Below are 49,913 nucleotides of genomic sequence, written 5' to 3'. Positions count from 1 at the left end.
CTCTCTGGGGGCACCACTTTTTCTCTTTAACATATTGAAATATATAATTTTTTATTTGATTCGCTGTTTTTCAGACCACCTTTTAGACCACCTCTTGTGGTTTGTACAACTTTACTTAATTTGTTGTTATTTGCTCCGTATTTTTCTTTGGAGTAAAGGCTAAAATCTCTTTTTTTCTCCATCTTACTGCTCTACCTAGCTTATATGGCTCTGGAAATACACCTTGAAGCACCCAATTGCGAATCGTTGTTGTAGAGACACTAAAAAGCTGTGCACATTCACGGGTTGTTACATATCTATCGCCATCATCAAATATCATCTCATTACCTTTCTATTTCTATATTACTTATTACTTAAATGGGTGGGGGTGCTGGGAGGAGAGAGCACCCCCATAACGTCAAGCGGCTTTTGTCAAAATCTTTTGCATATCTTGTTCTATTTCTGCTAAAAAGGCTTCGACCGCTTGATTAATCTGTTCAATGTGTTCTTCATCACGGTAGATGCGTTTGATTTTCATGCGCAAGTATGTTGATTGCCTCGTAAAACGCGGGTCATAACTGATAAAATCACACCATTTTCGTCCTGTACAAGCCATTTGGAATTGCATTTGCGCGCGATATTCAGGCTTTATATTGTCATCTATAAAGAAGCGTAAATGGTTTGGTGATTGTGGGCATTTGACTTCAACTAAACCGTCATCACCAACAAACCCATCAGGACTAGCACCAGCCATTTTAATTGTGGGATGTTGGATAAAACCACACCCTGTGACCTTTGTATCATAAATGAATGCATATTCTTTTAGGGCATCTTCTTCATGTTCAATGCCCCATTGCATAGCAGGTGTTGTATAAAATTGGCTTACTTCACCAGTTAAACGTTCTGTCATAAGCTTAATTTTGTAGTCTTCATATTTGTTTGTAGGGGTTCCCTTTGCTGTTTTACTGAGTACGTTGTAAACGTTTGAAGCGGTGACTTTTCCTAAACGGGCTTGAAACCATTGTGCTGTTCTTTGTTCCATTTCACACCGCCGTTTGTTGTTGTGTTGGTGCATATTCAATATCTTGCATAGGTGCGTCTATTTGCTTTTGTTGTGGAAGAGATTGTTCTTTTAGAGCCTTTTGTTTGTTTTGTTTATCTTTCAAAAGATGCAAAACGATTTGGGCTTGTCCCTCAGACATATCGGTAAGATTTTTGACTTTAACATAATCAAGTACCTTTGCTTCTTCTGATTGGGTTTGCACTATGAGTCTTCTGATTTCATTGATTTGCTGCGGAAATGCCTTTTTGATAGGGGGATTTCCATCTGTATCATCATCTTCACTCACAATATTAAGAAGCATGCTTAAGAGATATCTACGTGCGTAAGTGATTGTAGAACCAACCGCTTGTACGTTGTTTTTACTCCCTGTAGTGTCAAAAGGAAATGTTCCTTGTGTTGATATTTCATTGCCAGATATATGCTTTAAAGTCATTTCGACAGTTATGCCATTTCCCCCCTGCTCTTTGATACGAGAGAACAAGGCAAAGCGATATTTTGAAAGGCTATCCTTTATGGCATCAAGATACTTATCAAGCGTAGCATATTGGCTATTTGTATGGGTGTTTGTAGCATTTTTATGTATTTTTTGATATTCCATTTGTATAGTAGAAAGATCACGAACAAAGTTCTGGCGCTCTTGTCTTTCTATCTCCTTTTCTCGTAATTCGAGAAGGCTCTTGAGACGGTCCAGATCAACATCATTTTCTAAAGCTCTTTCTAAAATAAGCTCCATAGCTGTAGATTTGACTTCACAATCGTTTGTTTTGTTTACTTCTGTTAAGTTTGTGTTTTGTTCATTCATTTTGCTTTCCTCCATTGCACGTAATTCACCCGTGGCGTGAATCACGCATGTGTTAAAAGTTGTTTGGTTATTAGAATCCTATCTCTTAAGGCTATAGAATTTCATCAGTCAGTTCGTATTTCTTTTGTATAATAATAATCTCTTTAATGCATGCTTTGTCGTTTAAGTTCTTGAGACAGCACACCAATGCCTTTTGCTGTGATTTTTGCGCAAGGAATAACTTTTTCTATTCCACATGCGGTTTGAAGTGTGATGGTTGGACAATCCATCAATTTCTTTTGGATTTTGTCTTGATAAGGTAGCAAATTTCCACCCGCTGCACGTCTGTAAATCCACCCTTTTTGCTGTAAGAATTGAATGAATTGTTTTGGTTGCATCTCGAGTATTTTAGCGGCTTCTGTAAGACCAAAGAGCCCGTTGTGACGTTGCAAACTTTCAAGAGCCATGGCTTTTGGTGTTAAATCTTCAATGATGGTATCTTTTTGATCTATTTGACCTTGTAGGTAATTCAAAAAGCCAATCATAGCCTTTGGACTTGAATAGTCGATTTGTGGTGTTACTGCTTGCTTTTCTAATTCTTGCCAACGATCAATTATTTTTGCTCGTAAGGCAGTGCTGTAACCAGATACGAGAATTAAGCATTCACGTTTGGGGAGGTTGTAACAAGGGCGGCTTTCACCTTTGCCATCAAGATAATAACCACTAAAATCAACCACCCCAAATTTGGGGGCGTTAAGTTCTTCAAGCATTTTCTTGATATCACGCATAACATGGTCATGTCTTTTACTGCACAATTCTGCAATTTCACGACTAGACATCGTTTGAACTGTTGTATTTTGAAAATTGTTTTTAGATATTGTAATAAAGTTTTGCATCATCACTTCCTAAATTAATGAAAACACAAGTCTTGGTATAATATTCTGCCATAGTTTCTATGGCGCTCTGCTTTAGCGATTTTCTTTGCTGCGTGAATTTTGAAGTAATGATTATCGGTTTTATCTGTTTCTATTTCAGATTTTGGACAAATCTTCTGTCTGTTCCCTTCTTGTTTTGTAAAAACAAAATCCACGCCTTCTTTTAGATCAAACTTTTCAACACAATCATTAAACCAAGTGGAAAAATATTGTTTCAAATGTAAGTGCCTATGCATTGCATGGGCTTTGACCATTTGGACATAACCAATTTTGTTGTCTACCTCGTTTTCAGGTATGAGATATCCTTCACTATCATGTGTGTTCATAAGTTTACTCTAATCAATTATTGATGGGAAAAGGGGGCGCTTTTTCAAACGCCCTTTAGAATTTTTAAAGCACATCACAAGGACGCAAACGGTGTTGTTGTTCGTAGGTCCCGTAGACCTCATCATTATATTTTTCTTTTGCTAAATCATCTAAAAGGTCATGGTAAGCATCACTTTCACCTACAAAATAATGAACCTTACTATCCTCATAGAGATGTTCAATATTTGCTTCTACATATGCGTCTGCAATCTCTTCAGAAATATCTTCACAACTCTTCTCAGAGGGATTGATGCGAAAGATTTGGATTGCATCATCTACCTCATCAACAATGCTTAGAATTTGGCTTGCATCAAATGGTCCAGACTCTGCAATGTGTTGATCTTTATCGTAGGCAACTAATAAAATTTCATTGGAATTTATAAGAATTGGCTTTTCCATAATTTCCCCTCCCTAACGCTTCTTGGCGATTGTTTGTATTAATGTAATTTAATTGAACACCACAAATCGGCTTGTGCTTCTTCATGATGTGTTGTTATAAACAATATATACCATAAAGGATTATTGTGATCAAGTCATTTTATGCTAAAATGGTTTTTTTATAAATAGACTTTATATTTATTACGAATCAGTTTGGATATTGTAAGTGTTTAGTGTAGGAGCATGATACTTCCTGATATCCCGTAAAAAATAAATCAGTTAGCTGTATTTGAAACTTATATGAAAGAAAAATTGTGGGTTGTGCGCAGACAGCGCTAATCGATGAGGGGACAACGACATAGTTTTTTATCAAAATTTGAGATGAACAGAAAACCCCACCGAAGCGGGGCCATAGATGGGGTGTTAGAATATCTTATAGATATTTTTTTGCTGTTTCTCTTATTCTATCTGCAAAATCATAAATATTATCTAGCGTTTCAATACCGACTTTTTCATCAATATTAGTATCGAAAAGAGCTAGTTGCTTATGTTTTCTGTTAAAGTGCAATCGAACCAACGGCTTTCTGTTATTATTGTCAATTAAAATAGCGCAGTACGACTTTGCATCTCTGATAACAATACGGTTGGCAGAAATAACTTCGCGCGCAATTGCCTTGACAATCATGAATCCTTCAAGCTCCTCTTCGGTCGTTATTATGCTATGTTCATTACCAATAGATGTAGCAACATTATCTTGCTTGTCGGCTTCAGTTGTTGTTTGTAAAGCGCTAGAAAGCCGACTTTTTACTACATCAGATATCAGCTCGCGAAACGCACTTTTGGTAACACCTGTGAGCATTTCTAAGACATTAGCAGTCAGGCGTCCTTCATAAACATCTGCGCAAACAACACGAACAAAACCTTCGGACGGATTTTCTATTTCTTTTTGGATGTTTTGCTTTATTCCAGATACATATTTAAGCTGTTCGGCTGTCACTAATATATTTTCAATATTAAATGCTGAACGTTCAAATTTTTTAAGCTCTGTAAGTACCGCAGTATTATATTCTGTTACATCAAAAGTAAGGAATGGCCTATTATCAAGCTTGTTTGCAGCATCAAGATCTGTGTAAAAATGAAAAAATCGACCATTTGTCAAAATCGCGAATTTAGCATTCGTTACACTAAAGTATCGATATAATTGATTTAAATGCTTTGAACTCAATTCGCAAGATACCGGTTTGCACTCAAAAAGAATACGTATCTCACCGTCTATACGGATAGCATAGTCAACTTTTTCACCTTTTTTACCAACGGCATCAGCAGTAAATTCAGGAATGACTTCAAGTGGATCAAAAATATCATACCCAAGTGCGCGCAGAAACGGTAAAACGACCGCTGTTTTGACCGCTTCTTCAGTTAACATAGTTTCTGAATGATTTTTGACTTTGTCAGCTATTATTTTTAAGCTCTCGTCTACTGTCCCCATCCCCGCTTCTCCTTTGTTTTTAGGGTTTTCTTAAAATCCAAAGAACTTTCCCAACTATACGAATCTCCTCTCCATCAGTTGCCCCATTTATTTTGATAGGTTCTTGATGATTGGGTTCAGTACTTTCAGGCCATAGTTCAAATCCACTAGTAGTTTGACGTATACGTTTAGCTGTACGCTCAACCATTTGACCATTGAATCGGCTGCGTTCAACTATCACGAGATCGTCAGGTTCTATATTAATACCGGCTTTTATTATGTCTACGCAAATAAGCTGATCACCATCACGAGCAATTTTATTGAGACAGTTGCCTTCGATTTTTAAAGCAAATTGAAAATGAGTTGGATATTTCGAGGTACTAGGTACATATTCTATGTCATCAAATCCAAAATCCATATCTTCGACCGACATCCACGAGCTAGCAGCGACTTTACCTATCACCGGTATCATTCCAATAGCATTAGATATGGGATGTATTTCCTCGTCTTCTGGGAAAAGAAGATTAAACGGCTTTACACCAAGATGTGGTGCTAACTTTTCCGCCCACTCTTTGGTTAATTTTCGCTCACTTTTTTCAAGTCGCTTTATTTGAGGTTGCGTGGTACCAGCCTTTTCAGCCAATTCCATCTGTGTGAGTCCCAACTCTTTCCTCAATTTTTTAATTATATGCATGCTCTAAACCTTATACCAAGACTATTTATTTAACAAAGTCCATAAAGGTATTTTTCATTGACTAAAATAGTCTTTTATGGTATTTATTTGAGTTATGGAAAAATTGAAATCATATCTCATACGAAACAAACTATCTCAAGCCGAATTTGGGAGGCAAGTTGGCGTAGCACAGAGTACAATTAACAGGTATTTACGCGGCTTGCGGTTTCCTGAGCCTGAAATTGTCTTAAAGATTGAAAAGACAACCAATGGTATTGTTCGTCCCGTTGACTGGTATGTCGATTTATATCCACGTCCCTCTCTTGAAGAGGAGGGGATGCCACTTACTACAGCTAATAACAAACAGCCACAGCAGCATTCACAGGCTTAAATAGAAAGATTATGAGAAACGGAATATTGCAGAAAATCTACACCCAGTTTTGTAGATTAATAGGTTGTAATACAAAAATCGAGGATGGAGATAAATTTGTGAAAGAATTTGTACGGATACCGGATCGTGATTGTAGTAGAGAAGAACTCATAAAACGATATGCAATTCATACAAAAATTCTTAAAAAACGAGAAGAATGGCATAAATCAAAATTTGATAGTTGGATGAGATGGCATGAAGAAACTCTTGCAGAGCGAGACAAATCAATTGAGGAGCAACAAGCGGTACTTGAAAACCTATCCACTTTAATTAAGCAAAAAAATAAGACACTGTATGAACAAAGATTAAAGTTGGCTTCACAAATGAAGCTTATTAGTGAACTAAATTACCAAATTTATACGTTGATCAAAGAAAAGATCAAACCAATAGATTTTCTTGTTTCAGGAGAACATACTTCCGTAGAGAATTGCGACATTAAGATTGAGACTGAAGAATTTTGGGATCATATTTTTTAAACGTAAACTTGTCGCGTGGATATGATGCCCAAAAACGAGCAGTGACTAATTCATCTGGATTATCCGGTGAAGTGTGTTCAAGGGTACAATTTGCAATATTTCGGACATTGAAGTCAGAGCAGCTTAATAGAAAGTGAAAAAAAGTGCGCTTAGTAGCAGGCATAATGAAAAAATTTAAAGCAAACTCTACGGTGGAGTTCGATTTGATCTCTTTAGGATCTAAAGAAATGTATTTGGGAGCTGTTCTCTTAATGACGACACAATCGTCCACTATATCAGACCTATACTGGGTAAACAAACAAACATTTTCAATAAATTCAAAGGGGCTGCTTTCTGACATTTGTATATTTCTTATTAAAATATCTTTCTTTGTTAGATTTGTAACCTGCAATATCATCGCTATATATGAGATACCATTTACTTGTCCTAATAGGTCGAAGCCCGCTTTGAGATCTAAGGGGGGTCTTGAAGCGCATAATAAAATTTCAACATGTTGTTTTGACCATTCAGCAAGATCTTTTGTCGATATCGCTTGCTCTTCAAGAGCTGTAGTTTGTTTTTGGCTTTCTGCAAATTGCTTGCTTATCCATTCTCTATCTTCTTCTCGTTTTTTTGCAGCTTTTTCTAAATCATCTTTGCGGATTTTGGCTGCTTCTTTACGGTCTTTATTTCTTAAAATAAGCGCTACTGAAAGTGATCCTATAAATGACAGGAAACCTGTAAGAAATATCTTTATCCATTCTTGCATCATAACTCCCCCCACTTTCTTAGAATCGTTGGGAGATTACTTTTTCAAAAATATTTTTTCAAGACAGGCAATCACAACACGTTCTGTCATAGCACGCATATAAATACGCAACACTTTAAGGGGGGATTATGATCACTAAAGCACAAACCATTCTTTGTCTTGATCTAGGGACTAAGACAGGCTGGGCGCTCCGTGATGCTGATGGTTTTATCACAAGCGATACAGAACATTTTCAATCACGCCGTTTTGAAGGCGGTGGCATGCGTTATCTGCGCTTTAAGAAATGGCTTACTGAATTAAAGAGGTCTGTTGATGAAATTGATGCGGTGTATTTTGAAGAGGTACGCCGGCATGTGGGTACAGATGCTGCGCATGTTTATGGGGGCTTTCTAGCAACTCTAACAGCTTGGTGTGAACATCATCAGATACCGTATGAAGGCATTCCCGTTGGTACGATTAAGAAAGCAATGACAGGCAAAGGGAATGCCTCAAAAGAAGAAATGATAAAGGCAATGCGTGCAAAAGGTCACGCGCCTTGTGATGATAACGAAGCAGATGCTTTAGCAATTTTATATTTAATGAAAGAAGGGGATATACATGTCCAGTAAAATACCATGGACGAGACTGTTTGCCGATAAATGGGCAGTGGTCGTCGATTATTTACCTCCTGTAGAAGGTAATATCTATATGAGATTGCGATTTCGCATGCTTCGTACTGGTGAACCTCTTTTTTGTAATATTAAAGTTTTATCTCATTACACTGGTTATTCAGTAAAGAAATTTGAAACAGCATTGAATGTTTTGCTAGAAGAGGGATACATCATTCGTTTAGCAGATGGTCGTTTATGGAATCTTGATGTTGAAGAAGAATTAAAAAATTGCAATGAGAATCTAAATAAACTTTCAGAAAAAGCTATAAAAGCTGCAAATACTAAGAAAAATAGGCATAAAGATAACTCATCAAAAAACCATGATGATGTCATGATGACGTCATCACGAGGTCATGATGACATCATGATGAAACACATTAACATAGACAATAACATATATAATAAAAAAACTAAAACTATCGTTTTAGCAAAAAAAGAAATTGGTTCTGAAAATTTACAAACAACCGATTTGGTTCACAAGCCAACAGAGGTTCATGATCTCGAGAGCCAAGCAGAACAAATCGAAACGGGTGCAGATAGCCAACTACCCATTCACGAGCAAGAAAACGTTCCTAAAAAAGCCAAGCGGTCTAAAGCTAATCGGGGCTGTCGATTGCCTGCTGATTTTGAACCCGATTACGATTTTGCCATTGCGGAGGGCTTGCCTCCAGAGCGTGTCAAAGTCGAAATCGCAAAGTTTCGAGATTACTGGCGTTCAAAAGCTGGAGCAAATGCAACAAAAATCGATTGGCAAGCAACGTGGCGTAACTGGGTGAGAAGAACTATCGAGAATTTAGAGAAAGGAAAAATTTATGGAAAGCCAAGCAATGAAAAAACAGAACACCAGCGCGGATGGAGTTATCGCGTTGCACAGCACATGTCCAATATCAAAAATTCAGATAGTGTTTACAAATTTTTATTCGAGGATGATAACCGAACCACCATTCCTTTGGAAAACGGGGCAAAAACCATTGATTGCAGAAGCGGAGAGAATTACCTCATTAGTTCATGATGCGTTGGAAAAGCTTGAGAAAAAAGCGACCGAAGAAGAAATACAAACAACGTATCTTGTCCTTTCAAATGGGCTCAAAAGCCCCATGGGATCCGATGAGAAAGCGACAGCACTTGCGTATTTTTACACTCTTGAAGGCATAAGCAGCTGGATATTGCAAACAGCAACAAAGAACGTGTTGAAAGGCAAAGCAGAGGGCTTAAACACAACCTTTATGCCGTCTACAGCAGATTTTTATCGCTATTGTGAAAAACTTGAAAGCGATATTCGTTACCAAGCAAATCGCATTCTTAAGGATCTTCAAAAGGCAGAGGTAAATGCAACTGATCAAAAGCCATCAGTATCATCAGAACGCCTTGAAAAGATTTTAGATGACCTTGATAGGGTAATAAAGCACATCGAATAAATAGCAAAGTAGTGAAGTTTTGTATTCATATTGGATTAGATATGGGTTTAAATCGACAAAAAGGTACCGTACAAAGCGATTTAAAGATTTTATGATAAAACCACATCCGCAATATAAAACGCTCTTTACGATCAAATTTAAGGTAAATTAACCTATTGGTAAAAATAGGATCAAAACATGGAAATTTTAAAACAACGATTATTTAAAAAACGTAAACAGCCAATGCAAAAAAAGTTTATCGCAACGGCTGTGGGGTATGTTCCTTGGGGAGACGGAGCAGAGGAATATTTTTACAACCTCTACGAATATGAAGACGGCACAAGAGAGTGTGAAAAGTTTGATGGCGGTCAGTATTACACCATACCAGAAAAGGCAGATTTTAGCACCAAAGCGCAAGTAAAAGCATGGGTTTACGGTGGTGCTATTCCGAAAAGCGTTCTCAATTACGAGCCTCTCATAGATGAAATAAATAAGAGCATTAAAAAAATATCGGAAGTTGCTTGACAATATGGCAACATTATGTCTATTGTCGAATCAGGTGCTTGAAAAACACTTGAAAACAACTAGCGGATTAGTTGCCGAAATAACTGATCTTCCGCAATTTAAAAGCTTTGACTCATTGTATGCTACACGCATATAATAATTTTGTCGGGTGTGGTTATGCTATACAATACCCTTTGGGGAAAGGCATAACGACGGGCTAGTTGCCGTGTTTTTCAGCACCCGGCATTTTTATAAAAAGTGTCAATGAAAAACATCTAACAACTAGGAGTTCATTATGAACATGCTTATAAAAATTACGGAACAAACAATTGATCAGGAAGCTGTTCAAACTGTTAACGCACGTGAATTACATGCATTCATGGAAATAGGAAAACGTTTCGCTACTTGGATTACAGATCGTATTAATCAATATACATTTGAAGAAGGTAAAGACTTTATAAAAACACAAGATTTGCGGTTCCCAAAATTGGGAAGCGCAAAATCTAGAGCTGTCACAGTAATAGAATATCAGCTCACATTAGACATGGCGAAAGAACTCTCAATGGTTGAACGCAATGAGAAAGGCAGACAAGCTCGTCGTTACTTTATTGAGTGTGAGAAAAAGTTAAAAAGCCAATCTGTTGATAATGACCGTGATACACGCTTTGATTTCCCAAAAGATTGGGATAAAATGTCTCCAACTAAAAAGGCTGTTTATATTTATGGTCCTCTCCACATGCATCTTGTTAAAGCCTTTACGTTAGCAGAAGAAAGCAAACAATATAAAACACTCATTGAAGAAGCAAAACAGGTCTTGGCAAAATCTGTTGTAAAAGCTGCTTAGATTTAAAAACGTAACTCCCCTTTCTTCTCGTCTTTAATATGGCGAGGAGAAAATGAGTTTATCGCATTGAACGAAGCATAGCGTCACGTAAAATGGCATTAATTCGTGTCTGATAGCCTTTGCCTTGGCTTTTAAGTCACGCCAGCACGTCTGAATCCACACGCACCGTTGTGACAGTCTTAGTTGGTTTATAGAACGGATTGCCAACAGCATTTTTCCAGAATGCATCATCTAATGTTGGAATATCACTATGATCAATTGCACTGTCCGGCATTGCCGCTAGTTCATCAATTTCAATCCTTTGTTTATCCGTCAAAGGCGATAAATTACCTATGTCAATCTCATAACGAAATTTCTTCTTCATAACGTTTCCTCTCTTTCAAGTTGGTGCACCGCGCTGAAATAATATCGAACACTTTGGCGCTTACCCCGATAGAAAAACAATAACATGGGGTGCTCATTTATTTTACTATTCCTAAAAATACAGCTAAGCAGCGTTCAATTTCTACCATTTTATCTGCATGAATGGAGCCAAAAGCTGGGCTAATTTTTTCACATCTTACCGTCATAATCTTATCAATCATGACTTGAGAAGTTTTTTGTAAACCATTTTTGGTATCTGGTTGGAGAGTAATGCGAAGTAATGGTGCTGCAACAAGTGTGCTGGTAATGGGTAAAACCGTTACGCTAGTATGTTCGCTAAATTGATTGGCTTGAATGATTAACGCAGGTCTTGGTTTACCAAAATCACCTTGCATCGCTATTGTGACGAGAGATCCACGCATCATTCTGTCCAGTCATAAATATCCATTAAAGATTGATCCATTAACAACTGCATAGATGTATCTGTTTTATCCATTTTTGCGACTAAGCGACATTGGCGTCGACATTCTTCTGCAAAGTTTGGTTGGCGAGTATCTGGTACCCAAATTTGCATTAAGCGCAAACCGGCTTTTCTTTGTGCGTTGCGATGTTTTTGAACGCGTTCATTGACGTGCATTGTAGCCATAACAAAATCTCCATTATGTTTCATGTAACGTATAACATAGAAAAAAGTTACATGAAACAAAATTTCGAATAAATTCGCGAAATTCAATTTTTTATCCCGAAGGCTATAAAACATAATGTTATATGTTAATAATCAATAATATATTATTGAAATAATTGAAAAAATAATAAAATTATGCTAAGATTTTTCACATATTTAAATATAAATTTAAGGTAACTAAAACATGCTAAACAAAGTGACATTAATCGGACGCCTCGGTGCTAACCCCGAAAGCAAAACCATAACTTCTGGAGCTGAAATAGTCAATTTTAGTATAGCAACTTCTGAAAGCTATACTGATAAAAAGACCAATCAAAAAATAGATAAAACAGAATGGCATTCCGTAGTGGTTTTTAATCCGCATTTGGCAAAAATTGCTCTTCAGTATCTCAGTAAAGGTTCAAAGGTTTACATAGAAGGCAAATTACAAACCCGTAAATGGCAAGATAAAAATGGTCATGACCGTTACACAACAGAGATTATCTTGTCACAATATAAAGGTGAACTGCATTTGCTTGATGCAAAGAAAGAGCAATCTGCACACCCCTCACCCATTACTTCTCAAAATTATGCTATTGCCTCAGGTGCTCAAGATTATAGCACAGCTCTTAATGATGGCGTCCCGTTCTGATTGAAAAAATATGGCTAAAAGAAAAAAACGTACAAAACGCGGACGTCCTCATATTAAAGGATGCATCAGAGAACCAAACGGACGCATCTCACGAGCAAAAAAACCGTGTGAACCCGTAGATAAACTGGCAATTGAAATGCGTGCCAAACGCTTTAGTTTAACCATAGAAGAAGCAAAAAATCCACTCTCTGGAACTTATATAGGGCGGCTTTATCTGCAAGGTGTGATTAATCAAGATCAGTATGATGCAGCACAAAAATATCTTGAAGTGAGAAATGATTATCTCTGTGCAAAAACATTGCCTAGTGCCATTTATGATAAAATGCCCTCATCTTCTAATGAAGAAGCTAGAAAAAAATGGGTTGAATTTACAACAAAACAATTTTTGAATATGCAAGAGGTAATAAAAGAAACACAACGCCTTTACAGACAGCATAATTTTTATGCTGCGCTACAGTATCTTGTTAGTGAAGATCAAGAATTACCATACCTTGTACCTTCATTGCGGATAGTCCTTAACGCTCTCCAGAAACATTGTGGTTATTAAAAACATTGACTTACAATAAGAAAAAGTATAGTGTGTAAATATATACACATTATGAGATTAGGGAATGGAACAAAACAGCCGAAAGATAATTGCAAAATTAAAACGCGATGGCTTTGAACTTGTTAAAGTAAAAGGTTCGCACCATAAATTTAAAAAAGATGGTAAGGTCGTTATTGTCCCACATCCTAAAAAAAATCTTCCAATTGGTACAGCGCGTTCTATTGCACAACAAGCAGGCTGGTTAAAAAAAGGAGAAGAAGAATGAAAAGATTTTTTGCTCTTGTTCATAAAGATGAGGATTCTGCTTTTGGTGTTCAATTTCCTGATTTTGAAGGTCTATTCTCTGCTGCTGATGAAGAAGAAAATCTTATCATAAATGCAACTGAAGCTTTGCAACTTTACTGTGAAGATATGGATACAGTGCCTGTTCCTTTAAAGTTTGAAGAAGTGATACAACAGAAAGCTGTCAAAAAAGCCTTGTCAGAAGGAGCTTTTTTAATACAAGTTCCTTTTATTGAAAATGATTCAGAAGTCGTACGTACAAATATATCAATTGAACGAGGGCTTTTGCGTGCAATTGATAATTGTGCACAAGAAAGAGGTTTAACAAGATCTGCTTTTTTGGCAACAGCAGCCCGTCACGAGCTTAATATTTAGCTCAATTAATATGGAGAAATTTCTCACTCTAGATTTTTTTTAAAGCGTATAATTGTATATGATCTGCAAAATATTAATGAAAATCAAAAGGCAGCAGGCAAACACAACGCTACAGTTAAGAGTGATATAACTATCATTGATATAATATACATGGCATCTAGTATTTCTGGACCTGTCATTTTCTTTCTCTCCTATAATAATTACTCAATAATTTATAAAATCTAAAATGTTTTAGAAAATTCTATATATTCTGTTTTAAAATAAAAAAATACAAAATATAGATTTTTTCTCTTGACAATGTGTAAAAAATTTTATTTAATGGTCGTGCTGTCCGTAGGTGTATTGCGTCTGAAATTCAAAAATATCCCTTAAAATTTGATAAAATCTTAAGCTTTCAAAAGGGCTTAAATTACTGTTTTTATTGATAAAACAGGCTAATCTATTTTGCAAATATCAAACGCCATTCAGTAACCAATGATGTCATTAATTCATTGCCTCAAAAGGAGCGAAGATGAAAGCAATCATCACCAAGCCAATGTGTGTTGTTGGCGATAATAAAAGCACTGTTCGTTTTGAAACTTCAACCCCCAATAATCCATTTGTGGAGATTTCTAATCAAGTCTACGCACGTCTCAAGCGTGCAAATGCTGCTAAACCTTTTGTTGATGTTAAAACAAAAATAAAACCCGACAAGATAATTGAACACATTAAGCAAGTAGAAAAAGAACCCAACCAAACATCAACTGAAACAGTAACAGAGGAAACCTCTCTCGAAAAACCAAAAGAATCTAAAGCTTCCAAGCCATCAACATCTATCCCAAAAAAGGCTTAGAAGTTGAAGTTAATTATCCACCAAAAATGGTATCTTCAACAGGTGAAGGATACCTTCACAAGCCTTCAAGCCCCTCGCCTCAATTGGGCTCTGCGTAATGCTCTAAACACTGCAGCAAAACAAGTTGAACGCTTTACTGAAAAGCAAGTTGCTGACATCTCATCAGCCCAAATAAAGCGTATAAGAAGAGGCGTTTATATTAAAGAAAAAGCGACAGCAAGGTTTCTTGAGACAGATATCATTGGTTCTGGAACACCGATACCTCTTAAATTTTTTAAAGTAAACGAAACAAAACGCGGCGTGACTTATACACTGTTTGGAAAGAAAGAAGTCTTACCCCATGGTTTTATCAAGGGAGGCAGTTTTCCAAAACGTGTTGAATTGAAAATGGGAGGGAATGTGTTTCAAAGAGATGACGCAGATCAATTCCCCATTGCAAAACAAGAAGGACCTTCAATTGCTAAAGTGATGTCCAAGCCAGAGATTGCAAATGCTATTGCACAATATGCCAATGAAAGATTAACCAAAAATATACAGAGACAACTTGCTCGCCAAGAATACGCTGCTAATAAAAAAGGCTAGATCATGTTCTCAAGCTTTATCTACACGCTACTCATAACAATCTTATTACTTGACAAGATTCTCGGAAAACATATATCGTTAAAATAGGTGCCTAGAAAACACCTTAAAAACAACAAGCGGATTGGTTGCCGAAATAATCAGTCTTTCGCACATTAAAGATTTTGACTCGTTATACGCTACACGCATATAATGGCATTGTCGGGTGTGGTTATGCTATACAATACCCTTTTGGGAAAGGCATAACGACGGGCTTGTTGCCGTGTTTTCTAGCACCCGACACTCTTATGGAGTGTCATTACTTTTAGGATTTTTCAAAAAATAATTGACAGTTTCTGTGAACAGCTATAATCTGATTGACAGGCTTAAAACACCTCGTAACTAATCGGTTCAACAGTATCCCGAAAGATCTGTTGCCTATCATAAGAAATCTTGTCCAGGGTCTTCGTGTGTATGTCCAAGGGTAACCTAAAGATACGAAGGACTGTATTAGTTCGGTTGTTTTAGCCCTGGATACTTTAACTTATAAAACAAAGGACTAATAAGATGAACACTCTAATTAAAATATCAGAACAAGCTGTTGGACAAGAAACTGTGCAAACTGTTAACGCACGTGAATTATATATGTTCTTAGAAGTTAACTCTAAATTTGCAGATTGGATTGTACGCCGTATTAAAGAATATGGATTTTTGGAAAATCAAGATTATGGTTTTACGCTTCTCAAAAATGAGAAACGTAAAAATGTTATAAGTAAAGAATACCATCTCACCCTAGACATGGCCAAAGAGCTTTCCATGGTTGAACGCAATGAGAAAGGCAGACAAGCTCGTCGTTACTTTATTAAGTGTGAGAAAAAGTTAAAAAGCCAATCTGTTGATTATGATAATGATACACGCTTTGATTTGCCAAGTTACTGGGAGGGTATGAGTGCTGGTGAAAAAGCTTTGTATCTTTTAGGTCCTATCCATGTTCGTCTTATTGACGCTTTTAGAGTGGATGAAGAGAATAGAAAATATAAAGCTCTCATTAAAGAAGCTAAGCAGGTTTTAGCAAGGTCTGTTACAAAAGCTGCTTAAGTTTAAAATATGATCTCATCTTCTCCACTTTCAGAGTGGAGAGGATGTTAATTTAAAGAAAATTGCCAATTATGCCTCTCTTATTCCATAAAAAAGTCAATAAAATCAATTCAAAAGGTACTTCCCAGCGGGTTGGCTTCGTTGCGGGGCAGGCTAGCGCGAACTATCGCTAGCGACAGAATTTTCAAATTGACTGTACATTGTACACACAACACATTGATAAATAACGAATTTAATGTGTACTCATATACACACTGTACAATAGCGTATTATTTTTAGAAAAAAGTTTTTATCGCTTGACAAGGTAGTGACGTTATGTCTATTGTCGAATCAGGTGCCTAGAAAACACCTTAAAATACCAAGCGGATTGATTGCCGAAATAATCAATCTTCTGAACATTAAAGATTTTGACTCATTATATGCTGTGGCATATAAAGGTCTTGTCGGGTGTAGTTACGCTATACAATACCCTTTTGGGAAAAGCATAACGACGGACTTGGTACCGTGTTTTCTAGCACCCGGCACTCTTTTAGAGTGTCAATAGAAAACCTCTATTACCAAAGAGTTCATTATGAACACACTTATAGAAATATCAGAACAGGTTATTGATCAAGAAACTGTTCAAACTGTTAATGCACGCGAATTACACGCATTTTTAGAAGTAAAAACCAGTTTTAAAGATTGGATTATCAGACGTATTCAAGATTGTAAATTTAAAGAAGGGTATGACTTTTGCTCTTTTTTGAGCGAAAGTTCAGGTGGGCGCCCTTCTAAAGAATACCACATTACCTTAGACATGGCTAAACACCTTTCCATGATCGAACGTAATGATAAAGGACATGAAGCTCGTCAATATTTTATCAAATGTGAACGGCTTTTAAAACAAGTAACCACACCACAAATCGATTACTCTAAACCCGAAGCATTACTTGGTGTTTTGAATCATTTACAAAGTCAAATTAAGCAAAAGGATAATACCATTGCCGAATTGACTCCAAAAGCAGAGGCTTTAGAAGGTTTAAAGCGTTCTGATGGATTGTTCGGTCTTATCGAAGCAGCGAAAATGTTGGAGGTACGACCAAAGGATTTAACCGACTACTTGCGTAAACATGATTGGGTTTATCGTCGTGCTCCAGGGGCACCTCTGTTACCTTATCAGGATAAGATAAAGAAGGGATTTATGGATTGCCCTGTTATCACTATCCAAAGACCGGATGGTACAGAAAAGGTACTGCCTTCAACAAAAATCACATCCAGAGGATTGGCATGTTTGAAAGAGCAAATCCATGGAGGTGTGCAATGAATACCAGTATCGACTTTTTATGTGATTTGTGGATGGCATTATCTCAATTTTCTAGACATGAAAATATGAATGACAAAGATTGTACAGCTCTGGTTGATACTATGACTGTCATAGAAAAAGCTTTGATTTTAAAACTTCAGAATGAGATGCCAAGTATACTTAAAATCTTAACAGTTTTAACAGATTTTGGCGATTCAGAACTGCCGCATAGCATGGATTCTTTGTTGCGCGCTTATGAGCCAAATTTCGAGAACCTCATTAGAAAAGTTGCTTAAGTAAAATATATACCCCCTCCCCGTTGTCGCAAATGGGGAAGTGGTTAATTGACATTACAGATTAAGCTGTGAATGAGAACCAAGGCGCACTAAAATGAGCCTATCTTGACCAATCAAGCGATAGATCAAAACCAAATCAGGTCGAATATGACAATCCCGATAATCTTTCCAATTTCCAGTTAATGCATGGTCATGATACCGAAGTTTTAAAGATTGATCATTTGCTAATGCTACAATGACTTGATGCAAATCTGTACCTAAAAGATGCCGATATCGTCCTTTCATCTCACGCTTGAAATCACGTTTGAAAATAGTCGTACGTTCAATCGTCCGCATAGAGATCATCGAATAATTCGTCTACGGAATGAAATTTTTTTAAGTTGCCCTCATCAAGTTCGGCAAAAGCCGCTATGGTTTCTGCATTGGGTTGAAACAAGAAAGAAGGAATAGCTTTATCTTGCGCAATACGTGTCATCAACACTCTCACGACATCACTTACTGATAAACCAGAGGCTTGAATAACTTGATTAGCGACATTTTGAATTTCTTCCGGTACACGCGCTTGAACCATGCGACTGGTAGCCATAACGACTTCTCCTCTCTCTACTGTATTTCAATGTAATACAATTGAAGTTTAATTTCAACTATAAAGCATTATTTTTAGAGTGGAGAGATCGTTTGACTTAACAACCGCTTGCTTTTTTTAAGACTTCACCCATACGTGTGCGCCAATCTTTTCCTTGTTTTTTAAAAGAGGCAATAACGTTTGGGTCGAGACGGAGAGTAACCGCTTGTTTAGGAGATTCAACGGGTGGGCGCCCACGTTTACGGCGCTCTTCTGTTACATACTTAAAAAAGGAGGCTGGTAAAACGTCTTTAGCTGGCTTTAAGCGTGCAAGTTCTTCATCTGTCAATGGTGGAGAATCTACAGCGTCCCAATCTTCTTTTGCGTAATCACATCCTGCTTCAAAGGTTTTTTTGATAGTCATTGAAAACCTCTCTTTCTTTTTTATTAGCTCGACGAAAGCTGATAATGGATATTGCTTCATTGCCAAGCTTTGCAAAAACAATAACTGTTGTGCCATCCGCAAAATGTCCAATAGCTTTCATGCGGTTTGAATGGGTTGCATCAATAAAAGCATGTTCCCAGTCAAAGTAAATAACATCAGCAAAATCAAGCTTATGTTTAACAATGTTTAAAGCTCTTTTTGGTTCATCCCACACTATCTTCATATATTTTATGTACACGAAAAATAAAACCTTGTCAATAATTAAAGTGTACAATAATTCGTATAAACCATTCAAAATGGAGCCACTATGACAAAGAAGCATCGTAAGGGTTTATCGCTTCGTGCATTTGCCAAAAAGATGCGTGTTTCTCCTAATGCAGTGGTTTCTCGATTTAAGACAGGTAAGTTTGATAAGGCTCTTTTTGAAGATGGTTCTGTCAATGAAGCGCTTGCAACAGCTATCTGGAATGAGAATCCAACAAAACGCCCTGCTCCATTTTTAGCACCGGATGGTCAACCGCGAACAAAGATCAAACAAACCTCTACAGAGGGCGCTAATGAATACAAGATTAAACTGGAGCGAATGCAAGTTGCCCTTGAAAGCGAGAAGATTGCTCTTGAACGCTTACGCGAAACAACCGTTGACCGTGAAGAAGTCAAGAGAGCAGCCCGTGAGTTTGGAAGAGCACACCGTGACGCCATGTTGAATTTTCCTCATCGATTTGGTGCAAGCATTGCCGCACAAGTCGGATGTGATGCTGCAAGTCTCATCGGTGCCATTGATTATTACATACGAAAGGCTTTGCTTGAAGCTGTTCATATTCCAGTTCCTTATCATGATCCTCAACCTCCAGAATGAGAGCGTTTTGGGGCGAGCAAAGAATGAATAATGGATGAGAATGCTGTTACAGAATTTTTCGCCCATGCCAATGATGCAAGACAACCGGACCCACCATACACGGTTTCCCAATGGGCGGACAAGAATAGATACCTTAGCACCGTAGCCAGTGCTGAACCTGGATTGTGGAGAACAAAGCGGACCCCCTATTTGCGCGAAATCATGGATAATCTTTCTTCTCACAAACCGATTGAAACAACCATTGTCATGAAAGGGGCGCAAGTTGGCATGTCAGAGGCAGGATTAAATTTCTGCGGTTATGCTATTCATTATAGTCCAGGACCTGCTCTTTATGTCATGCCGACCGTTGAGACAGCCAAAAAGCTTTCAAAGACGCGGCTTGATCCCATGATTATGGCAAGTCCAGTTTTAAGTGAACGCATAGCCCCAGCACGAGCACGTGACAGTGGGAATACCATGTTTTCGAAAGAGTTTGATGGGGGTGCACTGATGCTTACAGGAGCAAACAGTGCAGCTGGTTTGCGCTCTATGCCTATTCGTTATCTGATTTTGGATGAAGTGGATGGTTATCCTCTCAGTGTCGATAACGAAGGTGATCCAGTAATGATTGCGGAAAAGCGTACCTCTACCTTTGTACAACGAAAGATCTTTAAATTGTCCACCCCTACCCACCGTGACACAAGCCGTATTGCCAAAGATTTTGTACTAGGAGACCAGCGATATTACAACGTGCCTTGTGATGCATGTGGTACACTCCAGCCGATTGTTTGGTCACAAATCAAATGGCCGAAAGGGGCTCCCGAAAAAGCTGTTTTTGTTTGTGCGCATTGTGGTCATGAACATGCCGAACACCGAAAAACAGATCTCATGTGTGAAGAAAGAGGTGCGTGCTGGGTCCCAACCAGTGAGTCAAGTAGACCCAATTTGCGCTCTTATCATATTTCGGCACTTTATTCTCCTTGGCTTACATGGGGGGAATGCGCAAGAGAGTTTTTAAATGCCAAAGATGATCCAGCTCTTCTACAGCCTTTTGTCAATACCGTGCTTGGAGAGCCATGGGAGGACAGAACAGGCGAAGTTGTTGATCCAGACAGCCTCTATGCAAAACGCGAAGAGTATCCCCTTGCACCAGAACAAGCCGTCGTGTTGACAGCAGGCATTGATGTGCAAAATGACCGTTTAGAGCTTGAAGTGGTGGGATGGGGGCGTAGTGAAGAAAGTTGGCATATTGATTATCAAGTGATCCTTGGTGATCCCTCTTCTTTTGAAGTGTGGGACCAATTGGATGAATATCTTGCAAAACGCTGGCCGCATCCAGGCTATAAAGAGGGAATTAGGATAACAGCGGCTTGTATTGATACTGGTGGTGGACATACACAGGCGGTTTATAATTATGTGCGCCCGCGTGAGGGGCGGCGCATTTGGGGGATTAAAGGACAGGCGGGATGGCGTGCGGTCTGGCCACGCCGACCAAGCAAAAACAATAAAGGACAGATTAATCTTTATATTGTTGGGGTTGATGCTGCGAAAGATATCATTACAGCACGGTTTAAAAAATCGGGTCCTGAAGCAACGGGGGCTGGTGCAACGCACTTTCACAAAAGCCTTGATCTAGAATATTTTAACCAGCTAACCGCTGAAAGAAAGGTCATTAAATATTTTAAAGGCTTCAAACGTATTGAATGGCAAAAAAGTGAAAAGGCAAGAAACGAAGCCTTGGACTGTAGAGTCTATGCTTATGCGGCTTTGCAAGGTCTGATTTCGGCAGGAATAAACCTTAATCGAGAAGTCGATATCTTAGAAGAGCGTTTGGAAAAACTTAAAATTGAAGGTTCTGTAAAGCAACCAACATCTGGGATTTCTTCATTCACTTCTCCAAGAAGATCTCAGATAGCAAAACCTCAAAGGAAACAATCCAGAACAGTGATGAATCCTTATATGCGAGGGGATTGGAGGTAATTTGTGGATGAAACTTTAGGACAATTTAACAGCAAAATTAACAGACTGGAAAGTTTAAAAAGGCGGCGTGAACAAATTGAAGAGGCTCTTTATTCGGGTGCGCAATCAGTGCGTCACGGCGATAAGCAAGTCAGCAACCGCTCTGTTGAGGAACTGCGCAAAGCTCTTGAAATGATCAATACGCAAATAGCGGACCTTGAAGGACGCAAAAGTTCACGCGTGTTCTATTTTAATATCTCACGAGGCTATTAATGGCTGGCTTTATCAATAAACTTACGGGATTTTTTACAATTTCTCGTCAACACAATCCCCATTTTGAAGCGGCAAGCAAAAGCCGTCGCATGGGTGGTTTTGATCCCGCAAAAAAACATATCAATAAAGCGATTGAAGAATGCGGTGATACCATTGTTGCTCGTTCAAGATGGCTTTATGACAATGAATCTCTTTATGGATCTGCAACGGAAGAATGGGTCTCTGCGGCTGTCAGTGATGGGATTAAACCTTATCCTCGCATTGAAGGTTTTCAAGAAGAAAAGAAAAAGCTTTTAGACTTATGGTGGCAATGGGCTGATGAAGCAGACTACGATGAAGATGCCAGCTTTTATGGTCTGCAAGCAACCATTGCACGAGAGGTCTTTTTAACCGGCGAATGCTTTGTAAGATTGCATTATGTTGACCTTTATGGGCGCTCTGGTGTGCCTCTTCAGTTGCAAGTTTATCCCACTGAAATGCTGGACCTGACTTACAATGGACCGGCTGAGATTGAAGGCAATTACATTCGTATGGGAATTGAATTCGATGCCAGTGGTAAGCGCGTTGCTTACCATTTCTGGGAACATCATCCCTATGATGATTGTCCTGCAAACAGCGCCTTTAAGAGCCAAGACCGCATACGTGTCCCTGCTGAAATGGTCCTTCATATCAAAGAACGCCGGATTGCCGGACAATTGCGTGGTTCTCCCAAAATAACGCGCTGTATGACAAAGATCTTTCAACTCGAATCCTATGATGATGCAGAACTTGATCGAAAAAGGACGGCGGCTCTTTTCGCGGCGTTTGTCAAGGATAATTCTCCAAACGTCGCAAAATTATCCGATAATCGTGATAAAAACGACGTTGAAGAAGAATACGAAGCACCTGCCATTGCACCCGGTGCATCTCTTTATTTAGGAGAGAATAAAGAGGTTACATTCTCTAATCCTGTTGAGGTTGGAGGTTCTTATGAGGCTTTCCAATTTCGCAATATTTTAAAAATTTGCTCGGCTCTCAATATGCCTTATGCCGTTGTTACTGGAGACGTTACGCGCGGTAATTTTTCCAATGTTCGTACCTCCATTATTCAGTTTAGACGGCATGTCAAACAATGGCGTGAACATATCATTGCCTTTCAGTTTAACCGCATTGTGTGGGAGCGTTTTGTTGAAATGTCCGTACTTTCTGGACGCGTTCACTTATCCGGATGGGAAGAAAATCCCTTGCCATGGCTTCAATGTGAAAGCTTTGCGCCTCCGCTTGAAATGATTGATCCCAATAAAGATATTTCGGCAGAAAAAGAAGAAATCCGTGCAGGTTTGAAAACACGACGCATGGCACTAGCCGAGCGCGGCTTTGATATCGACAGCATTCATGCCGAACTTGAGGAAGAGCACACAGATGCTCGTGCACGCGGCTTATCTTTTGACACGGATATGGCAGCGCCTTCTGGTGAAAATCAAGCGATTGATGATGAAGATTCAGAGGCTTCTGAGAGTTATGAAAGTAACCAAGACAGTAAGGCACATAAAAATGGTGAATAATCTTGACATGCCGTTTTTGGCATCACGGCTTTTTGGAGTTCCACACATGCTTGCCTCCACAAAGCTTGATATCATCCTTAATGCTCTTGCCCCACGCCTTTTTGCAAGCGAAAAGTTTCCCATTGAAGCTTATTCGCAAGAGAATACAGAAGCTTTCAGACCACCAGAAACCTATGTGGTACAAAACAATATTGCCATAATACCCGTTCATGGCACACTTGTACGCCGCGGTGCATGGCTTGGAGCTCTATCGGGATTGACTTCTTATGAAGGGTTAAGAGCTTCTTTTCGTGAAGCCATGGTACAGACTGATGTGAAGGCTATCTTACTTGATATTGATAGTGGTGGTGGAGAAGCCGGTGGCATCTTTGATTTGGTTGAAGAGTTTCAAACCCTTTCAAAACAATACAATAAACCCATTTGGGCGCATGCCAATGAATTTGCTTGCTCGGCAGCTTATGCCATTGCTTGTGCGGCTTCTCAAATATGGGTTGCACGCACCGGTGTTGTAGGCTCCATTGGGGTTGTTTGCGCCCATCTTGACCAATCTCGTGCAGATGAGAAACAGGGGCTGAAATGGACCTTTGTTTTTGAAGGTGATCACAAAACGCATGGCAATCCTCACGAACCCTTGAGCGATACAGCACAGATAAAAATGCAAGCCGATTGCACCCTGCTCTACGAAATGTTTGTCGATTGGGTTGCAAAAAACAGACCTCTGAGTGCGGACGCAATTCGTGACACAAAAGCAGAAACTTTTATAGGCACCCAAGCTTTAGAGCTTGGATTAGCAGATGCGCAGGGCACCCTTGCGCAAGCTTTGGAAGCCTTAACGGATTCCATATCACAAACCCCAACAGCAACAAAAGAAGGACAAAACACATGGCACGCACACAATACCGCGCTAGAGAAGATGATGATGAAAAAATTGTCGACGTCATCAATGAGGACGAAGAAGACGAAAATGATAATGACATTGACGAAGACATGCAAGACTTCGACGAAGAAGAGGAAAACGAAGACGAAGATGAGGACGAAGATAAACAAGAAAGCGTAAAAGCGGCTCTTGAAAAGGAAAGAAAACGTGGCGAGGCACTGACAAACCTTGAAAGGCAAGCAAAGCGCTTAGGCGTTTCTTTTGATGCAGCAAAAGCCATTAAAAGCGGCATGAGTGTTGAGAAAGCAAAAAATGTTGTGTTAACCGCCGCTGTCTCGAAAAGCGCATCTTTAAAACTATCAACCACAGCGCCCCATAGAGATGGGACGAGCAAGGAAAAAATTCATGCAAAATGGGAAACAGCTTGGAGGGCAATAAAATGAGTCAAGTTTTTTATGAAGACATACGCAATGGCGCTTATCTTGGACCCTACGATACGGATATGTCAAACGAAGAAGTGGTTTTTGCTTCAGGAGCATTCATTGAAGCTGGAACTGTCATGGGGAAAATTACAGCGTCACAAAAATATGCCCCCCTTAATCCAGCAGCATCAGATGGCAGTCAAATCCCTGCTGGGATTTCTTTTGCCACTGTTGATGCAACAGAGGCAGATCAACGCGCCGTGATGACAGCACGCTTATGCACTGTAAAAGCTTCTGAACTGCTATGGCCAGATGCCATTACAGATGAACAAAAAAGTGCTGCCATTCAGTCTCTCGAAGACCATAACAATATTTTATTGCGATAGGAGAATGCGCACATGGATATGAACTTTTTTAAACACGATGCTTTCTCTGCCACCACCATGATGAAAGCGATTGAAAACTATGAGTTTCAACCGGGGCTTATTAGTTCTCTTGATCTTTTTGAGGAAGTGGAAACAAGCACCACAGTGGTTGGTATTGAAAGACGTGACAATACATTGTCCTTGATTCAAACCAGTGAACGTGGCGCCCCCTTGGCAGAAGGTGATAGAGATGGACGTAATCTTCGGTTTTTCAAAACAACACGCATTGCCAAAAGTGACACGGTGAAATCAGAGGAAATCCAAAACCGGCGTGAATTTGGGACAGAAGATCAACTCGAGACGGCAATGAAATATATTGCCAGAAAACAAAAGAAACTGATTTCTGAAATCGAATTGACATGGGAAAACATGCAACTTGGCGCTGTTCAAGGGGTGGTTCTTGACGCCGATGGCTCTGTTATTGTCGATTGGTACAAGGAATGGGAAATTACACCTCCAAAGCCTATTGACTTTAAATTAAATAATGAGACAACCAATGTTGCAGACCATGTTGATCAAGTCATTATGAAAATGATTGAAGCTTCAAAGGGAGCGTTTTCTGATCGTTCACGCATTATTGGGCTTTGTGGAAATGAATTTTTCTCCAAATTGAAAAACCATAAAACAATTCGTGAGACTTATCTCAACACAGCTCTTGCACAAACGTTGAATAGTGCTGGAGGTGTTGCAACACCAAGTTCAATTGGCTCTGGGAGCTTTGGCAGTTTTGACTTTGCGGGTGTGACTTTCATTAATTACCGGAGTATTCACAACTATAATGTGAGTGCGAAGGCTGGAACAAAGCGCGCCATAGGCATTAAGCCTGATGAATGTCAATTCTTACCCGCCAATGCACCGGGCGTGTTTCAAAAAACCTTTGCACCGGGAGAAAGTTTGGATTTTGCCAACACGGTTGGAAAACCGCTCTACACCATGTTGATCGTTGATAACGACCGTAATGCATGGGTAAAACCAGAGGTATACAGCTATCCGCTTTATATTTGCACGCGTCCTGAAATGCTCTTTAAAGCGGTCAGTGGAGGAAAATAACATGCGATGGCATGGGTTGCTAAACCAAATGATTAAAGACGTGCGCAACACCTTTGGGCAACCCGTCATCTACACCAGAGGGGATAATCAACAATCGTTTCAAATTACAGCGATTTACACCATTAAACATTCGGAATCGGAGGCTGGTGGCAGAATCCCCACGACAATCGCAAAAAAGGAACTTGATGTTTGTATCAATGATATCGGGGGAATACCACCAAGACTCAAGGATAGCGTTGTAGTTATGACGCTTGAAAGTACGAAAGATAGCTTTTCTCAAGAGCATTTTATTGTGACGGATGTACAGGCTTCGGAATCTGGCATGTATAAACTTATTTTACGTGCACAGGAACGCTGATGTTACCAAGAGAAATTTAAAGGAAATAAACACTAAAGATATTTTGTATCACTTTTATTATTGACCTCTTTGAATAAATGTAATACACTAATTTATGATTATTACTTATGATGAAATTAAACGACACAAAAACATTGAAAAACATGGGCTTGATTTTGCTGATCTTCAAATAGAATTTTTTGAAACAGCGATCATCCTTCCAGCAAAGCAAGGACGTTTTATGGCTATTAATGTTTTTACCAATAATGTTATTGCAGTCGTTTTTGCTACACTTGGCGATGAAGCGGTTTCTATCATTTCTATGAGACGTGCGAGCAAAAAAGAAAGGAGTTTAATATTATGACGAAATATCCATATATTAAACCTCTCACCGATGAAGAAGAGGCTGAAATTCAAAAAGAAATTGCACATGATCCAGACGCTCCAGAAGCGACAGATGAACAAATTGCTCAAGCAAAATCATTTGCAGAAGTATTTCCTGATTTAGCTGAAAGCATTAAACGTTCTCGAGGGCGACCACAAATTGATAACCCTAAAGAGCAAGTATCAATTCGTTTGTCACCAGATGTTTTAAAAAAACTTAAAGCCTTTGGTCGTGGGTGGCAATCAAAAGTCGATGACATTTTACGTAAAGCAGTTGGGTTATAAGGCTTTTGTTTATACTGTAACACATTTTAATGTCTCTCTGTTTGCTCTATTATTAATAATAGGCGCAAAGTTAATTATAGTGACTTTTTCGTAAATCTTTTTCGATCAAATGTCTGACATAGCGTGTATAAGGAATAGCTTGATTTTTCGCTTTTTCCTTTAAAGCTTTCATAAGTGCTTGAGGCAAGCGAATATTTATAGAAGCTTCTTTAGGTAAGAATTCAAAATGAACGGGTTTAAAACCAGTTAAGTCATAATCCGTAAGATTAGCAGTATCAACAAAGTTTTCTGCTTCTTCATCCGTTGTGAAAACGGGTATTTGTTTTAATTGAGAGGTTTCCATAAAAATTAATCTTTTTTTGGTGCGTATAAGCTGCCTTTAAAAGCTTTAAAGTTTAGAAGAAATATATCTATTTAAACTTACACCATTTTCGGCGGCTTGAATTGCCAGTTTTCTATGAAGTTCTGGAGGAATTCTTAATTGAAACTTACCACTATATTTACCATGTGACAAAGGCACAGGGACCTCTTCTCCGTTGTGTTGCATATCCTCAACAACCTCTGAAACGAGATCCATAATGCCCTTTAACGCTTTCTCTGCTTGAGCGTCTAACCATGAAAGAGATGGGAATTCTGCACATAATCCAACATATTCCTCATCTTCTCGCGACCACAAAACACGATATGTATAATGATTATTGTTCATGTTTCATCCTTTCTATCGCTTGTAAGACTTGTTTGACCTGATAGGCTTTTGCCTTATTGCCAGAATCTTTTTGAATATTCACACGAGGATCACCAAGCCACGGTGTTTTAAAAACAAAGTGGCTTGTACCATTGTTCCGCGGTTCTCCAAAGAAATAGACACATACAGCCAACAAATCTGAAAACTTAATGTTCTTTGGTGTTACTTTCATCAAGCTGATTATTTTTTCAACTTTATTACTCATAACCAATAATAGTATCATTATTAACCCTAGTCAATCACTTTATACACTTAATTGAACAGGAGCTCCCATGCATCCCCGCGAGACGATAAGAGAAACATTTGTTGCTTTGATAAAGGCAGCACAAACAGTGGCTGGCGACAATGTTTTCAATATGCGTGATTTCAATTTATTTATTGAAACAATGCCGGCTATTAATATCTCAACGCAAAATGAAACCATTGAAGATGGACATGATTTTGGCTTAAGGCGGCGTGTTTTAACAGTAGATGTTGAATGCTATGCAACATGTGAAGAGGGTGCACGCTTTGTTGACCAATTAGCATGGGAAGTTGAAGAGATTTTCCATGCCAACCCCAATCTTAACAACACTGTTGAGACATGCCGCCTGCAAAATATTGCTTTTGCCTTTGGTGATAATGGCGCCCTAGCGCTCCACGGTGCAATTTTAACCTTTGACGTGACTTACATCACCAATATCCCCTCTCCTAACGAAGGAAATGCAACCGCAAGAGTTGTTGAACCCCTTGTCGGTTTTAAACCCGAAACAGGTATGGGAAACGAAGACAAATACCATAAAATTGAAGGTGACCATGTTAGAGCGGCGCGATAAAGAGATCACCGATTTAAAGAGACGCGTAGCCAATATGGTTGTGGTGGGGAAAATTAGCCATGTCGACCATAAAAACGCACGCTATCGCGTAAAAACTGGAAATCTTATCAGTGATTGGATTCCAGATACCCAAGCCCGCGCCGGTAAAACACGCTCTTATGAGGGGCGCGATGTTGGAGAGCAAGTGGTTGTTGTCTCATCATCAGGCGATTTATCACAAGGGGTGATTGTTGGCTCTATTCATACCGATGCGAACCAAGTAGCCGATAAAGGCAATATTCATAAAACACTTTATCCCGATGGCACCAGCCTTGAATATGATGATGAACAAAACACCTATGCCCTTAACATCAAGTCGGGAGGAAAGTTTATCCTAACCATCTCTGATGGTGTGTCACTCAAAGGGGATGCTGGTAAGCTAGAGCTTAGTGCACCAGAAGGCATAAAAATCACCTCAGAACGTGATCTGAGTTTAAAGGCAAAGGGCAACATTTCTGTAAAAGCAGAGGGGAACATTTCACTCAATTCGCAGGAAGATGTTTCTCTTCATTCAGACAATGAGGTTTCCATCAATTCAAGGGAATTAAAGCATAACAGCACCAATGTAGGAGCAACCCATGTTCATAGGGGTGTTTTCCCTGGTGGTTCCATGACAGGAGGTCCGAATTGAACAGTGGAATGGACCGTACAACAGGAAAACCATTGGTTGGCATAGAGCATTTGCGGCAGTCGATTATTGATATCTTATCAACACGCATTGGCACACGGGTGATGCGACGTGATTATGGTTCACGCATTGCAGAACTCATTGATGCGCCAGTGAATAATGCTTTTGCCGTTGCCCTTTATGCCGCCATTGCCGAGGCTTTGGACAAGTGGGAACCGCGTTTTAAGCTGAAAAAGATTGATTTTAAAATGCTTGGAACCGGACAAGTTTCTCTGTCCTTTGAGGGCATGTATTTGCCATCAGGAAAGCCCATCACCATGGAAGGATTATTGATACAATGAGTAGAGCGCTTGCAAAACCGGAAATTATTACAGAACTTTCTTTTGAAGAAATCCGCGCTGCTGTTCTTACCCATTTAAAAGAGCTTTTACCCGAATATATATTTTTGGAAAGTGATCCAGCCGTAAAAGTCATAGAGGCTTTTAGCTATCGAGAACTGCTTTTAAGACAGCGTATTAACGAGGCAGCACGCAATAATATTCTTGATTTTGCCACCGGTGAATCCCTTGATGCTTTAGGAAACTGGCATGGTATTGCCCGCATAGAGGGAGAGAGTGATGAGAGGTATCGTGAACGCATACAGCTTCATGCCCGTGGGGGAAACGGAAGTGGAACAGAACCCTATTACAAGCTTATCGCCTTGACAGCCGATAGTCGAGTGAAAGATGCGATTATCTATCGTAAAGGCAAAGACCCAACTATCTATGTTGCTGTTTTTGGCAATAATGAAGAAGGGACAGCCTCTGAAGATCTCTTACAAACAGTTTCACAAGCTCTTCACAGAAAAAATATCATCATGACCAATGATACCATCATTGTGCATGCTGCTGTCAAACAAGTGCTGGATTTAGAAGCCGATGTTTGGCTGTTGCCGGAAACATCTTTGAAAATTCTCACAACAATGGAAGAAAATTTACGCACGGCTTGGAAACAAGAACAAGCCATTGGTCGTGAATTAAGCCTCTCGTGGTGGGTTTCAAAACTGATGATAGCTGGTGTCCAGAAAGTGATTGCCATTACACCAACAAAGGACAGTGCAGTTTGTGATGAAGAAATCTTATCGATTGGCAAAATCACCTTAAACTTTAAAGGGCGGGCGCGCTAATGGTTGGCTCGCTCCTCCCCTCACATGCAACAGAATTTGAGAAACGCCTTGCCGATGCTTGCGACTTTCATCAAGATGTTGATGGGTCTGTTTTGGGGATTTCCCGTGCAAAACTGATCACACGCCCTCCCCGCTTTTTGCCATGGTTGATTGAAGAATATGGACTTGGTGAACTTTCGCCTTATGTTCCAAACCTCTATGATTTGATTGACCAAGGTCTTGCATGGCAGCGCCTGCGCGGCTCTGTTGCCGCCATTGAGTTGGGACTTCAATGGTTAGAGCTTTCTGCGCACTTTACACCCGCATGGTCTGGGCGTGCATGGTGGAATTCCTTTCAACTTGAATTTAACCAGTTGCCTGAACAAAGTAGCCTTGAAGCCATTGAAGCGATTGTGAGACTTTCCAAAAGTTTGCGTTCTGATTTTCGCCGTGGGACCTATGGTTATGATGTGGAAGCCATAGAGAGCAATATGTCACGTCTTGATGACAGCATGCTGGACTTCGAGAGTGGCATCTGTCTTACAGCTCGTGGCACTCTGTTTTCTTTTGGACGCACAACAGAAATCAATCACACGCTCACAAAAGAAGAAGGCAAACGCATTGGCAACTGGATTGATGACTTTGACGAGGAGTTAAGCTGGGATCAAATTGATTATCCTTGGGAGTTGGCAAATTTTCCCTGGTGTTCGGTCAAAAAACATGAACGCGATATCCTTATGGCAGAGTGGTTCCAAAACCGTCCCCTTTATTTGGCTTTAAGAGACGCAAACAATGCTCTGATTGGGTATCGAAGATGCAGCATTGTCCAGCCTATTGAACAAGCGATCGATGGCGCCTACAGCCATTGTGGTAACAGATTTAACCCTTCCCCAACTGGCACTCTGTTGTTTCTTGCCGCCCGCACAGATTTTGAGGATGTTGAGGACAAACAAGCCGCCTCTGTTTCCCTCCTCGTTCATGGCACTGTGGCAGAGCAGACACCCCCTGGCAAACTTTGGTGTGACGAGGGTGAACTAAAGGGCGGTGTAGAGATCCTTAAAACACCGATCAACATTCCTTTGCGTGCTGATGTTCGCGAACAATTCAAAATTTTATTGAGGTTTTAACATGAAACATGAAAGTGGCTTGCCCTTTGCAATTGACAGATCAATCGGCAAAGATGAACAACAAAGCGTGGTGTTTTATGGACAGCGCTCTTTTCTTCAAGCGGGTGAACTCAATGAAATGCAAACCATCATCAGGGGGCGTCATGACCGTTTGGGGCGCCTTGTGGCAAAAGAAGGAGACCGCGTTGAACGGGCTGATGCTTTTGTCAACAAAGACACAAAAACCGTTACCTTAACGGAGGGCAAGATTTATATTGCAGGCGATATATTTCCTGTCTGTGATGCTGTCTTGGAGAATATGTCCATGATTGGGCGTGTGGAAATCGGTGTAAAGTTGCAAAAGAAATGGGTGACCTATGAGGATGATCCAGAATTGTTGGGACAAGTGCCAGGATCCTTGGCAGAAGGAGAGCCCGGAGCAGCACGCGAGGTTGCAAAACTTGTCTGGGCTCTCAAAGATGATGACCAGAAAGGCTCGTTTTTTCCGGTTTATATTTTGCAAGATGGCGTTTTGATTGATCAAAAATCCCCCTCTCTGCTTGAACCGGCCATGCAAGCCATTGCGACGTACGACCGCGCCCATGGACATTATATCGTGGGGGGATGCCGTGTCACAGCGTTGGGGCAAGAGGGACAAAAGCAGGTGTTCAGTATTCAAGAGGGAGAAGCCAATATCAATGGTTTCAAACGCAAGCGCTTGGCTGCTTTGCGCCATGAAGAGATGCAAGACTTTTCGACAAGTGCCGTTCCTAGTGAAACCCATATTTTTGCACCTCCAAAGGGCAAGACAAGCTTTACCTTTAAACCCTATTACGCTCCCATTGCTGCTGTTCATTCCCTTTTGTTGACGAAAGAAAAAACCGTGACGATAACCCGTGGTGCGGTTGCTGCTGGGCGTGATGGTGTTCCCGATAAAAGCATCACCGCCTTTATCAAAATTGTTCAAGGAACCAAGGAATTTAAAGAAGGTAAGGATTTCAAAAAAACCGGAGACACTATTGATTGGGCACCGGTGGGAGATGAACCCTTACCAGGAAGCAGCTATACGGTGACCTACCGCACCCGTGCAAAAATCACGGCTGATAAAGTCACAGCGCAGGAAATCACCGTCTCAGGAGGGGCTGAGGGAGGTGATATTATTGTGAGTTACACTTACAAATTGCCCCGCATTGACCGTATTGGTCTCAACACAAAAGGCAATGTCGTCTATATCAAAGGGGTCTCCTCAGACCAACCCATGGCGCCCAGTGTCCCTGATGATGTGCTCTCCCTTGCCACCATTACCAATAATTGGCTTAGCACCCCCCTTGTGGTTAATGATGGCACGCGTGTTGCCCCTTATGATGAGATGTGGCGTTATTTTCAACGGGTGCTCTCCCTTGATCGCCTCATGCAATTAGAGCGTATTAAAAGTAATGTTGACTCTAAGGAGCCCGTTGCCAAAAAAGGCATGTTTGTTGACCCTTTTCTCGATGACAGTTACAGAGATGAAGGATTTCCCCAAACAGGGGCTATTGGTCATGGCATTTTACAGCTTGCCATTGATCCAACTTTTTACACCGCTCATCTGACAGCACCCGTTACCCTTGACTGGACAAATGAAGTCATCATTGCACAAGAATTGACAACCGCTTGCGAAAAGATCAATCCCTATCAAAATTTTGCACCCTTGCCTGGAACAGTCACCCTTAACCCCGCAACAGATTTTTGGCATGAACAGCGCACCGATTGGCTCTCCAGTGTGACCAATCAACTCAATATGGGCTGGAACCGTGGGAGAACTATCCGTAACACAGAAGTGCGGGATGATTTGGTCAATGCCGCAAGGGAGCAGATCGATTTTTTAAGGCAAATGAAGCTGAACTTTAAGATTGAAGGCTTTGGCAGTGGCGAAATCTTGCAAAGCCTTACCTTTGATGGTGTCAATGTCTTGCCAACAAGCCGCCTTGTTGCCGATAGCAAAGGCACCCTTGAAGGCACCTTTAGCATTCCTGCGAATATTACGGCTGGTACAAAAAACGTTGTGGCACGAGGGAAAGGTGGAACAACAGCAACAGGGCTTTTTACGGGTCAAGGGGTGATTGATGTAAAGGTGATGCGACGGACCACCACAGTGAAAATATGGACAGCCTATGACCCGCAAGCCCAAGTCTTTACCCCCGATGAAACACGACAAATCACGGGGGTTGATTTCCACCTTTGTAAAATAGGCAATCAAAACCATGATCTGGTGATTGATTTGGTCACCACCGAAAACGGTTATCCTACCGCTGATATTCAAGCCCAAACATCTTATTCTATGAAGGGTGCAAAAACCGGATGGGTTGGCGCACGCTATGATGTGCCACTTCTCGTGCCCGATGATCGTCTAACTGCTTTTGTGCTTAAAACCGATGATGCTGATCATTCTGTCTCACTGGCTAAACTTGGGGATTTTGATAAAGACAACCAAAGATATGTCTCAAGCCACCCCTATGTGACGGGTCCCCGTTTTTCCTCGGTCAATGCCAAGAGCTGGAGCGCCCATCAAGATGAGGCCTTGGCATTTAGGGTGCTCGCTGCCCGCTATAGGCAAACAGAAAAGAGGGTTGATTTAGGTGAATTTGATCTTGTGGACTGCTCTGATTTACAAGTGCGTGCAGCGGTTGAACTGCCGTCAAGTGAGTGTTCTGTCCTCTTTGAAATTGAACGCAATAACGGCACAATTTATCAGTTGCTTCCCTTTCAATTGTTAAGCCTTACCGAATATATCCGTGAAAAGGTCAAGCTTCGCGCCATTCTTAAAGGCACAGAAAAACTCTCACCGGTGTTATTTGCCCCTATTCAGTTGATTGCAGGAAAGATCCATAAGGAAGCCACTTATGTCACGCGTGCTTTTGCCTTTGGGGAAAAGGCGAGACTGACCAGCTATATCAAAACCTTTTTGCCAGGTGGTGCAACTTTTTTACTGAAGATGCAGCTGGATGATGGAGCGTTTGTCCCTTTAAAACTCGATGAAACAGAACAATTATCCGAGCCTCTTTGGACAGAGCGAAAATTTATCAGTGGTGACAAGACAGCCAAACAAGCACGCCTTAAACTCACGCTTACCGGTGGACCGGCGGCGCGGTCCATGGTGCGTGATTTTGGCGCTGGCATAGTATGAGGGGAAAACAGAGATGACCAAAACCAAAAAACTCGACATGGAATTGCCACAAGAAGGGCGTTTTATCAGTTCTGAATTCCCAATCTTGCGCGAGAACTTGGGCAAACTTGACCAAGCACTTTTGGCTGTTGAGAAAAAAATAGACCAAAAGGCGCCTTTACACCACACGCATACCATAAGCGAAATCACAGATCTAGAAAGCGCTCTCAATGGCAAAATGGCAGCGGATAAAACCTTCACTTTTGCTGATTTAAGCGATATTGAGGGGGCAGAAGATGCCGCCAACAATTATGTTCTCTACAAATCAAGCAACAACAATTTTACCTTTGGCAGTGCTGTCTCACTGTTAGGAGCACATCAACATAAAACCGAAGACATTGTGGGGCTTGATGATTTTAGAGCCAAGATCAATCAAGATCTGACAAGCTATGGGCGTTTAGCAAATCCCAATGAATGGCAGAATTACAATAAATTTACCAGCAAAGTCACTATGAGTGGTGGTTTAGAGCTATTAGGTAATTCTCCGTTTAGCCTCATCCATAATACCGAAGTGGTCACCCGTCTAAGCGCAAGCGGAAGCTTTCTTAAAGGACCTTTAAAAGTCGATGGAGATCTTGTTTATACGAAATCAGAAATAGATATTCTCAAGCATGAAATTAAAAAAATCAAAAAAGATTTGATTAATAAACTCATTATTGCCGATGCTGAATTGCTGTATACGCAAGATGGGAAGATTGAGTGGCCCGATTGGGTAACGGACCAAACTAGGGTTGAAATCCAAGCATGGGGCGGTGGGGGTAGTGGTGGCGGAGCGGATACGCCAAGATTAGGAGGCGGCGGCGGCGGTGGCGGTTGTTCAGTCTGGTATGGCTATAAAGCCAGTTTAAATGGTCATGAGGATATCATCGTTGGTAAAGGGGGAGCTTCTGTTGCCTCGCGCCGTGCAACAGGTAATTCTGGAGGAACAACAACCGTTGGAAAGAATTTTATTACCGCTAAAGGAGGAAATGGTGGTGGGGGTGCTTATTATAGTTCACGAAACGGTTATATTACTGACTACTATTCAGGAAGTGGTGGTGCTGGAGGAGTGGGGGGAAATTTTGGTTTAGCAACAAACATATATCCAGGATTAGCCAAAGGGGGAAATGGTTATGCTGGAACGAGTGGAATTACGAGTAAAACAAGTGGTAATGGCGGTGATGCTGGGGGCGATACATCAAGGGGTGGTTCTGGAGGGATGGGGCAAGGTTCCTATAGTTCAGGAAAAGCAGGGCGTGGTTTTGGCGGCGGTGGAGCTGGTGCTCATGGAGATTTTTCTCCAAGTGGTGCTGGAGCTGATGGCGCTGTCCTTATAAGATTGTGGAAAGATTAATTACATAACCAAAGAGAACACAATTCAAATGGTGCTTATTGTATAGTGGGTTTGTATGATTTTTAAAAGTTCTCTTCAAAGCCCTTTTAAAGGGCTTTTTGACTGACAGTGTCAGACTTATGAGAGAGTATAGATGATTGTTATGGTCTCTCCATTGATTTGGAGAGCAAAATGACAATAGAACTTAAACTTCGTATTCGCTTTATTAAGAATGGCAAGGGATCTGAATTTTTAGCAATATTTGATCAGACAGCTTTTGGTATGTTTGTAAAATCCTTGATGTTTACGTGCAAGTTTATTCCCTCCATGTGCCTGTCCTTCTCTTTACGCATGAGGTGGAGAAACAGGATAGTGTTCGGCTTCATAAGCTTCAATTAACAAAACAAGAGTTTTCATTCTATCAAACTCTGGCGTATTAACTTCTGGTTGCTGATCAAACATTGCAGACACAATTTCTAAGGCTTTTTGATAAGCTTGTTCAGTGCGAATAGGTTTGATGTTCATTTCTTAAATTTCTTTAAATTATATAATATCAATGGCATACTGTTTAAATTGTAACGATTTTAAAATTAATTGCAAAGAAGACTATCTATGACCACACGTAATCCTGATCGCTGCCCTACTCATCCAGGAGAAGTTTTAGCTGAATCCTTAGAACATTTAAATGCAAGCAAAACCGAAATTGCTCGGATTCTTCAAATATCACGCCAGCACTTGCACGGCATCCTTAAAGGAGAACGTCCAGTTACAGCCGTAACAGCGGCTCGCATTGGTAAATTGTTAGGAAATGGACCAGCCCTCTGGCTACAGCTTCAAGCCAATTATGATGCTTGGCATGCTGAACGGAAAACAGATGTTAGCAAAGTTCCGACACTCCATACCGTTTAATTGTATAACTCAGTCTCTAGAAACTTTTCCAAGTGGTTTTATTGTTTTAACTTCTTTAATTTTAAGTGCAATTTTACGCATGAAAGCAAGACTAAAACGCCCTTGAGGTTTTAAATCTTCAAAGTCAAACAAAGATTCGCAAGAAACAACATTAAATTCATCAACACGTACCCAAGATTGCTTTTGCAAACCCACACGCCTACATTCTATCTCAGGTATTTTTAAGCTAAATTGCAAATTAACTGGCTCTTGAGAGGTGATAGGAAACAAAAAAAGATGCTTTTCAGTTTTAACCATGACACAAGAAGGACGCGCTTTACGACCCGAATGTTCACCGTTTTGGGCTTGTTCATGCCATAAATAATAATACCGAACAACATCCCCCACTTTAAACATGTTCATCACTGTTTAAAATGTCATCTAAACCATGGTCTAAATCGTCTAATATATTTTGCGGTGCATCTGCATAAACAAAAGATTGTACACTAGAACGGGATTTTATTAATTCATGATATAAATCAACAGGAAGCATAATGATTTTTTCACGCCCTCGTTTTGTCAAAGCAACAGGTGTTGACATAGCCTCGTCTAAAATATCGCCTGCCCCGCGGTTGATATCTGTAAAACTATATTTTTTCATAAGGACAGCCTTTTAATAGATAATACGTATTGTACGTATAATATGTATTATGTAAAGATGTTTTACAACATACTGGAGAAAAAACACCCTTTTGTAACTGGAATAAGCCTTTCTCAAAGGTATCTATTAAACTCTTCCCCACTTAAAGCAGGGAAGATAAGCTATGTTTTTTACTTAAGCAACTTTTACAATAGTTTTTCCTAAAACTTGCTTGGCTTCTTCAACAAGCGTTTTATAATGTTTGCTCTCTTCTACTAAGGTGAAGGCTTTAACAAGGTGCATGTGGAGAGGTCCATAAATATAAACAGCCTTTTCAGTAGGAGACATTTTATTCCAGTTGCTTGGAAAATCAAATCGCGTGTCACGGTCCTGATCAATCAATTGATTTTTTAAATCATAGAAAGCTTTAACGAGGGCCTTTTTAAATATGCGTACCATATCATTGTTACGCATATAGGTCATGAGTAAAGTTGCTTGTGGTTCATTGAGGATAGCTATTACTCTCTTTTGTCTTCCACCTTTGGTTCCAAAGGATGAGATTTCAAATCCAACCCTTCCAAATTCTTCAAAATCTTCAATGTTTTGACGTACAAGCTTGATAACTGTAGCATGGCTATTTCCAATACCCTCAGCAATTGTTAAAGAGGTTGTGACAGCGATACCAGCACTGTTGATTGTTACTAAATTGTTCATGATGAACTCCTTACTATTTAGACGTCTTCTATTGACACCCTAGAAGGGTATCGGGTGCTAGAAAACACGGTAGTAAGTCCGTCGTTACACTTTCCCCTCAAAGGGTATTGTATAGCATAACTACACCCGACAACCCTATTATACGCTATGCGCATATAATGAGTCAAAGCATTCAATGCACGGAAAAAGACTGTATCGGCAATCTATCCGCTTACTATCAAGGTGTTTTCTAGGCACCTTTTTATGAATCTAACGGTTTTAAACATTTTGTCAAGTCGCTCGTCAGAACGGCTTTCGTTTCTCATTTTTTCCCATTCATTTCATTAGCCAATATTTCAAAGGAGTATAAAATGGCAACAGGTTTTTTACACGGTGTTGAAGTCGTTGAAGTTGACGACGGCACCCGCCCCCTTCGTGCAGTTCAATCGGCAGTTATCGGGATTGTTGGTACAGCACCCGATGCCGATGAACAAGCTTTTCCTCTTAACACACCAGTTTTGGTAGCGGGTTCTCTTTCACAAGCCGCAAAACTCGATAGAACAGGCAAACGACGCGGTACATTACCCAATGCCCTTGATCTCATTTTCAAGCAAATAGGAGCAATTGTCGTTGTCGTCCGTGTGCAAGAAGGTGACAATGAAAATGCGACACTCACCAATATTCTAGGCGGTGTAAACGCAAATGGTGCTTATGAAGGCGTTCATGCTTTCATTGGGGCACAATCCATTGTGGGACAAACACCACGTATTCTGATTGCTCCAGGCTTTACACATCAGCGCCCTTCCAATGTGGGTATTAAAGGGAATGAAACTGGTGCAACTGCCAACCCTGTAGCAGCAGAATTGATTGGCATTGCCGAGCGCCTGCGCGCCATTGTGGTGCTTGATGCACCCAACACAACAGATGAAGCCGCTCTTAGCACAGCAAAGGATTTTGATTCAAAGCGCGCCATTCTCATTGACCCGTTTGTAAAGGTAAACCGTGATGGCAAAATTTTAGAAGAACCAGCAAGTGCAGCGGTTGCTGGTGTCATTGCCAAAACGGATTTTACCCATGGCTTTTGGCATTCGCCTTCCAATAAAGTGATCAATGGGATTGTGGGAACTGCACGCCCCATTGATTTTTCCATTGGTGACAGATCAAGCCGTGCCAACCTTCTCAATGAACAAAACATCACAACCATTATTCGCGAAAATGGCTATCGCCTTTGGGGCAATCGCACCCTTTCAAGTGATACAAAATTCGCTTTTTTATCCGTGGTACGCACCGCAGATATGATCAATGATGCTATTTTGCGCGGGCATCTATGGGCTGTCGACCGCAATATCAAAAAAACCTACATGCATGATGTCAGTGAAAGCGTCAATGCCTATTTGCGTGATTTGAAAGCACAAGGCGCCATTCTTGGTGGACGCTGTACGCCTGATCTAGAGCTTAATACAGCAAGCGCCATTGAAAGCGGAAAAGTCTATTTCAATGTGGAATTCACCCCCACAACACCCGCAGAACATATCACGTTCCGTTCACAAATCATCAATGATTACCTAGAGGAGATCTTTTAATGACCGTACCCGTATTACCAAGAGTTTTGAAATATTTTAACATTTTTGTCGACGGCATTCCCTATCAAGCAAAGTGTGAAAGTGTCACTCTACCGAATTTGAGTTTGGTCGTTGAAAGTTATCGCGGTGGTGGCATGGATAGTTCCATTGAGGTTGATCTTGGTCTTGAAACCCTCACGCTTAGCATGACCATTTCTGATTGCTCTCCAGAGTTAATGGCTCTGTTGGGACGCACGGATGTCAACATCTCATTGCGCAGTTCAATGCAAGCACAAGGCACACCCGCAGAAGGTGTTGTCATGACCATGAGAGGACTTTGCAAAGGCTTTGAAATGGCAGAATGGCAACCGGGAGGCAAAGCAACTTCTACAGCAACATTCACATTGCAATATTTCAAATATGTCCAGAAGGACGTTGAAATCGTTGAGATAGACGTTCTCAACTTGGTGAGAAAATTCAATGGCGTCAATCAACTCGCAGACCACAGAAACAATCTAGGATTATAAAAATGACCGTCCAAACAAGCATTACACATAAATTATTGATCCCCATTGCGTTTGAAGGAAAAGAGCACACCACAATTACCTTACAGCGCCCCAAAACAAAAGATTTGCAAGCAATCGACAAAAAAGAAGGCGTAGAGCAAACAATCGCTATGATCGCACGCCTTTCTGGATGGCCGCATGAGGCTATCAGCGAACTCGACGTCAATGATTTGTCGAGCATTGGAGAGATCTTGGAGTCTTTTATCAAACGGCGGGATACCTCGACTGGGAAACCGCCGCAAAACTGATAGCCGATATTGCCATTGTGTTCCATTGGTCCCTTTCAGAGATGATGGAAATGGAACCAAGAGAGTTGCTCTTTTGGCAAAAACAAGCAGCAGAAAGGTATAAGACAAAATGAGTGAAAAAGTTGCCGATGCAAAGGTGAAATTATCTCTTGAAGACAAACTCACCGCGCCTCTTAAACGTGTACAAAAGCAATTCGATACATTATCAAAAAAATTATCACATAGTTTGGGTATTGTGCGTTTTTCTGCTGCTGTAAAAAACATGACAAAAAGCCTCCATGGTGTTCAAGGTGCTCTTGGTATAGCGGCAAAACGCGCTGCGATCTTTTCTGGTGCTTTGGGGCTTGCTGGTGGTGGTCTTGTTGCAAGCTTGGGTGCCATTACCATGAAAACGGTGCATATGGGGGATAGTCTTCATCACGCCTCACACCACTTAAACATGAGTGTTACTGCGCTTCAATTATGGGGCTATGCTGCGGATCATTCAGGATATTCAGCCGAACTCTTTCAACAGTCCTTAGCAACTTTAAACAGGCGTTCTGCACAAGCATATGCCGGACAAAAAAGAGGCATTATGGGCTTTGAGGCACTTGGCATTTCTGTCAAAGATGCTTCTGGAAAACTCAAATCAAACTCAGTCTTATTGGAAGAAATTACCGACAAGATGAGCAAAATAAAGAGTCAAGCACAAAGACAGCATATTGCTGCTCTTCTGTTTGGTGGTGATGGCAAGGAAATGGCTACCATGCTCTCGCAAGGCATGAAGCCAATCCAAAAACTGTTTGCACAGGCACGAAAGGGAAAATGGCTCATAGGTGCTGATGTTGCCAGTTATGCAGCAGATTTGACCGATAAACTTGATGATTTTAAGAAAAAAGTAGGTGGTATCGCGAACTTTATTGGTGCACGTTTCATGCCCGTCATCAATGATATGGTTGACGGTTTTTCAAAGTTAATTGATGAAAACCGTGACCTCATCCAAACAACCGTTGCGAGCTGGGCGAAAACCTTAAGAAAAGTCTTTAATGATTTGCTTAATCCTACCTCTGATTTAAGAAAAGGCATCAGTGATCTCACAGAGAGGATTAAAGGCTGGTTCCAATGGCTAGAACCTCTGATTGGTGAAATAACCCTTTTCAAGGTGGGGCTTGTCGCTCTTGGTTCCTTCATTTTTGGTCCACTCATTGCCGCATTAGCAGCCGTGGGAGCCGCATTTGTTAGCCTTGGTATCACAATCATGACAACCCCCATAGGCTGGATCATTGGGGGTATTGCAGCTCTTGTTGTCCTCTATAAATATTGGGACAAACTCAATGGTTGGGTAGCTGCATCTTTAGCCGCAGTTGGAGCCGTTCTTACCGGAGCATTCATTGCGGCAATGGTACCAGCAGCTTCTGCAGTTGCTGGTCTTGCGGTATCTCTTGTAGCGTCACTTATCCCAGCAATAACCGCTGTTGGTTCTGCTTTTATATCACTTGGTGTTGCTATCATGACCACACCCATAGGCTGGATTATTGGCGGCATTGCAGCTCTTGTTGCTGCCGGATATCTGCTCTACAAACATTGGGACACAGTCATAAGCTTTATAAGCAAGCTATGGGATTCTTTTGCGAGCTTATGTAGTAATGCTTTCAATAACCTCTTGACGTTCTTTAAAAACTTTTCACCACTCTCTTGGATTGCAACAAAAATCAATGAACTCATTGAATGGCTGTTTGGTGTCGATTTAATGGAAGTAGGCTCCAATCTTATTAATGGGCTTTGGGAGGGCATCAAAAACAAATGGAATGCTCTGTCTGAATGGTTTAGCGGCATGATGAGTAAATTAACCAGTTGGATGCCAAACTGGATGAAAGAAAAGTTAGGGTTTAATGTTTCAATCAACAAAACTTCAACGAAGACCATTAAAACCTTTACCGATCAAACCAAAGTACCTGTCAAAAGAATGCTTGATACAGTAGTGGTTACAAATACCCCCCCTGAAAAACGCAAGAATGGTTCTAATACTGGAGCCATTGAAACAAAGCATATGGAAGCTCCAAATACAAAAGCGGGCGCCTTCAAAGCTCCCAAGCCCATTACCGTTCATAAGCCGGTAGAAGTAGATGCCCGCGTGATGATTTCAAATTTAAATATTTCCGTCCCCAATGGTTTAAAGGACGAAATCAGAAACGCCGTCAATCAAGCCCTTGAACGCTATGCGGGACAGCAACGCTTAGCTATAGCTTCTAGCCTTTCGGATTAAACATCATGATGTTAGCTTTGGGTGGTTTTATCTTTTCCATTGAAACGGCCGCTTATCAAACCCTTGACATGTCTTATGGCATTCCATGGGTCGAGCAAGGGCGATTGGGGCGCAAAGCAGCGCTTCAATTGCCTGCTGTGGCAAATGCGGAATTTTCTTTAACCGGTGTGATCTATCCAGATTTTAAAGGCGGTCACGGACAAATCGAGTATTTGCGACAAATGGCGCATAATGGTCCTCATATCCTTGTGACCGGTCAGGGCAAAATTTTAGGCAAGTTTGTCATTCTTTCTGTAGAAGAAAAGCAAAGCATTTTTCACCAAAACGGATCCCCCAAAAAACAAGAATTTACAATAAAGTTGAGAGAATATGGTGAAGAGCTATGAGTGATCTTTACGTGACAAAAGAAGGCGATATGGTTGATGCCATTTGCTGGAGATACTATGCAAAGGGTCAACAAGCCCTTGCTGTTGAACGCGTCTATGCAGCAAACTTTGGTCTTGCAGACTATGGCCCCATCTTAAAAGCAGGCATCACAATCGTTTTGCCAACCCTCCCCTATCCTAAAGCCACACCGGTAATCAGAATTTGGGGCAGCCGATCGTGAAACCTTTTTGCACAGTGATGGCAAATGGAGAGGACATCACAAGAACTCTCATGGACTATGTTTTGTCGATTGAAATTACGGATGAAGCAGAAGACAAAAGTGACCGCATTACCATAGAGCTTGATGACCGCGCCCGTGAGTGCGACAATGGCTTTCTTGATATTCCTCTCATCGGAACAATTATTTCCATAACACTTGGCTATGAAGGCGGTAAAGTCCGCGATATGGGAGCCTATCTGATTGATGAAATCTCTGTAAGCAGCCCCCCACAAAGTTTAAGCGTGACAGGACGCGCCGCCTCTATGAATACGTCTTATAGAACACCCAAAAGCCAATCCTATCACCAACAGACCCTTGGCAGTATTGTTCAAGAGATAGCAGAGCGCAATGGCTATACACCAAAAGTTGACCCTGCTCTTGCAAAAATTGTTGTGCGTCATATTGACCAAACTTCTGAAAGCGATATGGCTTTTGCCACGCGCCTTGCAGAAGACTATGATGCGGTAGCAAAACCCGTTGATGGCAAGCTTGTTTTGGCTAAACGAGGGGAAGGCAAAGCCATCACTGGTGAAACACTCCCCGTTATTTTTATCCATGAAAAACTCTGCAGCTCTTGGGATTTTAAATACAGTGCGCGTGATGAAGCAGGAGCGGCCAATGGCTTAGCAACAGAGGCAGGAGATGATCAAAAAGCCGCCGCTGATGCACGAGAACCAGAGGAAATTGAAGAAGGTGAAGATGTTATCCATATGGATGAAAGTGACGCCCCCAATTTGCCTAAAGCAGAGACGGAAGCCAAAACACCTGAAAAACAAGAGCAAGCAGAAGAGAAAAAAGGCGGTGTTATCGCAAACTATCATGATATTCGCACTGGTGAAAAAAAGGAAGTCAAGGTTGGCAAACCACCGTTTCATGAACTTAAATATACCTACCACAATCAATCAGAAGCTGTTGGGGCCATTGCGGCTTATCGCAATAAATCATCGCGTGGCAAATCTTCTTTCTCCTGTGATATTGGTGGTGATCCCTTTGTACAAGCAGAAGCAAAGCTTGTTCAAGAGCCCCCTTTCCGCCCCTATATTCCAGCAGAATGGCGCATCAAAAGCGTTAAACACAAGCTTGATAAAACAGGTGGTTATACCACAAAAATAGATTGCGAGCTTTTTGATGAAACCCAAGAAGATGCGGCTGGAAACGTTGCAAACACCACACCAGACAAAGATGATACCCTTGATCCAAACGCCCCACCTAACGCATGTGATGAAGGCGAAGGCGTTATCCATATGGAGGAGGAAGATAGATAACAGGTTACCATGATTTGCCATAAAACACTGTTGTTTAGGGCTAGAAAATGTTTAATACACTCAATACTCAGATTAAACGTGTGGAACGGGTCGTTCAAGAGGTTGTACAGCTAAGCGAAGCCCCATGGTACGTAGTAAAGCATTCAAGCTGCGGAACTCTGGATTGCCTTTTTCTGAAAGTGTACGATAAAGTTGTGTAGGATTCAGTTTGGCTGCTTTAGCTACAGCTTGAACACCACCATAGACTTTTGCCATTTGACGAAGTGTTACAAGCAGTTCCCCCTGGTCACCATCTGCTAGGATTGCATCAAGGGTCGCTGCTGCCAACTCAGGGTCATTATGGAATATTTCTGCCATTGCATCATCATGGCTACGGTCTTTCATTTTTGCACTCCTTAATCTTCACGGTTTTGCCAATCGTACCAACAAGCACATGCACGAGTGATATCGGTGTCTTGTGTTTTTTTGCTACCACCGCATAATAACAATAATACGGTCTTTCCAGACTGAGCATAATAAACTCGGTAACCAGGACCAATATTAATACGCAGTTCATAGACACCATCACGAAGCGGCTTGAAATCGCCAAAGTTTCCTTGCTCTAAACGATTAAGACGGCGAATAATTGCAGTTTTAGCCTGCACATCACGGAGCTTTCGCAGCCAATCGGCTATCAAGTCTTTGCCATCAGAGGTAAGGTAGTGACGTATTTCAAACATAATGCATATTCGTTTATAAACGAATATTTGTCAAGAAGGAAATGATTAAGATGCTTCTTCTAAAGCTGTTTCCTCCTTACAATTCTTTTGAATGGGCGTCAAACTCATTTGCAAATCTAAAGCACTTAAAACACTAAGAAAAGTAGAAAGCCGTGGATCACCTTTATCGCTTAAAGAACGATAAAGAGACTCTCTTGATAATCCTGTATTTTGAGCGATTTTACTCATTCCTTGGTTTTTTGCTATTATACCAAGAACATGAGCAAGATACTTACTATCTTTGCTTTCAAGAGCATCTTCTAAAAGAATCCTTTGTGTCTCAGGTGTCTTGAAATATTCACTTGTGTCAAATTTAGTAATTTCCATGTTTCATTTCCTTTACTAATTGAAGAGCTTTTTCGATATCCTTTTGTTGTGTAGATTTATCACCAGCATTTAATAACAAAATGATTTGTTTCCCTTGTTTTACAAAATAGATTCTATAGCCAGGACCATGATGTATTTTTAACTCTCCAATTCCACGGAAAAATTTTACATTTCCAAGAAATCCCGTTTCTATTCTTGCTATGCGTTTAACAATATGTGCTTGCGCAATCTCATCTTTTAAAGAATCTAACCATTTTATAAAATGCTCTGTTTTGTATACTGTAAACATCTGTAACTTATAAGATACAATTTCTATAATGTCAAATACATTCTTTTGTTCCAATGAAAAAGCTACATAGGTTTTAACAAGCCAACCTTTCGAATGGGAAAGAAGTCAATTTTTTAATCCAGCTCTGCTTTTTGCAGGGCTTTTTTTATGGAGAAGCATATGCGAACAATATCACAAGAAGGGCTAGCGCTGATTAAACAATGGGAAGGTTTACGTCTCAATGCCTATAAAGACGCCATCGGGGTGTGGACCATTGGTTATGGACATACAAACAATGCTGGAAAACCTTTTGTTCACAAAGGCATGGCAATCACCGAAAAGCAAGCTGAAGAACTTCTTTGCCAAGATTTAAAACAATTTGAAAATGCCGTTGAACAAGCCGTTCAAGTTTCTTTAACCGATGAACAATTCGCGGCATTGGTCTCCTTTTGCTATAATGTAGGAACAACAGCTTTTTGCAATTCGACTCTATTAAAAAAACTCAATCGTTGCGATTATGAAGCAATCCCAACCGAATTACAGAAATGGACCAAAGCTGGTGGAAAACGTTTGCAAGGTCTTGTACACCGGCGTGCAGCAGAAGCAGGATTATGGGCGAAAGGTGCTTTTGTTTCCTCTAACTACCAAACGGTCGAAACGCAAGCACCAACAGGGCTTTTCAAAGCCGAAGCCCTTGCTCCTATTATCGGCTCTTTTTCTGGGCTTGGAGGCTTATTAGCAGGCAATGGTCCAGTGCAATGGGCGCTCGCCACTATCATGGTTTTAGCTGCATGTGCTGGCATTTTCTTTGTTGCTAAACGTTTTCAGGAACACCGCCTATGATCTTATGGATGAAAAGAAATCTGCTGTTAACAGGCGCGGTTCTAGCCGCTTTTTTTATGGCTTTGGCAAAAGCTTTTACCCTTGGAAAAAAGGCAGAACAGCAAAAGCAAATAGAAAAAACCTTAAAGGCAGCAACAACACGGCTGGAGGTGGAAAATGAAGTTAATCAGAAAAGTGATACTGATGTGCGTGCTGCTCTCTCTCGTTGGTTGCGGGACAAATAAGTATATCTCTTGTGTTGGTTGGTTGCCAATTTATTTAGAGAGGCAAGATGTTGACGTCATCAGTTCCAATTTAGCAAGAGAGATCTTAAAGCATAACAAGCAGGGCGAACGTGTGTGTGGATGGAAGCATGGCTAAGAAAAAAACACAAGACGATATAGAACTTACAGAAGGAGAAAAAGAAATACTTCAAGAAATTATCATGACCTACAAAAGTATAAAAGTGATGTCACGTTATACGAAATGGATTGTACTCATTATACTCTTACTAGCGCTTGATTTTTCACGTCTTATAGATGCATTGGTAAATATTTTTACACAAAAACCAAATATCCGACTCTAAATACATTCTGAGATGTGCGAAACTGTTTGGCAAATGGATTATCAATTTCACACGTCTCACAGGTGCGAGAGATAATATCATTGTACATCTCAAACAGTGGGTTTCAAAAACTGAAAGCCTTATCCTCTCCCCGCTTTTGAAACGGGGAGATGAAATCGGTTTTAAAACTAAGCAGCTTTCGTAACAGATGTTGCTAAAACCTGCTTAGCTTCTTTAATGAGGGCTTTATATTTTCTGTTCTCTTCATCTACTCTGAAAGCATCAATAAGACGAACATGGATAGGACCTAAAAGATACAAAGCTTTTTCACCAGCACTCATACCCTCCCAGTAACTTGGCAAATCAAAGCGTGTATCATTATCATAATCAACAGATTGGCTTTTTAACTTTTTTTCACACTCAATAAAGTAACGACGAGCCTGTCTACCTTTCTCATTGCGTTCAACCATTGAAAGTTCTTTGGCCATGTCTAAGGTAAGGTGATAATCTATTGCTGTAACAGCTCTAGATTTTGCGCTCCCCAATTTTGGGGACCGCAAATCTTGTGTTTTTATAAAATCACTACCCTCTTCAAATTTATACTGATTAATGCGATCTTTAATCCAGGTAGAAAAATCTTTCCCTATTTCCAAAAACGCATGCAAATCACGAGCGTTTACCGTTTGAACAGTTTCCTGATCAATGATTTGTTCTTTAATTTCTATAAGTGTGTTCATAATGAACTCCTATGTGTTTAAATGTCTTCTATTGACACTCTAGAAGAGCGCCGGGTGCTAGAAAACACGGCACATAGCCCGTCGTTATGCCTTTCCCAAAAGGGTATTGTATAGCATAACCACACCCGACAAGACCTTTATATGCCACGGCATATAATGAGTCAAAGCCTTTAATGTGCGGAGAAAAGATTGTATCGGCAATCTATCCGCTATGTGTCTAAGGTGTTTTCTAGGCACCTGATTTAAGAATAGACATAATGTAGCCATATTGTCAAGTATCTCCCGTTATAAATGCAGCCCACTGTTCCAAGAGAGCATGGCGTTGTTCTAAAAAATCCGTTCGCATATAAGCTTTTGTCACTGAACTCCCAACTGAATGCGCAAGAACAGTTTCTGCAATCTCAAAGGGTGTTGACGTCGTTTCTGCTATCCAGTCCCGTAAACTGGAACGAAAACCATGGGGGCGATAAGTCAAACCACAAACTGTCATATATTTTGCCATGCTTGCATCAGAAATTGGTTTTCCGGTAAGACCAGAAAAGAGAAAACCATTTTTTTCAAAGGGGAGAGACTTTTCAATCACTTTTAAAGCTTCATTACTCAATGGCACGCGAAAATCTGAAACCTTTCCTACAATGCCCTTCATATTTTCTTTGGGTATCGTCCATATATCTTTATCAATTTGTTCAAGACGCAAATAGCGCAATGGATATGACCGTACTCCTGTCAAAATCAAGAGCTTCAGTGCTAAATTTGAAAGGATATTATCATCCAAGCTCTGATAAAATGCCGGAACTTCTTGCCATGGCATAGCAGGAATATTTGTTGGTGTAGTACGAGGCTTTCCCAAAAGGGCGCGTGCTTTCATACAAGCTTGTAGATCAACATCCAAACCAAGAGCAGCCGCATATTTCAAGCAAATATTGATACGGTTTAACGCTTTTCGTGCTGTATCTGCTTTCTCATGCCAAAGGGGTGCAAGAACATTGCTAATGATATTAGCCGTTAATTTCTCTATAGAGAGGCTACCTATGTGTGGAATAACATGCAATTCCAGCGGAGAAAACCAGCGCCCATTTTTGCCTTCATTTTTTAACTCTGCTTTTTTACTTTCAAAAGCCGCTGTTGCAATCTCACTGAACATGTTGCTTTGCTGTTTTAAGACGGTTTGTTCTCGAAAGACAATAGGGTCATTGCCTTCTCTGAGAATAGCACTATAATGCTTGGCAAGTTCGCGCGCTTCTTTCAGAGAAAGTTGTGCAACTGGACCAAGCCCCATTTCACGGCGTTTGTTGTGGTATGTATAACGAAAGAACCAAGAGCGCGTATTGTCTTTTCGAACATTCAACCATAGCCCTGCTCCATCACAATATTTACCTTGAGAAGCAGACTTTACAAGTAATGCTGATAATCTATGAATCCCCCTCACTTAATTTCCCTTCTCGTCCACCTTTTCATACATCGCTCGTCCACCTTTTTAGGTCCACCTTTTAGACCACCTTAATTTTTTGATTTGAGATTTTTTCTTTAATTCTTAATTTTTTTATTGGAACATAAAAAATTATAGACATCAATATGCTCTTGCACATATTTACATAACTTGATTCTCGTTGCTAAAGCCTGATTCGCTCTCTGGGGGCACCA

75 protein-coding genes and 1 pseudogene are annotated in these 49,913 nt (G+C 40.5%); 46 read left to right on the top strand and 30 right to left on the bottom strand.

Annotated elements, in window-relative coordinates; translation table 11 throughout:
* Positions 1–115 precede the first annotated feature (115 nt).
* The 8 genes from B5V81_RS08075 to B5V81_RS08040 form a co-directional block, all read right to left on the bottom strand.
* Positions 116–319, bottom strand: a complete 204-nt coding sequence (locus B5V81_RS08075; RefSeq protein WP_019221337.1) for a helix-turn-helix transcriptional regulator — start codon at positions 317–319, stop codon at positions 116–118.
* A 78-nt stretch (positions 320–397) separates the two neighbouring features.
* Positions 398–1,021 carry a lambda exonuclease family protein gene (locus B5V81_RS08070; RefSeq protein ID WP_212113014.1) on the bottom strand — a complete coding sequence of 208 codons (624 nt, stop codon included), beginning with the start codon at positions 1,019–1,021 and terminating at the stop codon, positions 398–400.
* A gap of 1 nt (position 1,022) precedes the next feature.
* The gene (locus B5V81_RS08065) at positions 1,023–1,844 is read right to left on the bottom strand and encodes an ERF family protein (protein WP_212113013.1); all 822 of its coding nucleotides are present in this window, start codon (positions 1,842–1,844) and stop codon (positions 1,023–1,025) included.
* A 143-nt stretch (positions 1,845–1,987) separates the two neighbouring features.
* Positions 1,988–2,719 carry a Rha family transcriptional regulator gene (locus tag B5V81_RS08060; protein WP_212113012.1) on the bottom strand — a complete coding sequence of 244 codons (732 nt, stop codon included), beginning with the start codon at positions 2,717–2,719 and terminating at the stop codon, positions 1,988–1,990.
* Positions 2,720–2,733: 14 nt separating this feature from the next.
* The gene (locus B5V81_RS08055) at positions 2,734–3,084 is read right to left on the bottom strand and encodes an antA/AntB antirepressor family protein (protein WP_212113011.1); all 351 of its coding nucleotides are present in this window, start codon (positions 3,082–3,084) and stop codon (positions 2,734–2,736) included.
* Between the two features lie 64 nt (positions 3,085–3,148).
* Positions 3,149–3,523, bottom strand: a complete 375-nt coding sequence (locus B5V81_RS08050; protein WP_212113010.1) for a hypothetical protein — start codon at positions 3,521–3,523, stop codon at positions 3,149–3,151.
* A 412-nt stretch (positions 3,524–3,935) separates the two neighbouring features.
* The gene (locus B5V81_RS08045; protein WP_212113009.1) at positions 3,936–4,991 is read right to left on the bottom strand and encodes a type I restriction endonuclease; all 1,056 of its coding nucleotides are present in this window, start codon (positions 4,989–4,991) and stop codon (positions 3,936–3,938) included.
* Between the two features lie 19 nt (positions 4,992–5,010).
* Positions 5,011–5,664 (bottom strand): LexA family protein, encoded by a 654-nt coding sequence (locus tag B5V81_RS08040; protein WP_212113008.1) that lies wholly within the window; start codon positions 5,662–5,664, stop codon positions 5,011–5,013.
* A 94-nt stretch (positions 5,665–5,758) separates the two neighbouring features.
* On the opposite strand from B5V81_RS08040, the gene B5V81_RS08035 reads away from it, so the two are divergent.
* Positions 5,759–6,034 carry a helix-turn-helix domain-containing protein gene (locus B5V81_RS08035; RefSeq protein ID WP_212113007.1) on the top strand — a complete coding sequence of 92 codons (276 nt, stop codon included), beginning with the start codon at positions 5,759–5,761 and terminating at the stop codon, positions 6,032–6,034.
* A 98-nt stretch (positions 6,035–6,132) separates the two neighbouring features.
* Positions 6,133–6,549, top strand: coding sequence for a hypothetical protein (locus tag B5V81_RS08030; RefSeq protein WP_342356088.1), 417 nt, complete (start codon positions 6,133–6,135; stop codon positions 6,547–6,549).
* Here B5V81_RS08030 and B5V81_RS08025 read toward each other — a convergent pair.
* Positions 6,509–7,300 (bottom strand): hypothetical protein, encoded by a 792-nt coding sequence (locus B5V81_RS08025; protein WP_212113006.1) that lies wholly within the window; start codon positions 7,298–7,300, stop codon positions 6,509–6,511. The genes B5V81_RS08030 and B5V81_RS08025 overlap by 41 nt on opposite strands.
* Positions 7,301–7,425: 125 nt before the next feature.
* On the opposite strand from B5V81_RS08025, the gene B5V81_RS08020 reads away from it, so the two are divergent.
* The 5 genes from B5V81_RS08020 (at position 7,426) to B5V81_RS08000 (ending at position 10,692) form a co-directional block, all read left to right on the top strand.
* A complete protein-coding gene (locus B5V81_RS08020) occupies positions 7,426–7,905 on the top strand; it encodes a crossover junction endodeoxyribonuclease RuvC (protein ID WP_212113005.1) in 480 nt (159 codons plus the stop codon).
* Entirely contained in the window at positions 7,895–8,959 is a 1,065-nt protein-coding gene (locus tag B5V81_RS08015; RefSeq protein ID WP_212113004.1) for a DUF1376 domain-containing protein, read from the top strand. The genes B5V81_RS08020 and B5V81_RS08015 overlap by 11 nt, the downstream gene beginning before the upstream one ends.
* Positions 8,919–9,365 carry a hypothetical protein gene (locus tag B5V81_RS08010; protein ID WP_212113003.1) on the top strand — a complete coding sequence of 149 codons (447 nt, stop codon included), beginning with the start codon at positions 8,919–8,921 and terminating at the stop codon, positions 9,363–9,365. Before B5V81_RS08015 ends, B5V81_RS08010 begins: the two co-directional genes overlap by 41 nt.
* A gap of 177 nt (positions 9,366–9,542) precedes the next feature.
* The gene (locus B5V81_RS08005; RefSeq protein WP_212113002.1) at positions 9,543–9,869 is read left to right on the top strand and encodes a hypothetical protein; all 327 of its coding nucleotides are present in this window, start codon (positions 9,543–9,545) and stop codon (positions 9,867–9,869) included.
* A 274-nt stretch (positions 9,870–10,143) separates the two neighbouring features.
* Positions 10,144–10,692 carry an antA/AntB antirepressor family protein gene (locus B5V81_RS08000; protein ID WP_212113001.1) on the top strand — a complete coding sequence of 183 codons (549 nt, stop codon included), beginning with the start codon at positions 10,144–10,146 and terminating at the stop codon, positions 10,690–10,692.
* Between the two features lie 58 nt (positions 10,693–10,750).
* Here B5V81_RS08000 and B5V81_RS09200 read toward each other — a convergent pair.
* The 4 genes and pseudogenes from B5V81_RS09200 to B5V81_RS07985 all read right to left on the bottom strand — a co-directional run.
* Positions 10,751–10,825 (bottom strand): annotated as a pseudogene (locus tag B5V81_RS09200) (BrnA antitoxin family protein); the annotation flags it as partial.
* A gap of 3 nt (positions 10,826–10,828) precedes the next feature.
* On the bottom strand, positions 10,829–11,056 hold the full coding sequence (locus B5V81_RS07995; protein ID WP_244979450.1) for a cytoplasmic protein: 228 nt from the start codon (positions 11,054–11,056) through the stop codon (positions 10,829–10,831).
* 97 nt (positions 11,057–11,153) lie between these two features.
* Positions 11,154–11,477 carry a type II toxin-antitoxin system PemK/MazF family toxin gene (locus tag B5V81_RS07990; RefSeq protein ID WP_212113017.1) on the bottom strand — a complete coding sequence of 108 codons (324 nt, stop codon included), beginning with the start codon at positions 11,475–11,477 and terminating at the stop codon, positions 11,154–11,156.
* Entirely contained in the window at positions 11,477–11,701 is a 225-nt protein-coding gene (locus B5V81_RS07985) for an antitoxin MazE family protein (RefSeq protein WP_212113000.1), read from the bottom strand. The genes B5V81_RS07990 and B5V81_RS07985 overlap by 1 nt, the downstream gene beginning before the upstream one ends.
* Positions 11,702–11,924: 223 nt before the next feature.
* On the opposite strand from B5V81_RS07985, the gene ssb reads away from it, so the two are divergent.
* The 9 genes from ssb to B5V81_RS07940 all read left to right on the top strand — a co-directional run bounded on the left by ssb (position 11,925) and on the right by B5V81_RS07940 (position 17,641).
* Positions 11,925–12,371: a single-stranded DNA-binding protein gene (gene ssb / locus B5V81_RS07980; RefSeq protein ID WP_212112999.1), complete on the top strand. Its 447-nt coding sequence runs from the start codon at positions 11,925–11,927 to the stop codon at positions 12,369–12,371.
* A gap of 10 nt (positions 12,372–12,381) precedes the next feature.
* Complete coding sequence (locus B5V81_RS07975; RefSeq protein WP_212112998.1) at positions 12,382–12,918, top strand: hypothetical protein; 537 nt, start codon at positions 12,382–12,384, stop codon at positions 12,916–12,918.
* Between the two features lie 64 nt (positions 12,919–12,982).
* On the top strand, positions 12,983–13,183 hold the full coding sequence (locus tag B5V81_RS07970; protein WP_212112997.1) for a type II toxin-antitoxin system HicA family toxin: 201 nt from the start codon (positions 12,983–12,985) through the stop codon (positions 13,181–13,183).
* Positions 13,180–13,575 carry a type II toxin-antitoxin system HicB family antitoxin gene (locus B5V81_RS07965; RefSeq protein ID WP_011180290.1) on the top strand — a complete coding sequence of 132 codons (396 nt, stop codon included), beginning with the start codon at positions 13,180–13,182 and terminating at the stop codon, positions 13,573–13,575. Before B5V81_RS07970 ends, B5V81_RS07965 begins: the two co-directional genes overlap by 4 nt.
* A 511-nt stretch (positions 13,576–14,086) precedes the next feature.
* Positions 14,087–14,407 carry a hypothetical protein gene (locus tag B5V81_RS07960; RefSeq protein ID WP_212112996.1) on the top strand — a complete coding sequence of 107 codons (321 nt, stop codon included), beginning with the start codon at positions 14,087–14,089 and terminating at the stop codon, positions 14,405–14,407.
* Between the two features lie 3 nt (positions 14,408–14,410).
* The gene (locus tag B5V81_RS07955; RefSeq protein WP_212112995.1) at positions 14,411–14,989 is read left to right on the top strand and encodes a hypothetical protein; all 579 of its coding nucleotides are present in this window, start codon (positions 14,411–14,413) and stop codon (positions 14,987–14,989) included.
* A gap of 543 nt (positions 14,990–15,532) precedes the next feature.
* Positions 15,533–16,063, top strand: coding sequence for an antA/AntB antirepressor family protein (locus tag B5V81_RS07950; protein ID WP_212112994.1), 531 nt, complete (start codon positions 15,533–15,535; stop codon positions 16,061–16,063).
* Positions 16,064–16,634: 571 nt separating this feature from the next.
* On the top strand, positions 16,635–17,366 hold the full coding sequence (locus B5V81_RS07945; RefSeq protein ID WP_212112993.1) for an antA/AntB antirepressor family protein: 732 nt from the start codon (positions 16,635–16,637) through the stop codon (positions 17,364–17,366).
* Positions 17,363–17,641 (top strand): hypothetical protein, encoded by a 279-nt coding sequence (locus tag B5V81_RS07940; RefSeq protein WP_212112992.1) that lies wholly within the window; start codon positions 17,363–17,365, stop codon positions 17,639–17,641. The genes B5V81_RS07945 and B5V81_RS07940 overlap by 4 nt, the downstream gene beginning before the upstream one ends.
* Before the next feature lie 54 nt (positions 17,642–17,695).
* On the opposite strand, the gene B5V81_RS07935 is transcribed toward B5V81_RS07940, so the two are convergent.
* From B5V81_RS07935 to B5V81_RS07920, 4 genes are all read right to left on the bottom strand, one after another.
* Positions 17,696–17,977, bottom strand: coding sequence for a type II toxin-antitoxin system YafQ family toxin (locus B5V81_RS07935; protein WP_212112991.1), 282 nt, complete (start codon positions 17,975–17,977; stop codon positions 17,696–17,698).
* Positions 17,964–18,227: a type II toxin-antitoxin system RelB/DinJ family antitoxin gene (locus B5V81_RS07930; protein ID WP_100129267.1), complete on the bottom strand. Its 264-nt coding sequence runs from the start codon at positions 18,225–18,227 to the stop codon at positions 17,964–17,966. The genes B5V81_RS07935 and B5V81_RS07930 overlap by 14 nt, the downstream gene beginning before the upstream one ends.
* 97 nt (positions 18,228–18,324) lie before the next feature.
* Complete coding sequence (locus B5V81_RS07925) at positions 18,325–18,630, bottom strand: BrnA antitoxin family protein (protein ID WP_212112990.1); 306 nt, start codon at positions 18,628–18,630, stop codon at positions 18,325–18,327.
* Positions 18,608–18,874 (bottom strand): BrnT family toxin, encoded by a 267-nt coding sequence (locus B5V81_RS07920; protein WP_212112989.1) that lies wholly within the window; start codon positions 18,872–18,874, stop codon positions 18,608–18,610. The genes B5V81_RS07925 and B5V81_RS07920 overlap by 23 nt, the downstream gene beginning before the upstream one ends.
* A gap of 84 nt (positions 18,875–18,958) precedes the next feature.
* On the opposite strand from B5V81_RS07920, the gene B5V81_RS07915 reads away from it, so the two are divergent.
* From B5V81_RS07915 to B5V81_RS07865, 11 genes are all read left to right on the top strand, one after another.
* Positions 18,959–19,510 (top strand): hypothetical protein, encoded by a 552-nt coding sequence (locus B5V81_RS07915; protein ID WP_212112988.1) that lies wholly within the window; start codon positions 18,959–18,961, stop codon positions 19,508–19,510.
* 30 nt (positions 19,511–19,540) lie between these two features.
* Positions 19,541–21,469, top strand: coding sequence for a phage terminase large subunit family protein (locus tag B5V81_RS07910; RefSeq protein ID WP_212112987.1), 1,929 nt, complete (start codon positions 19,541–19,543; stop codon positions 21,467–21,469).
* 3 nt (positions 21,470–21,472) lie between these two features.
* Complete coding sequence (locus B5V81_RS07905; RefSeq protein ID WP_212112986.1) at positions 21,473–21,721, top strand: phage head-tail joining protein; 249 nt, start codon at positions 21,473–21,475, stop codon at positions 21,719–21,721.
* Complete coding sequence (locus B5V81_RS07900; RefSeq protein ID WP_212112985.1) at positions 21,721–23,265, top strand: phage portal protein; 1,545 nt, start codon at positions 21,721–21,723, stop codon at positions 23,263–23,265. Before B5V81_RS07905 ends, B5V81_RS07900 begins: the two co-directional genes overlap by 1 nt.
* A complete protein-coding gene (locus tag B5V81_RS07895; protein WP_212112984.1) occupies positions 23,255–24,322 on the top strand; it encodes a S49 family peptidase in 1,068 nt (355 codons plus the stop codon). Before B5V81_RS07900 ends, B5V81_RS07895 begins: the two co-directional genes overlap by 11 nt.
* Positions 24,253–24,585 (top strand): hypothetical protein, encoded by a 333-nt coding sequence (locus B5V81_RS07890; protein WP_244979449.1) that lies wholly within the window; start codon positions 24,253–24,255, stop codon positions 24,583–24,585. Before B5V81_RS07895 ends, B5V81_RS07890 begins: the two co-directional genes overlap by 70 nt.
* Positions 24,582–24,950 carry a head decoration protein gene (locus B5V81_RS07885; RefSeq protein WP_212112983.1) on the top strand — a complete coding sequence of 123 codons (369 nt, stop codon included), beginning with the start codon at positions 24,582–24,584 and terminating at the stop codon, positions 24,948–24,950. The genes B5V81_RS07890 and B5V81_RS07885 overlap by 4 nt, the downstream gene beginning before the upstream one ends.
* Positions 24,951–24,962: 12 nt before the next feature.
* A complete protein-coding gene (locus B5V81_RS07880) occupies positions 24,963–26,039 on the top strand; it encodes a major capsid protein (protein WP_212112982.1) in 1,077 nt (358 codons plus the stop codon).
* Between the two features lies 1 nt (position 26,040).
* Positions 26,041–26,397, top strand: coding sequence for a head-tail joining protein (locus B5V81_RS07875; protein ID WP_212112981.1), 357 nt, complete (start codon positions 26,041–26,043; stop codon positions 26,395–26,397).
* 94 nt (positions 26,398–26,491) lie between these two features.
* Complete coding sequence (locus B5V81_RS07870) at positions 26,492–26,740, top strand: BrnT family toxin (RefSeq protein ID WP_012231069.1); 249 nt, start codon at positions 26,492–26,494, stop codon at positions 26,738–26,740.
* Positions 26,734–27,045: a BrnA antitoxin family protein gene (locus tag B5V81_RS07865; protein WP_425277471.1), complete on the top strand. Its 312-nt coding sequence runs from the start codon at positions 26,734–26,736 to the stop codon at positions 27,043–27,045. The genes B5V81_RS07870 and B5V81_RS07865 overlap by 7 nt, the downstream gene beginning before the upstream one ends.
* Positions 27,046–27,115: 70 nt before the next feature.
* Here the strand turns inward: B5V81_RS07865 and B5V81_RS07860 are convergent, their stop codons facing one another.
* From B5V81_RS07860 to B5V81_RS07850, 3 genes are read right to left on the bottom strand one after another with little or no spacing between them, the layout of a single operon-like run.
* Entirely contained in the window at positions 27,116–27,388 is a 273-nt protein-coding gene (locus tag B5V81_RS07860; protein ID WP_212112980.1) for a CopG family antitoxin, read from the bottom strand.
* 45 nt (positions 27,389–27,433) lie between these two features.
* A complete protein-coding gene (locus B5V81_RS07855) occupies positions 27,434–27,751 on the bottom strand; it encodes a type II toxin-antitoxin system HicB family antitoxin (RefSeq protein ID WP_212112979.1) in 318 nt (105 codons plus the stop codon).
* Positions 27,741–28,013, bottom strand: coding sequence for a toxin HicA (locus B5V81_RS07850; protein WP_212112978.1), 273 nt, complete (start codon positions 28,011–28,013; stop codon positions 27,741–27,743). Before B5V81_RS07850 ends, B5V81_RS07855 begins: the two co-directional genes overlap by 11 nt.
* Before the next feature lie 49 nt (positions 28,014–28,062).
* On the opposite strand from B5V81_RS07850, the gene B5V81_RS07845 reads away from it, so the two are divergent.
* From B5V81_RS07845 to B5V81_RS07815, 7 genes are read left to right on the top strand one after another with little or no spacing between them, the layout of a single operon-like run.
* Positions 28,063–28,605 carry a hypothetical protein gene (locus B5V81_RS07845; protein WP_212112977.1) on the top strand — a complete coding sequence of 181 codons (543 nt, stop codon included), beginning with the start codon at positions 28,063–28,065 and terminating at the stop codon, positions 28,603–28,605.
* Positions 28,586–29,275, top strand: coding sequence for a phage baseplate assembly protein V (locus B5V81_RS07840; protein WP_212112976.1), 690 nt, complete (start codon positions 28,586–28,588; stop codon positions 29,273–29,275). Before B5V81_RS07845 ends, B5V81_RS07840 begins: the two co-directional genes overlap by 20 nt.
* Positions 29,272–29,613 (top strand): GPW/gp25 family protein, encoded by a 342-nt coding sequence (locus B5V81_RS07835; protein WP_212112975.1) that lies wholly within the window; start codon positions 29,272–29,274, stop codon positions 29,611–29,613. The genes B5V81_RS07840 and B5V81_RS07835 overlap by 4 nt, the downstream gene beginning before the upstream one ends.
* Positions 29,610–30,437, top strand: coding sequence for a baseplate J/gp47 family protein (locus tag B5V81_RS07830; protein WP_212112974.1), 828 nt, complete (start codon positions 29,610–29,612; stop codon positions 30,435–30,437). Before B5V81_RS07835 ends, B5V81_RS07830 begins: the two co-directional genes overlap by 4 nt.
* On the top strand, positions 30,437–31,543 hold the full coding sequence (locus tag B5V81_RS07825; RefSeq protein ID WP_212112973.1) for a phage tail protein: 1,107 nt from the start codon (positions 30,437–30,439) through the stop codon (positions 31,541–31,543). Before B5V81_RS07830 ends, B5V81_RS07825 begins: the two co-directional genes overlap by 1 nt.
* A 1-nt stretch (position 31,544) precedes the next feature.
* Entirely contained in the window at positions 31,545–34,688 is a 3,144-nt protein-coding gene (locus tag B5V81_RS07820; protein WP_212112972.1) for a DUF4815 domain-containing protein, read from the top strand.
* Between the two features lie 13 nt (positions 34,689–34,701).
* Positions 34,702–36,060: a Bgr_08870 family protein gene (locus B5V81_RS07815; RefSeq protein ID WP_212112971.1), complete on the top strand. Its 1,359-nt coding sequence runs from the start codon at positions 34,702–34,704 to the stop codon at positions 36,058–36,060.
* A gap of 324 nt (positions 36,061–36,384) precedes the next feature.
* On the opposite strand, the gene B5V81_RS07810 is transcribed toward B5V81_RS07815, so the two are convergent.
* A complete protein-coding gene (locus tag B5V81_RS07810) occupies positions 36,385–36,564 on the bottom strand; it encodes a hypothetical protein (protein WP_212112970.1) in 180 nt (59 codons plus the stop codon).
* Between the two features lie 87 nt (positions 36,565–36,651).
* Here B5V81_RS07810 and B5V81_RS07805 point away from each other — a divergent pair, with 87 nt between their 5' ends.
* Positions 36,652–36,948: a HigA family addiction module antitoxin gene (locus tag B5V81_RS07805; protein WP_212112969.1), complete on the top strand. Its 297-nt coding sequence runs from the start codon at positions 36,652–36,654 to the stop codon at positions 36,946–36,948.
* Positions 36,949–36,957: 9 nt separating this feature from the next.
* Here the strand turns inward: B5V81_RS07805 and B5V81_RS07800 are convergent, their stop codons facing one another.
* From B5V81_RS07800 to B5V81_RS07790, 3 genes are all read right to left on the bottom strand, one after another.
* A complete protein-coding gene (locus tag B5V81_RS07800; RefSeq protein ID WP_212112968.1) occupies positions 36,958–37,344 on the bottom strand; it encodes a hypothetical protein in 387 nt (128 codons plus the stop codon).
* Positions 37,337–37,588: a type II toxin-antitoxin system prevent-host-death family antitoxin gene (locus B5V81_RS07795; RefSeq protein WP_212112967.1), complete on the bottom strand. Its 252-nt coding sequence runs from the start codon at positions 37,586–37,588 to the stop codon at positions 37,337–37,339. The genes B5V81_RS07800 and B5V81_RS07795 overlap by 8 nt, the downstream gene beginning before the upstream one ends.
* 174 nt (positions 37,589–37,762) lie before the next feature.
* On the bottom strand, positions 37,763–38,281 hold the full coding sequence (locus B5V81_RS07790) for a Rha family transcriptional regulator (RefSeq protein WP_212112966.1): 519 nt from the start codon (positions 38,279–38,281) through the stop codon (positions 37,763–37,765).
* Between the two features lie 350 nt (positions 38,282–38,631).
* Here B5V81_RS07790 and B5V81_RS07785 point away from each other — a divergent pair, with 350 nt between their 5' ends.
* The 8 genes from B5V81_RS07785 to B5V81_RS07750 are packed head-to-tail and all read left to right on the top strand — an operon-like array spanning position 38,632 to position 44,792.
* The gene (locus tag B5V81_RS07785) at positions 38,632–39,843 is read left to right on the top strand and encodes a phage tail sheath subtilisin-like domain-containing protein (protein WP_212112965.1); all 1,212 of its coding nucleotides are present in this window, start codon (positions 38,632–38,634) and stop codon (positions 39,841–39,843) included.
* Positions 39,843–40,349, top strand: coding sequence for a phage major tail tube protein (locus B5V81_RS07780; RefSeq protein ID WP_212112964.1), 507 nt, complete (start codon positions 39,843–39,845; stop codon positions 40,347–40,349). Before B5V81_RS07785 ends, B5V81_RS07780 begins: the two co-directional genes overlap by 1 nt.
* Before the next feature lie 2 nt (positions 40,350–40,351).
* A complete protein-coding gene (locus B5V81_RS07775; protein WP_212112963.1) occupies positions 40,352–40,636 on the top strand; it encodes a phage tail assembly protein in 285 nt (94 codons plus the stop codon).
* Positions 40,633–40,749, top strand: a complete 117-nt coding sequence (locus B5V81_RS09120) for a GpE family phage tail protein (RefSeq protein ID WP_342356089.1) — start codon at positions 40,633–40,635, stop codon at positions 40,747–40,749. The genes B5V81_RS07775 and B5V81_RS09120 overlap by 4 nt, the downstream gene beginning before the upstream one ends.
* A complete protein-coding gene (locus tag B5V81_RS07765) occupies positions 40,746–42,881 on the top strand; it encodes a phage tail tape measure protein (RefSeq protein WP_212112962.1) in 2,136 nt (711 codons plus the stop codon). Before B5V81_RS09120 ends, B5V81_RS07765 begins: the two co-directional genes overlap by 4 nt.
* 5 nt (positions 42,882–42,886) lie before the next feature.
* Positions 42,887–43,267 (top strand): phage tail protein, encoded by a 381-nt coding sequence (locus tag B5V81_RS07760; RefSeq protein WP_212112961.1) that lies wholly within the window; start codon positions 42,887–42,889, stop codon positions 43,265–43,267.
* On the top strand, positions 43,264–43,488 hold the full coding sequence (locus tag B5V81_RS07755) for a tail protein X (protein WP_212112960.1): 225 nt from the start codon (positions 43,264–43,266) through the stop codon (positions 43,486–43,488). The genes B5V81_RS07760 and B5V81_RS07755 overlap by 4 nt, the downstream gene beginning before the upstream one ends.
* On the top strand, positions 43,485–44,792 hold the full coding sequence (locus tag B5V81_RS07750) for a phage late control D family protein (RefSeq protein WP_212112959.1): 1,308 nt from the start codon (positions 43,485–43,487) through the stop codon (positions 44,790–44,792). The genes B5V81_RS07755 and B5V81_RS07750 overlap by 4 nt, the downstream gene beginning before the upstream one ends.
* A 72-nt stretch (positions 44,793–44,864) precedes the next feature.
* Here the strand turns inward: B5V81_RS07750 and B5V81_RS07745 are convergent, their stop codons facing one another.
* Genes B5V81_RS07745 through B5V81_RS07730 form a run of 4 tightly spaced genes read right to left on the bottom strand, consistent with a single transcriptional unit; the run spans position 44,865 to position 46,166 of the window.
* The gene (locus B5V81_RS07745; RefSeq protein WP_212112958.1) at positions 44,865–45,176 is read right to left on the bottom strand and encodes a helix-turn-helix domain-containing transcriptional regulator; all 312 of its coding nucleotides are present in this window, start codon (positions 45,174–45,176) and stop codon (positions 44,865–44,867) included.
* Between the two features lie 11 nt (positions 45,177–45,187).
* Positions 45,188–45,511, bottom strand: coding sequence for a type II toxin-antitoxin system RelE/ParE family toxin (locus tag B5V81_RS07740; protein WP_212112957.1), 324 nt, complete (start codon positions 45,509–45,511; stop codon positions 45,188–45,190).
* Positions 45,512–45,556: 45 nt separating this feature from the next.
* The gene (locus B5V81_RS07735; protein ID WP_212112956.1) at positions 45,557–45,877 is read right to left on the bottom strand and encodes an addiction module antidote protein; all 321 of its coding nucleotides are present in this window, start codon (positions 45,875–45,877) and stop codon (positions 45,557–45,559) included.
* On the bottom strand, positions 45,864–46,166 hold the full coding sequence (locus B5V81_RS07730; protein WP_212113015.1) for a type II toxin-antitoxin system RelE/ParE family toxin: 303 nt from the start codon (positions 46,164–46,166) through the stop codon (positions 45,864–45,866). Before B5V81_RS07730 ends, B5V81_RS07735 begins: the two co-directional genes overlap by 14 nt.
* 159 nt (positions 46,167–46,325) lie before the next feature.
* Here B5V81_RS07730 and bgtA point away from each other — a divergent pair, with 159 nt between their 5' ends.
* The 3 genes from bgtA (at position 46,326) to B5V81_RS07715 (ending at position 47,553) form a co-directional block, all read left to right on the top strand.
* Positions 46,326–46,988 (top strand): gene transfer agent endolysin BgtA, encoded by a 663-nt coding sequence (bgtA, locus tag B5V81_RS07725; protein ID WP_212112955.1) that lies wholly within the window; start codon positions 46,326–46,328, stop codon positions 46,986–46,988.
* Positions 46,985–47,212 (top strand): hypothetical protein, encoded by a 228-nt coding sequence (locus tag B5V81_RS07720; protein WP_212112954.1) that lies wholly within the window; start codon positions 46,985–46,987, stop codon positions 47,210–47,212. Before bgtA ends, B5V81_RS07720 begins: the two co-directional genes overlap by 4 nt.
* A 128-nt stretch (positions 47,213–47,340) precedes the next feature.
* On the top strand, positions 47,341–47,553 hold the full coding sequence (locus B5V81_RS07715) for a hypothetical protein (RefSeq protein ID WP_212112953.1): 213 nt from the start codon (positions 47,341–47,343) through the stop codon (positions 47,551–47,553).
* A 167-nt stretch (positions 47,554–47,720) separates the two neighbouring features.
* Here B5V81_RS07715 and B5V81_RS07710 read toward each other — a convergent pair whose 3' ends face one another.
* Together B5V81_RS07710 and B5V81_RS07705 are read right to left on the bottom strand one after the other, a co-directional pair.
* Positions 47,721–48,269, bottom strand: coding sequence for an antA/AntB antirepressor family protein (locus tag B5V81_RS07710; protein WP_212112952.1), 549 nt, complete (start codon positions 48,267–48,269; stop codon positions 47,721–47,723).
* Between the two features lie 271 nt (positions 48,270–48,540).
* Positions 48,541–49,698: a tyrosine-type recombinase/integrase gene (locus tag B5V81_RS07705; RefSeq protein WP_212112951.1), complete on the bottom strand. Its 1,158-nt coding sequence runs from the start codon at positions 49,696–49,698 to the stop codon at positions 48,541–48,543.
* Positions 49,699–49,913: the final 215 nt, after the last annotated feature.

The organism is Bartonella queenslandensis (assembly GCF_018155095.1).
Taxonomy (GTDB): Bacteria; Pseudomonadota; Alphaproteobacteria; order Rhizobiales; family Rhizobiaceae; genus Bartonella; species Bartonella queenslandensis_B.
The sequence above is the reverse complement of the archived record's forward strand: the minus strand, read 5'-3'. Positions and strand labels throughout refer to the sequence as shown.

What these genes read in the sequence shown, in the direction of transcription:
- B5V81_RS08075 (WP_019221337.1), bottom strand. Translation starts at nt 319, where the DNA reads ATGATATTTGATGATGGCGATAGATATGTAACAACCCGTGAATGTGCA.
- B5V81_RS08070 (WP_212113014.1), bottom strand. Translation starts at nt 1,021, where the DNA reads ATGGAACAAAGAACAGCACAATGGTTTCAAGCCCGTTTAGGAAAAGTC.
- B5V81_RS08065 (WP_212113013.1), bottom strand. Translation starts at nt 1,844, where the DNA reads ATGAATGAACAAAACACAAACTTAACAGAAGTAAACAAAACAAACGAT.
- B5V81_RS08060 (WP_212113012.1), bottom strand. Translation starts at nt 2,719, where the DNA reads ATGCAAAACTTTATTACAATATCTAAAAACAATTTTCAAAATACAACA.
- B5V81_RS08055 (WP_212113011.1), bottom strand. Translation starts at nt 3,084, where the DNA reads ATGAACACACATGATAGTGAAGGATATCTCATACCTGAAAACGAGGTA.
- B5V81_RS08050 (WP_212113010.1), bottom strand. Translation starts at nt 3,523, where the DNA reads ATGGAAAAGCCAATTCTTATAAATTCCAATGAAATTTTATTAGTTGCC.
- B5V81_RS08045 (WP_212113009.1), bottom strand. Translation starts at nt 4,991, where the DNA reads ATGGGGACAGTAGACGAGAGCTTAAAAATAATAGCTGACAAAGTCAAA.
- B5V81_RS08040 (WP_212113008.1), bottom strand. Translation starts at nt 5,664, where the DNA reads ATGCATATAATTAAAAAATTGAGGAAAGAGTTGGGACTCACACAGATG.
- B5V81_RS08035 (WP_212113007.1), top strand. Translation starts at nt 5,759, where the DNA reads ATGGAAAAATTGAAATCATATCTCATACGAAACAAACTATCTCAAGCC.
- B5V81_RS08025 (WP_212113006.1), bottom strand. Translation starts at nt 7,300, where the DNA reads ATGATGCAAGAATGGATAAAGATATTTCTTACAGGTTTCCTGTCATTT.
- B5V81_RS08020 (WP_212113005.1), top strand. Translation starts at nt 7,426, where the DNA reads ATGATCACTAAAGCACAAACCATTCTTTGTCTTGATCTAGGGACTAAG.
- B5V81_RS08015 (WP_212113004.1), top strand. Translation starts at nt 7,895, where the DNA reads ATGTCCAGTAAAATACCATGGACGAGACTGTTTGCCGATAAATGGGCA.
- B5V81_RS08005 (WP_212113002.1), top strand. Translation starts at nt 9,543, where the DNA reads ATGGAAATTTTAAAACAACGATTATTTAAAAAACGTAAACAGCCAATG.
- B5V81_RS08000 (WP_212113001.1), top strand. Translation starts at nt 10,144, where the DNA reads ATGAACATGCTTATAAAAATTACGGAACAAACAATTGATCAGGAAGCT.
- B5V81_RS07995 (WP_244979450.1), bottom strand. Translation starts at nt 11,056, where the DNA reads ATGAAGAAGAAATTTCGTTATGAGATTGACATAGGTAATTTATCGCCT.
- B5V81_RS07990 (WP_212113017.1), bottom strand. Translation starts at nt 11,477, where the DNA reads ATGCGTGGATCTCTCGTCACAATAGCGATGCAAGGTGATTTTGGTAAA.
- B5V81_RS07985 (WP_212113000.1), bottom strand. Translation starts at nt 11,701, where the DNA reads ATGGCTACAATGCACGTCAATGAACGCGTTCAAAAACATCGCAACGCA.
- ssb (WP_212112999.1), top strand. Translation starts at nt 11,925, where the DNA reads ATGCTAAACAAAGTGACATTAATCGGACGCCTCGGTGCTAACCCCGAA.
- B5V81_RS07975 (WP_212112998.1), top strand. Translation starts at nt 12,382, where the DNA reads ATGGCTAAAAGAAAAAAACGTACAAAACGCGGACGTCCTCATATTAAA.
- B5V81_RS07970 (WP_212112997.1), top strand. Translation starts at nt 12,983, where the DNA reads ATGGAACAAAACAGCCGAAAGATAATTGCAAAATTAAAACGCGATGGC.
- B5V81_RS07965 (WP_011180290.1), top strand. Translation starts at nt 13,180, where the DNA reads ATGAAAAGATTTTTTGCTCTTGTTCATAAAGATGAGGATTCTGCTTTT.
- B5V81_RS07960 (WP_212112996.1), top strand. Translation starts at nt 14,087, where the DNA reads ATGAAAGCAATCATCACCAAGCCAATGTGTGTTGTTGGCGATAATAAA.
- B5V81_RS07950 (WP_212112994.1), top strand. Translation starts at nt 15,533, where the DNA reads ATGAACACTCTAATTAAAATATCAGAACAAGCTGTTGGACAAGAAACT.
- B5V81_RS07945 (WP_212112993.1), top strand. Translation starts at nt 16,635, where the DNA reads ATGAACACACTTATAGAAATATCAGAACAGGTTATTGATCAAGAAACT.
- B5V81_RS07940 (WP_212112992.1), top strand. Translation starts at nt 17,363, where the DNA reads ATGAATACCAGTATCGACTTTTTATGTGATTTGTGGATGGCATTATCT.
- B5V81_RS07935 (WP_212112991.1), bottom strand. Translation starts at nt 17,977, where the DNA reads ATGCGGACGATTGAACGTACGACTATTTTCAAACGTGATTTCAAGCGT.
- B5V81_RS07930 (WP_100129267.1), bottom strand. Translation starts at nt 18,227, where the DNA reads ATGGCTACCAGTCGCATGGTTCAAGCGCGTGTACCGGAAGAAATTCAA.
- B5V81_RS07925 (WP_212112990.1), bottom strand. Translation starts at nt 18,630, where the DNA reads ATGACTATCAAAAAAACCTTTGAAGCAGGATGTGATTACGCAAAAGAA.
- B5V81_RS07920 (WP_212112989.1), bottom strand. Translation starts at nt 18,874, where the DNA reads ATGAAGATAGTGTGGGATGAACCAAAAAGAGCTTTAAACATTGTTAAA.
- B5V81_RS07915 (WP_212112988.1), top strand. Translation starts at nt 18,959, where the DNA reads ATGACAAAGAAGCATCGTAAGGGTTTATCGCTTCGTGCATTTGCCAAA.
- B5V81_RS07910 (WP_212112987.1), top strand. Translation starts at nt 19,541, where the DNA reads ATGGATGAGAATGCTGTTACAGAATTTTTCGCCCATGCCAATGATGCA.
- B5V81_RS07900 (WP_212112985.1), top strand. Translation starts at nt 21,721, where the DNA reads ATGGCTGGCTTTATCAATAAACTTACGGGATTTTTTACAATTTCTCGT.
- B5V81_RS07895 (WP_212112984.1), top strand. Translation starts at nt 23,255, where the DNA reads ATGGTGAATAATCTTGACATGCCGTTTTTGGCATCACGGCTTTTTGGA.
- B5V81_RS07890 (WP_244979449.1), top strand. Translation starts at nt 24,253, where the DNA reads ATGCAAGACTTCGACGAAGAAGAGGAAAACGAAGACGAAGATGAGGAC.
- B5V81_RS07885 (WP_212112983.1), top strand. Translation starts at nt 24,582, where the DNA reads ATGAGTCAAGTTTTTTATGAAGACATACGCAATGGCGCTTATCTTGGA.
- B5V81_RS07880 (WP_212112982.1), top strand. Translation starts at nt 24,963, where the DNA reads ATGGATATGAACTTTTTTAAACACGATGCTTTCTCTGCCACCACCATG.
- B5V81_RS07875 (WP_212112981.1), top strand. Translation starts at nt 26,041, where the DNA reads ATGCGATGGCATGGGTTGCTAAACCAAATGATTAAAGACGTGCGCAAC.
- B5V81_RS07870 (WP_012231069.1), top strand. Translation starts at nt 26,492, where the DNA reads ATGATTATTACTTATGATGAAATTAAACGACACAAAAACATTGAAAAA.
- B5V81_RS07860 (WP_212112980.1), bottom strand. Translation starts at nt 27,388, where the DNA reads ATGGAAACCTCTCAATTAAAACAAATACCCGTTTTCACAACGGATGAA.
- B5V81_RS07855 (WP_212112979.1), bottom strand. Translation starts at nt 27,751, where the DNA reads ATGAACAATAATCATTATACATATCGTGTTTTGTGGTCGCGAGAAGAT.
- B5V81_RS07850 (WP_212112978.1), bottom strand. Translation starts at nt 28,013, where the DNA reads ATGATACTATTATTGGTTATGAGTAATAAAGTTGAAAAAATAATCAGC.
- B5V81_RS07845 (WP_212112977.1), top strand. Translation starts at nt 28,063, where the DNA reads ATGCATCCCCGCGAGACGATAAGAGAAACATTTGTTGCTTTGATAAAG.
- B5V81_RS07840 (WP_212112976.1), top strand. Translation starts at nt 28,586, where the DNA reads ATGTTAGAGCGGCGCGATAAAGAGATCACCGATTTAAAGAGACGCGTA.
- B5V81_RS07830 (WP_212112974.1), top strand. Translation starts at nt 29,610, where the DNA reads ATGAGTAGAGCGCTTGCAAAACCGGAAATTATTACAGAACTTTCTTTT.
- B5V81_RS07825 (WP_212112973.1), top strand. Translation starts at nt 30,437, where the DNA reads ATGGTTGGCTCGCTCCTCCCCTCACATGCAACAGAATTTGAGAAACGC.
- B5V81_RS07820 (WP_212112972.1), top strand. Translation starts at nt 31,545, where the DNA reads ATGAAACATGAAAGTGGCTTGCCCTTTGCAATTGACAGATCAATCGGC.
- B5V81_RS07815 (WP_212112971.1), top strand. Translation starts at nt 34,702, where the DNA reads ATGACCAAAACCAAAAAACTCGACATGGAATTGCCACAAGAAGGGCGT.
- B5V81_RS07810 (WP_212112970.1), bottom strand. Translation starts at nt 36,564, where the DNA reads ATGAACATCAAACCTATTCGCACTGAACAAGCTTATCAAAAAGCCTTA.
- B5V81_RS07805 (WP_212112969.1), top strand. Translation starts at nt 36,652, where the DNA reads ATGACCACACGTAATCCTGATCGCTGCCCTACTCATCCAGGAGAAGTT.
- B5V81_RS07800 (WP_212112968.1), bottom strand. Translation starts at nt 37,344, where the DNA reads ATGTTTAAAGTGGGGGATGTTGTTCGGTATTATTATTTATGGCATGAA.
- B5V81_RS07795 (WP_212112967.1), bottom strand. Translation starts at nt 37,588, where the DNA reads ATGAAAAAATATAGTTTTACAGATATCAACCGCGGGGCAGGCGATATT.
- B5V81_RS07790 (WP_212112966.1), bottom strand. Translation starts at nt 38,281, where the DNA reads ATGAACAATTTAGTAACAATCAACAGTGCTGGTATCGCTGTCACAACC.
- B5V81_RS07785 (WP_212112965.1), top strand. Translation starts at nt 38,632, where the DNA reads ATGGCAACAGGTTTTTTACACGGTGTTGAAGTCGTTGAAGTTGACGAC.
- B5V81_RS07780 (WP_212112964.1), top strand. Translation starts at nt 39,843, where the DNA reads ATGACCGTACCCGTATTACCAAGAGTTTTGAAATATTTTAACATTTTT.
- B5V81_RS07775 (WP_212112963.1), top strand. Translation starts at nt 40,352, where the DNA reads ATGACCGTCCAAACAAGCATTACACATAAATTATTGATCCCCATTGCG.
- B5V81_RS07765 (WP_212112962.1), top strand. Translation starts at nt 40,746, where the DNA reads ATGAGTGAAAAAGTTGCCGATGCAAAGGTGAAATTATCTCTTGAAGAC.
- B5V81_RS07760 (WP_212112961.1), top strand. Translation starts at nt 42,887, where the DNA reads ATGATGTTAGCTTTGGGTGGTTTTATCTTTTCCATTGAAACGGCCGCT.
- B5V81_RS07755 (WP_212112960.1), top strand. Translation starts at nt 43,264, where the DNA reads ATGAGTGATCTTTACGTGACAAAAGAAGGCGATATGGTTGATGCCATT.
- B5V81_RS07745 (WP_212112958.1), bottom strand. Translation starts at nt 45,176, where the DNA reads ATGAAAGACCGTAGCCATGATGATGCAATGGCAGAAATATTCCATAAT.
- B5V81_RS07740 (WP_212112957.1), bottom strand. Translation starts at nt 45,511, where the DNA reads ATGTTTGAAATACGTCACTACCTTACCTCTGATGGCAAAGACTTGATA.
- B5V81_RS07735 (WP_212112956.1), bottom strand. Translation starts at nt 45,877, where the DNA reads ATGGAAATTACTAAATTTGACACAAGTGAATATTTCAAGACACCTGAG.
- B5V81_RS07730 (WP_212113015.1), bottom strand. Translation starts at nt 46,166, where the DNA reads ATGTTTACAGTATACAAAACAGAGCATTTTATAAAATGGTTAGATTCT.
- bgtA (WP_212112955.1), top strand. Translation starts at nt 46,326, where the DNA reads ATGCGAACAATATCACAAGAAGGGCTAGCGCTGATTAAACAATGGGAA.
- B5V81_RS07720 (WP_212112954.1), top strand. Translation starts at nt 46,985, where the DNA reads ATGATCTTATGGATGAAAAGAAATCTGCTGTTAACAGGCGCGGTTCTA.
- B5V81_RS07715 (WP_212112953.1), top strand. Translation starts at nt 47,341, where the DNA reads ATGGCTAAGAAAAAAACACAAGACGATATAGAACTTACAGAAGGAGAA.
- B5V81_RS07710 (WP_212112952.1), bottom strand. Translation starts at nt 48,269, where the DNA reads ATGAACACACTTATAGAAATTAAAGAACAAATCATTGATCAGGAAACT.